The following is a 56878-nucleotide window of genomic DNA, read 5'->3' on the forward strand; positions in this document are numbered from 1 at the left end:
GTCCGCCGCGTGGACGCTCATCAAGCAACTGGTCGACAACGGCGCCGACATGGAAGGCAGCACCGTCGACAAGCTCCGCGACGTTGCGGGTGAGGTCAGCGGCGATCTGTCGAAGGCGGCCGAGCTGTACGCCGCCGTCGGGCCGCACATCCTCACCTATGGTCAGGAGCTCGAGACGTCGAAGGCCGCGATCGATCCGATCGTCGACGACCTGATCGAGTTGTGGGCCGCCTACTACTCGCTGTCGCGCGCCGCCGACACGGCTGAGGGCGCCGTTCCGCGAGAGCCCGATGACGATGCCGATGCCGATGAGCAGTCGTCGTACGACACCGCGAACGCCAATGCTGTCGAGAAGCGGGGTCTCGCCGACGCCAAGCGCGGCGAGTGGGACGCGCGGGCCGGTGAGTACGACACGGAGTGGGACAGCTGGCACACCGCGTTCCAGACCGCGGCCACGAACATCAAGGAAGGCTTCAGCGGCAAGATCGAGGACTCCTGGAAGGACGACCTGCGAGGTGCCCTGGAGTTCCTCTCGAACGTCCTCGCCGTGGCCGGCATCGTGCTCGCGGTGCTGGCGATCGTCGTGGGCGGACCCATCATCGCCGCACTCGCGGCGATCGTCGCCGTCGCGACGCTCGCCGTCGCCCTCACCCGCAAGCTCGCGTTCGACGACGGAAGCTGGGTCGACGTCGCTTTCGGCGTCATCGGCGTGGTGCCGTTCATCGGCCCCGCGGCGCGTGGCCTGCGCGGACTGGGCGCCCCCGGGGGCTGGCGCGCACTCGGAACGGCGTTCGGCGACGACGCCGCCCGCCTGTTCGGCGTCGGTGCGACGGGGATCGACGACTGGGCCTCGGGGCTGAACCGCCTGCAGGGAACCGGGTTCGGCGCGAAGGCCGTCGACTTCACGACGGGCCTCTTGACCGGTCAGAACATGGCGCATTGGGCGGACCCCGCGGTGATGACCGGCGGGTGGAACATCGTCGAGGGTACGGCCGGCGTCTGGGCGACGCAGCTCGGGATCGCCGGGTGGATCAAGGACACCGCAGGCGGGGCGTTCCCGGGGTCCTTCGATCCCGACCAGAACCCGTTCTCGTGACGGGGATTCCGCTGCGGGTCGTGGGTGATGGAAGACTGGCATGGTGAGTGACCTGCGCGCGGAGTTGGCCGGAGGCGCCGGAGCGACCGTGCCGAGGTATCGCATGCTGCTGCCGCCCGGGTGGCGGTCGTACGACATGGGGGCCGACACCGAGCGCGATCTCGTCGCGGCGGCGAAGGCACGCCTTGCCGAGGCCGGCCGACCCGACCTGGGGGCGGCGCTCGCTGCGCAGGTGAAGGACGCCCTGGCACAGCTGAAGGGCCAGGACGCGTTCGCCTACGCCCTGCCGGCCGAGAGCTCGCCCACCTGGGTGCTGGGCTCTGCGAGCCTCGTGGGCCTGCGTCGTCGGTCGACGCCGCAATGGACGCTCGACGACATCGTCGAGGATGCCGTGCGCAATCGCGGCGGCGTCCCGATCGGCGAAGGTCACCGCATGGTGCGCTGGACCGAGCGGCGCCCGACCCGCGTCGACGGCGTCGACGCGGTGAGCTTCCTCATCCACTACCTGATCCCGATCCCCGGCACCCGGCGCACGCAGGCCGTCCAGTGGACGGCCACCGTGGCCCATGGGGCCGACCTGGCGTCCGATGACCCGGTGCTGCTGGCGTGGCTCGCTCTCTTCGACAACCACATATCCTCGTTCACCTGGAGCGTCAGCTGAGATGCAGTTGAACCTTCGCTTCGACCGGGAGCACTGCATCCCGGTCGACTTCCCCGCGCACTCGGCGACCGATCGTTCCGAGTGGGCACGCGCGACGGCGGCCGACTTCGTCGCGCGCACGGGGCTCGCCCGCGAAGCCGCCGGCCCGATCGCCGCGGCGCTCGACGATGTCGCCCGGCTAGCCTCGGACGACAGCCGCAGCCTCGTCATCGTCGGCATCGACGGTCGGGTGATCGCGCCATTGACCGTGTTCGCGGTGGATGGTGCGCTCAGCGAGGCCGATCAGGCGGCGTTCCTCTGGTCGCCCTCGGCGCAGTTGCCGGCGACGACTGAGGTGATCGAGACGGATAACTTCGGGATCGGCATCTCGGCGACGCTTCTCGAGCGGCACGGCGACCGGGAGTTCGGATTCGAGCGCTGGCTGTTCTTCGGCGAAGACGCGACTGTCGCCGCCATTCTCGGCCCTGTCGCCCCCTACGGGCTGGCCTTCGTGGAGGAGGCGGCGAAGGCGGTGCTGCGGCAGTCCACGCTTGAGGGCTTCGTCGCGTCGAGCGACCGCGTGCGCGTCGACGCACTCGACCGCGCCGTGGTGCGCTTCGGAGAGGAATGGCCGGCATGACCGCCAGATCGCTGACAGAGCTCGTCGACGAGGCATCGTCGTGGACGCCCGTGGATTGGTGGCGCCTGGAGCTGCGGTCATTCTCGCGCACCGCCGCGCAGCGCCCCCTTGCCGTGCTCGCGCCGGCAGAGGCGATGTCGGAGCACCGCGGGGTGACGCTGGGCAGTTTCATCCAGGGGCTGGCGTATCTCTTCGCCGTCGCCGCTCCGGTGATCGCCGCCGCAGCCATGGTGCGGTGGGTCCTCGGCGATACCGCGTACGATTTCCCTCTGGCCTTCGCAGGCACGATCACGCTGGTCAGCCTGCTGGTGACGGGGTGGAGTGAGCTGCAGCGGCTGCGCCACCCGCGTGCGTCGCGAGCGTCGGCCGTGCGAACGCTGGCGCTCATCCACGTCATCCCCGGGCTCATCACGGCTCTCATCGCACTCACGGCCGGCGCGCCCTTCCTGCAGGGCGGCGCATGGGTGTGGATCGCCGTGGTCGCCGCCGACATCGTCGTCCACGTCGTCATCCTGATCCGCGGTCCGCTGCCCGCGAGCGGACCGCAGAACGAGCGCGAGAATCTGCAGTGGAGCATCCGCGAGATCCCGCCTGGCACGCTCGCCGAGATCACGGCGCGCCGGGATGAAGCGATCCGGCGTCTCGCCGATCGCGGCCTCGTCGAGCCGGGCACGGCGACGCGGGCGCTCGCGACCGCGCCGGGAGAGTTGGCCCTGACGCTTGCGCCCGAGCTCCAGAAGTCGGACCCGCAGCGCTCGCGTTGATGGTCGCTGAGGCCGATCTCACGCCCGGCGGTGCTGCGGCGCGACGGTGACCGGCGGCATCCGATCCCATGGGGAATGGTCCCCATGGGCTCCGCCGGGTGCTCCGGTTAGCGTGGAGTCATCGGCCCGACGGGGGTCGGGAATCTGAGTGAGGGAGTTGACGATGGCCGATTTCGGTGCTTCGTATGCGGAGATGGAGCAGGTGGCGTCGTCGCTGTCGCAGGCTCGTGATGACATCCAGGGTCAGTTGGACGCGCTGAAGAGCCAGGTGGACACGCTGCTGGGTGAGGACTTCAAGACGCAGCACGCGTCGGGGAAGTTCGGTGAGGGGTACACCGAGCTGACGACGGGTCTGAAGGGTGCTGTGGACGGCATCAACGACATGTCGGAGTCGCTGCTGGGCATGATGCGTGCCATTCAGGACCTCGACCAGCAGCTCGCCGGCGGCTGAACCGCCCCGCAACGCAAAGCTCGACTGTCTGACCGGAGCGCCGCTCCTGCGGCCTCCGGTCAGCCGTCCTCGGAGAGACTGCCATGACCGATGTGCGGATCGACTACGACGCGATGAACGCGAGCCGGCACGCGTACGCCAACATGCGGACGGTGCTGGACGACGCCACGGGCGCGCTCTCGAACGTGTCGGGCTCGGCGGTGCCGCAGGACGAACTCCGTCGGCGCCTCGAAGACCTGCACGGGTCATGGGGCGGCGGCATGGACAAGCTCGCCCGCTACGCGGAGGATGCCGGCACCGGCCTCCAGGGCATCCTCGAGGCGTTCCAGGGCCTGGACAGCGAACTCGGAGCGAGCATGGTGCCCCAGGAAGGCAGCGCGGCGTGACCGACTTCAGCGCCCTCGGGTTCGACCCCGCACCGGGCGACCTCGCGACCCTCGACAGCTACGTCGACGCGCTGTCGAACGGCTGCGACGGCGTGGACGACGCGCTGTCGATGCTCGACGGCGGCGACGACGCCGACTGGGTCGGGCTCTCTGCCACCGCTTTCCGCGCCTCCATGAGCGAGGACTTCCGCCCGCAGCTCGCCGACACCGGTGAGGCGCTGCGCACATCGCGCAACGCCCTGCGCGCCTGGAGCACCCAGCTCGCCTCCTTCCAGCAGCGGGCGAGGGTGCTCGCCGAGGAGGCGGATGCCGCGGCCGCGCGGGTCGCCGCGTGCGAGACCGCGCACACAGCGGCGGTGAAGCACAAGGACGACGACGACGCGAACCCCGACGCCGTGTCCGACGCGGCCCTCGCGCTCGGGAGCGCCGGCGACGACCTCGAGCAGATCCGCGCCTCCGCCCGCAGTCTCAAGGCCGAGGTCGACGACGAGGCGACGGTCGCGGCGCGCTCGCTCAACGACGCCGGCGGCATCCTCGACGACTATGCGGGCAACGCATTCTCGAACTTCCTGGGCGACGCGGGTGAATGGCTCGCCGACGCCGGCAACTGGCTCATGGAGAACGTGGTGCCGATCCTGGAGGACATCCTCCGGGCGGCGCTGCCGATCATCGCGATCCTGTCGCTGTTCATCCCGGTCCTCGGCACCGTGGCGCTCATCATGTCGATCGCCCTCGTCGCGATCGACGGTCTCCAGGCCCTGACCGGGCGGGGGGACTGGACGGACTTCGCGGTCGGCGCCCTGGGTCTCCTGGCCGGTGGTGCCCTCGGCATGGCGGCGAAGTCGCTCGTCGGTCCCGGTGGTCAGGTGCTCATCCCGTCGATCCAGCAGATGACCCCGGCGCTGGCCGGCGGCGGCACCGCGGCGGGATCGCTCGCGGTGGCCCTGAACGTCAACCTCCCGAACCTGGTCTCGAACACGTACTGGACGATGTCGCAGGCGAAGGACGCGCACGACAACGGCGAGAGCTTCGTCGACAGCCTGAGCGGCCCGTGGCAGAACCTCGCCGAGCGCGTCGACAACACGATCCAGGGCAACGGTCCTCGCACGGATGAGGAGCTCTGAGATGGTGACACCGAGAACGAGCGGCGATCGCGTGTGGCAGCGGATGCCGCAAGGGTGGATCGAGTTCCGCTCGTTCGGCGACCGCACGCCCCAGGAATGGCTGGACTGGTATCTGGCCGGCGGTGAGGGCTGGCTCCCCGACGACGCACGCGCCGCGATCGTGGCGGGCTTCCATGCCGGGGTCGCCGCGTTCGAGGGAACGGACTTCGACTCGGCGGGAGTCTCGATCACGCTCGGCGAGCGCCCGGCCGTCAGCTTCCTCTGCACGAACGTGGTGAGGGTGGCGGCAGGGACGGATGCCCCGTCCCTCGAGTTCCACCGTCTCTTCCCGCTCGCGCGGTTCGGCGTGGATTCCGCGGCCGAGACCTTCACCGCGCCCGACGGGCGCGTGGGAACGGTCGCCTCCGGCACGCTGCAGCTCGGTGGCAGGGCGGTCGTCACGACGGTCGGCGAGATCCGCCTGCCCGCCGGCGACGGGACGATCCTCGTGATGGGCATGTGCACCGACATCGGCCAGCGCACCGAGCTGGCCGTCCTCGCCGCCTTCACACTGTCGACGACGCAGGTGCTGCCCGACGGCGTCGAGCCTGCTCCCCTGGAAGCGTCGGCGAGCGGGAGCGACCTGCCGCACGCCGTAGCCTGACGGTATGGCTTTCGCACTCATCCTTCCGGCTTCGCGCCCGTGGATCGACGTCCCGAGCGGTGAGAAGGCGGTGGCCGAGGCGGATCGCGTGGCGGTGCTCCTGCGTGCCGATTACGAACGCTGGTCGCGCTGGTCGCTCGGGCTGGTGTGCTTCGCGGGTGCGGCGCTGGGCGTGTTCGTCGTCGGCGGGATGCTCGACGCGATCGTGGCGCTCGGCGGGGCGGTCGCCCCGGTCGACGTCGTCGTCATCGCCATCGCCTCTGTCGTCGCCCTCGCCGGGGCCGTGGGGCTCGTGCGGCTGTGGCAGACCGGACGGACGCTGACGCAGGCGGCGACCGAGTGGCTCCGCCTGCCGTACCGTCAGGGCGGTCGAACTCGGCGCGGAGGCGGCTGGGTGCTCGCCCGCACGACGAACTTCGACCCGCCCCTCTTCGCCCGGCTCACGACGGCCACGCTCGCCTTCCTGCTGGCGATCGGGGGAGTGGCGCTCGCGTTGCGCGATCTGGCCGCCGGTTCGTTCGTCGGCCTCTCCGCGACGGCAGGGCTCGTCGGCATCATCGCCCTCGCCTGCGCACTGGGCCAGGCCGGCGGCGTCGTCCGGATCGTCTCGGGCGTGAGCGAAGGCGATCCACTCTGGCACCGTGTGCGCTCGGCGTTCGTCCGCAGCGACGAGTAGGCGTCGGCGCGTGACCGATATCTCTGCCGATCCATGGCGGCAGTTCATCCAGTCCGGCCGCGCCCTGCGGCTGGAGGTGGACCGCCCGCAGCTGACGGCGACCCTGCAGCGCAACACGCGCTACCTGCTCGTGACGGGCGGCATCTGCGCCGTGGGGACCGCGGTCATCGTGGGTCTGCTTGCGACGGGCATCGGCCGCGCGGTCACGTTCGCGCTGCTCGGGATCCTGCTCGTCGTCATGCTGGGCAACGTCGGGCTGGGCCTCGTCTCGCGCCGCCGTGTGCGGAAGACCATGGCGGTGGAGGGCACGTTCATCGAGGTCGACGCGGCCGGCGTGCGACTAGCCGGCGTCCCGCCGCTCGCGTGGGCGCAGGCGCTGGGTGTCGTCGTATCCGACAACCGGGCCACGATCGGCGAGGGCAAGGCTCTCGCACGCCGGCTGCGCACGCTCGCGTACGGCACCGGCGGCTCGCTGAACTCCATCGTCATCGGCCTGCACGACATGCGCACCGTGCGCACCGGGGCACGCGGTCCCCGTGTCGCGTCGCTCGACCTGGGAATGCACGACCACGGCGCCGTCGTGCTGAACCTCGATGTCGCCCTCGACCACGAGCAGTGCGATCAGGTCCGCGAGGCGCTGCGCGCGGCGACCGCCCTCAACAACGTTCCCTTCCGTTGGACGGCCGACAACGGCACGGTCGCGCGGGCCACGCTCGAGATGGGTCGAGGCGACCGGCTGACCATCTCCTGATGCTGTACAGCGCCGGCCTACGAGGAGTCCGAGAAAGAGGGGAACTGATGGAGCGCTTCGAGACGAGTGCGCCGTTCTACGAGTACCGGGGAGAGCTGTTCCGACTCCACTCGGGAACTGCGACGGCCAAGCGGGTATGGGTCGAGGGTGAGCTCACCTCGGAGCGGTTTCCTGACGCGCTGGAGTTCGGCGCCGACTCGGCCGAACCCTGGGTGCTGCTTCCCACCGAAGCATTCGACGCACGGTTCCAGCGGACGGTCTCGGGCCGATGGAACGGCGTACCGGTCCACGTAGTCTCGCAGATCGAGCGGGGTCGGAATCGTGGCCTGGTGCGGATCTCGTACGCGGGAAACCATCCGGACGAGGCCAAGGCTGCCGGTATGCCCGGTGACCAGCACAACGGGTGGGGTGGCGACGTGCCCCCGTCGGAGATCGCCGACATCTCGGTCGAGATGACCGAGCGGGAGCGCATGCAGAAGAATCGGGATTCCTCCGGGTGAGCCGCACAGCCGTGTCCGATTTCCGCGAGCCGATGTCGGGGGAGCGTGTCAGGCTAGGGGCATGAGCCTGGTCATGACGTTCGACGAGAGGTACCGCGCGATCGATTCGCGCGACGCCCGCTTCGATGGGCAGTTCGTCACGGCGGTGCGCTCGACCGGCATCTACTGCCGCCCGAGCTGCCCCGCGCGCACGCCGAAGCCCTCGAACGTGACGTTCTATCCGACCAGCGCCGCCGCGCACGAGGCGGGCTACCGCGCGTGCAAGCGGTGCCTGCCCGAGGCCGCGCCGGGGTCGCCGCAATGGAACCTGCGGGGCGATACCGCCGGTCGTGCGATGCGGCTCATCGCCGACGGCGTCGTCGAGCGCGAGGGCGTGCCCGGGCTCGCCAGCCGGCTCGGCTACTCGCCGCGGCACCTGACGCGGCTGCTCACCGCCGAGCTCGGCGCCGGTCCGCTCGCCCTCAGCCGTGCGCACCGCGCGCAGACCGCACGCATGCTGCTCGTCGGCACCGACCTCACGGCCGCCGACGTCGCGTTCTCGAGCGGGTTCGCGAGCGTGCGCCAGTTCAACGACACCATCCGTGAGGTGTTCGGGATGCCGCCGCTCGAGCTCCGGGCGCGGCGCCGCGTCTCGCGGCATGAGGGGCCGGGTGCGGCGGGTTCGGCGCCCGGGGTCACGATCGACCTCGCGCTTCCGCACCGCGGCGCTCTCGATGCCCCGGGACTCTTCGCATGGATGGCGGCCCGTGCCGTCTCGGGTGCCGAGGCGGCGACGGCGTCGACCTTCGCCCGCACGATCCGCCTGCCCCACGGACCCGCGTGGTTCGAACTCCGGCTCGACGACCTCGAGCGCGTGCGGCTGCGCGCTGCGCTCACGAACCTCGCCGACCTCTCGACGCTCGTCACGCGCGCGCGTCGCCTCTTCGACCTCGACGCCGATCCCGACGCGGTCGACGAGTCGCTGGCGCAGCATCTCGAGCTCGCCCCTCTCGTCGAGGCGCTGCCGGGCATCCGCGTCCCGGGCGCCGCAGATCCGCACGAGATGCTCATCCGGGCGATGGTGGGGCAGCAGATCACCGTCGTCGCCGCACGCACCGCGCTCACGGCGCTCACGGCTGCGCTGGGGGAGGAGGTCCCCGCCTTCGCAGGGATGCTGTCGCCCGCCACCGACCCCGACGACAGCCCCGTCCGGCTGTTCCCGACCATGGCCGCGATCGCCGAACGGGGCCCCGAGGTGCTCCGCGGCCCCGCCGCGCGCATCCGCGCCATCACGGGCGCCGCCGCGGCCCTCGCCGACGGCTCGCTCACCCTCACCGCCGGCGACGACGCGGTCGAGCAGCGCGCCGCGCTCCTCGCGATGCCCGGCATCGGCCCGTGGACCGCCGACTACGTGCGCATGCGCGTGCTCGCCGACCCCGACGTCTTCCTCCCGGGCGACGTCGCGGTGCGTGCCGGGGCTGCAGCCGTCGGGCTTCCCGCCGAGGCGCGCCCGCTCGACGCGTGGGCCGCCCGCACGGCCCCGTGGCGCAGCTACCTCACCGCCCACCTCTGGCGCGCCGTCCCGCCGAAGCCCGCCGCACCGCGCCGGGTCGCGGCATCCATCATCCCCACACCGTCACCCACGACCACCGGAGGCATCTCATGACCACCGCCACCATCCAGACACTCGACACCCCCGACGGCGCGTTCACGCTCCTCGCCGACGACGACGGGCGCGTGCTCGCCTCGGGGTGGACCGCCGACGCCGACGCGATCCTCGGCCGTCTCGCGGACCGCGTACGCCCCTCATCCGTCGAGAAGGGCGAGACGGATGCTGCGGCCGCTGTCGCCGCCTACTACGGCGGAGACCTCGGCGCGATCGACGACGTCGCCGTCGCGCAGTACGGCACCGCGATGCAGCTCGCCGGGTGGGATGCGCTGCGGCGGATCGCCCCCGGTCGACCGCTGACCTACAGCGAGTTCGCCGTCGAGCTCGGGTCTCCGAGTGCGGTGCGGGCCGCGGCATCCATCTGTGCGCGCAACGCGCCCGCGCTCTTCGTGCCGTGCCATCGGGTGCTGCGCACCGACGGCACGCTCGGCGGGTTCGCGTGGGGACTGCCCGTCAAGCAGCGCCTGCTCGACCGTGAAGCGGCGGTGCCCGCGCTCATCTGAATCGCCCGCCTCAACCGCTTTCCGGGGGACCGGAAAGCGGTTGTTGCTTTCAGAGAATTCTCAGGTATATGCTGGAGGGCTGTCGCGTCGCTACGACCTAGCGGAGTGCGCAGCCCTTTCCGCTGAGCCCAAGGAGGAAGAAATGTATCAGGCCGCCATCGCCGCGAAGACCGCCTTCGTCCTCCGTCCCGCGGGACCCCGCGCCGTCTCCCGGCTGCCGCGTCCCCGCGTTCAGGGGTAGTCCGCCTCCTCGCACCTGCCGGCCCGGCCGGATTCGGCATACCGCCGTCCTCCGGAGCGTTCCTCACCGAGGAAGCTCCTCTCTCATGACAGCGCTCCCACACGGCGCTGTCGCCTCGCGACCCGACGACGGGTCACCGCAACACCCCCACAAGGATCATGACCACCACCGCCCTTCCTGAGCGATCAGAACAGCCGCAACGGTCCGAACTGTCCACCTTCACAGCCCTCGCCCGGCTCCTCCCGTTCGCGAAGCCCGTGCTTCCGCGTCTCATCATGGGCGCCGCCAGCGCGCTCGTCGCCAGCCTGCTCGCGCTGACGATCCCGCTCGTGCTCGAGCAGGTGGTCGGCGGCCCGATCGCCTCCGGCGACATCGCCATGATCGGGTGGGGCGCCGCCGCGATCCTCGCGCTGGGCCTCGCCGAGGCCCTCATGGTCTGGCTCCGCCGCTGGTTCGTGCTCGGCCCCGCGACCATGGTCGAGTACGAGCTGCGCCAGACGTTCTACTCGCGCCTGCAGCGCCTGCCGGTCTCCTTCCACGACCGGTGGCAGTCCGGGCAGCTGCTGAGCCGCATGATGCAGGACATCAGCATGCTGCGCCGCTGGCTCGCCTTCGGCGTCGTGCTGCTCGTCGTCAACGTGATCACCATCGTCGTCGGCACCGCGCTGCTGTTCCGCTGGCACTGGGCGCTCGGCACGATCTTCCTCGTCACGTCCGCCCCGCTCTGGTACGCGGGGTACCGGTTCGAGAAGTCCTACGGCACGCTCGCGCGCCAGTCGCAGGACCAGGCCGGCGACCTCGCCACGTCCGTCGAGGAGAGCGTCCACGGCATCCGCGTGCTCAAGGCCTTCGGCCGCGGCAAGCACGCGCTGCAGAAGTTCACGCGACAGGCCGAGACGCTGCGCGAGACCGAGCTGAGCAAGGCCCGGGCCGTCGGCTGGATCTGGTTCTGGCTCGTGCTGCTGCCCGACATCGCGTTCGCGCTGTGCCTCGGCGCCGGCATCTACCTGACCGCCATCGGTCAGCTGCAGGGCGCAGAGCTCATCGCGTTCTTCGCCATGGCGACGGTGCTGCGTTGGCCGATGGAGTCGATCGGCTTCCTGTTCTCATTCCTGCTCGACGCGCGCACCGCGACCGACCGCATCTTCGAGGTGTTCGACGAGCAGAACACGATCGTCGACCCCGAGGAGCCGGCCACCATCGCGAAGCCGCGCGGCGAGCTCGCGTTCGAAGGCGTGCACTTCCGGTATCAGGATGCTGCGGAGCGCGAGCGCGACCTGCTCGACGGCGTCGACCTCGTGCTCCGGCCGGGCGAGACGATGGCTCTCGTGGGCCTGACCGGGTCGGGAAAGACGACCCTCACGACGCTGCCGACGCGGCTCTACGACGTGACCGGTGGCCGCGTGACGCTGGACGGCGTCGACGTGCGCGATCTGACGCTCGCCGAGCTGCGCCGGCACATCGGCATGGCGTTCGAGGACGCGACCCTCTTCTCCCAGTCGGTGCGTGACAACGTGCTGCTGGGCCGCGAGGATCTCGTGCCCGGCAGCGACGAGGCCGAGCGCGTCATGCGCGAGGCGCTCGAGGTGGCGCAGGCGTCGTTCGTCGACGACCTGCCGGACGGCGTCGACACGATCATCGGCGAGGAGGGCCTGTCGCTCTCGGGCGGCCAGCGCCAGCGTCTCGCGCTCGCGCGCGCCGTCGCCGCACGGCCCGCCGTGCTCGTCCTCGACGACCCGCTGTCGGCGCTCGACGTCGACACCGAGGCACTCGTCGAGGATGCGCTCCGCGAGGTGCTGCACGAGACGACCGCGCTCGTGGTCGCGCACCGCCCGTCGACGGTCACGCTCGCCGACCGGGTGGCGCTGCTCGAGGCGGGCCGCGTGACCGCGGTCGGCACGCACTCCGAACTGCTGCGCACCAGCGAGCACTACCGACACGTGATCTCGAGCCTCGAGGTCGAAGAAGCCCGGCTCAGGGCGAGACAGGAAGACCAGGAATGGGAGGTGACCCTGTGAGCACCACGGTGACCGGAACGAGCGGCGAAGACCGCTCCGATTACACGCGCGATGAGAGCAAGGCGATCCGCAAGCGCTCGCTGCGCCTCCTCGGCTCGCTCATCTCGCCGGTGCGCGCGCAGCTGATCCTCGCGGGCGTCGTGCTCGTCGTCTCGACCGCACTGCGCGTCGCGGGGCCGTGGCTCATCGGTGTCGGCATCAACAACGCGCTGCCGGCCGCGGTCGAGCGCATGGACTGGGCGCCGACGATCCTCGTGGTCCTCGTGTACCTCGTCACGGCTCTCGGCGGCGCCGCCCTCATCGGGTGGTACGTGGTCGTCGCCGCGCGCCTCACGCAGGCGATCATGCTCGACCTCCGCAAGCGCATCTTCCTGCACACGCAGCGGCTGAGCCTGGAGTTCCACGAGTCGTACACGTCGGGCCGCATCATCTCGCGCCAGACGAGCGACCTCGACACCATCCGCGAACTCCTCGACGGAGGCCTCAACGAGCTGGTCTCGGGCATCCTCTACGGAGCGTTCACGCTGGTCGCGCTGTTCCTCGTGGACTGGCAGTCGGGCCTGATCCTCACGTTCATGGGCATCCCGCTGTTCCTCCTGATGCGCTGGTTCTACACGCGCTCGCAGCTCGTCTACCGCGAGTCGCGCGTCGTCAGCGCGAAGGTGATCGTCAAGTTCGTCGAGACGATGACGGGCATCCGCGCCGTGAAGGCCTTCCGCAAGGAGGGGCGCAACGACGAGGAGTTCGGCGGTCTCGCGCTGGACTACCGCGACGTCAACATGCGCTCGATCCGCCTGTTCGGCACGTTCGAGCCGGGACTCATGGCGGTGGCGTCGTTCACGCTCGCGATCGTGGTCGCGTGGGGCGGCATCCGCGTCGTCGACGGCGCGATGGAGATCGGCTTCCTGCTGTCGGCGGTGCTGTACGTCCGCAACTTCTTCTCGCCGCTGCAGGAGGTCGCGTTCTTCCTGAACTCGTACCAGTCCGCGACGGCGGCGCTCGAGAAGGTGTCGGGCGTCCTGGAGGAGGAGCCCACGGTTCCCGACCCCAAGAACCCGGTCGACCTGTGGGCCGCGAAGGGCCACATCCGGTTCGACGACGTGCTGTTCGGGTACTCGCAGGACCGCGTCATCCTTCCGGATTTCTCGCTCGACATCCCGGCCGGTCAGACGATCGCGCTCGTGGGGACGACGGGTGCCGGCAAGTCGACGCTCGCCAAGCTCGTGTCGCGGTTCTACGACCCGACCCGCGGTGCGGTGACGCTCGACGGCGTGGACCTGCGCAGCCTGCACCCGAAGGATCTCCGTCGCGCGATCGTCATGGTCACGCAGGAGGCCTACCTGTTCAGCGGCACGGTCGCCGACAACATCGCGCTCGGCAAGCCCGACGCGACGCTCGACGAGATCCAGGCGGCGGCTCGCGCGGTCGGAGCGGACACCTTCATCCAGGCTCTTCCCGACGGCTACGGCACCGACGTCAACAAGCGCGGCGGCCGAGTGTCGGCGGGTCAGCGCCAGCTGATCTCGTTCGCACGGGCGTTCCTCGCGAACCCGGCGGTGCTGATCCTCGACGAAGCGACCGCGTCGCTCGACATCCCGTCGGAGCGCCAGATCCAGGACGCGCTGCAGACGCTGCTCGCCGACCGCACCGCGATCATCATCGCGCACCGTCTGTCGACGGTCGCGATCGCCGACCGCGTGCTCGTCATGGAGCGCGGCGAGATCATCGAGGACGACACCCCCGAGGAGCTCATCGGCGGCACCGGCAAGTTCGCGCAGCTCCACGCCGCTTGGCGGGAGTCGCTCGTCTGACCCACGTCTGAGACCCCGGATGCCCCGGCCCCCTGTCCACACTCAGGGCCGGGGCATCCGTCGTCTTGTCTCTTCTCTTCCGAGCGCCGCGCCGCCCGCAACAGGTCAACCGGGCTTCCACAGGAGCGAATCCGACTGGGGGCGCCTGCAGAAGCCCGGTTGACCTGTCGAAGTGGTGGGGCAGGGCTCGAGGCGCGGCCGGGTTCCACGACCGTGGATCAGGCGTAGGCGACAGAGACCGCGTGGGCGAGTGGATGCTGCGGCGCGAGGCCCGCGAGGGCCGCGGCGCCGTCGATGCCGTGGCCGAGAGGCTCGACCAGCGTGGCGTCGAACTCGCTGGCGGCGATGTGCGAGGCGAAGGCCTCGCGCAGCTGCGGGGAGCGGAACACGCCGCCGATCGCGCACGCGGCGAAGTGCTCGCGCTCGTCGTCGGAGCGCACGCGGCGCAGCGCCGTCTCGACGCTGTGGGCGAGCTCCCCGCCGGCGCGGACGGTGATGTTCTGCGAGACCGGGTCGCCCTCGGTCGCGAGTCGCGCGACGTGGGCTGCGAAGGACGCGATCACGCTCACGCGCTCGGGGTCGGACTGCAGGTGGATGTACGCCTGGCTGAGGTCGGGCCACCGCTCCTCGGCGACGGCGCGCAGCGCGGTCGCGGGACCGCGGCCGTCGTACTCGCGCATCACGGCGTCGAGGGCCTCGCGGCCGATCCAGTAGCCGCTGCCCGCGTCGCCCATGAGGTAGCCCCAGCCGTCGACGCGCGCCACCCGCGAGGCGCCGACCGCGAGCGTGACCACGCCGGTGCCCGCCGCGACGACCGCGCCGCGAGTGTCGCCGAGTGCCCCGAGGAACGACGTCGTCGAGTCGTGCGCGAGGATCACCTCGTGCACGCCGGCGTCGTCGATCCGGGCGAGGAAGGCGGCAGCATCCGATTCCCGTGTCGTGAGACCCGAGACGCCGGCGCTCACGACCGAGACCTCGGCGCCGGTGCGCTCGATCGCGGCGTGCGTGACGGCGGCGAGCTGGGGCAGGAGGGGCTCTCCGGTGCGGATGCCGGGGAACACGATGTCGTGCTCGCGCACGCGCACCTTGATCCCGGTCTGGCCTGCATCGATCGCCAGCACTGCGGCGGTCATCGCGAGACCCCCGCCGCGAGTGCCGAGTACTGTGCGCGCAGATACTCGCCGGCCGGCTTGCCGTACGGGCAGTAGTCGTCGTTGAACTCCGCCTCCTCAGCGGAGTACAGGCGTGCAGGCCAGTCCCACAACATGAATCCCCCCACCCACGCGCGCTGCGCGCACGCCTCGAACATGACCCTGTAGTACCGCAGTTGCTCGCCGGGGGAAACCTCCCCGGGCAGCGACCAGTCGTTCGGGCGATCCGGCGATCCCTCGCGCGAGGGGCACCCGGCCTCCATGAAGAAGAACGGCTTGCCCGTCGCGGCGACGGCCGCCTCGATGCGGTCGAGTTCGGCCTCCCACCGGTCGACGGGGTAGTAGCCGCTCGAGCTCACGACGTCGACCGCATCCCACCAGCCGAGGCGGTCCTCCTGGTACTTGTCGCAGTTGTACGTCACGATGCCGGAGTACTCGGCCCGCACGGCGGCGATGAGCTCGCGCCACTCGGCCTCGCGGGCGTCGGCGCGCACCATCTCGCAGCCGACACAGAGCATCTCGCAGCCCTCCGCCTCCGCGAGGCGCGCGGCGTGCACGATGAACTCGCGGTACGACGCGAACCACTCGCCCCACGTCGGCTCGCCCGGGACGTCCTGGTCGAAGAACCCGATGTGCGCGCGCCACGTGCCGTCGGCGACATTGACGACGGGCTTCAGACACACCTTCAGCCCGAGCGCCTTCGCCTCGCGGATCGCCCACACGATCTCGTCGTCGGTCACCGTCGGCTCCTCACGGAACCGCACCTCGGTCGACTGGGCGGTGTCCTGCAGGGCCGCGTACGCCAGCGCGGTCCAGTTCACGCCGTGGTCGGCCATCAGCCGCAGGGACTCGGATGCCTCGGCCGTCGCCCATGTTCCGCGCACGCCTGTCCATCCCCAGGTCATTCCGGCCACGTACGGCCCGAGCGCCCGGGTGGTCTCGGCGGTCACGAGGCGACCAGCTCGTTGGCGGTGCGCAGCACGCGCGGATCGGAGAGGACGGATGCGGCGAGCCCGTCGCCGTCGTGACGCACGACGAGCGTCGCGCTCTCGCCTGGCAGCAGGGTGACGAGCGCATCGGAGGCCACGGCATCGGGGTCGACCTTGTCGACGAGGAGCGTGAGGTCGCGCACCAGTGTGGAGGCGGTGAGCGTGACCTGCGTGCCGTCCGCCACCGGCTCGGTGTGCACCTCGACGCCGGCCGCACCGAGTGCCGAGTCCCGGGGTTCGGCGAAGAACCAGAATCCCCGGACGTCGTCCACGCCCGCCACCACGAGCTCGGACGCCACGTCGTCGGCACCCGCGATGTCGGCGGGCAGCGACACGGTCAGCGTCTCGCGCGGGGCCAGCGAGACCGGGGTCGCGAACCGGGCGAGCTCGTCGCCCGCGAACCCGAGGCGGCGCGCCACGACGTCGCCCTCCCACGGCTCGTGCGTGTCGTTGACGAGCACCGCGGCCAGACCGCCGTCGCGGGGCTGGATCGTCGCCAGCCGAGGGGCGAAGGCGTTCTTCAGCCCGTAGTACAGCGGCTTGGGGCGCTCGTCGCCGTCGATCGCGGCCCACGAGGTGACCGGCCAGCAGTCGTTGAGCTGCCACACGATCGCGCCCTGCGTGTGCGGCGCCCACGAGCGGAAGTGCTCCAGCGCGGTGCGCACGGCGAGCGCCTGGTTGAGCTGCATCGCCCAGTGCCAGTCCTCCATGGCCTCCGGCATCCGGAAGTGGGGGATCAGCCCGTTCGAGAGCTTGGTGTTGCCCTCCATCGCCTTCTGGTGCACAATCATGCCGGGCGATTCGGGGGTCAGCGGCGCGTCCGACACGGAGCGCACGAGGGTCGACCACGCCGGCGGGCCCTGCCAGCCGAACTCGGCGACGAACCGCGGCGTGTGCTCCCGGTAGGTGGGCCAGTCGCGACGGTTCCACTGCTCCCACAGGTGCATCGAGCCGTGCTGCTCGTCGTTGGGGTGCGGACCGGTCTGCGCCTCGCCGTCCCAGCCCATGCCGGGGCTGAACGGGCTGCCTGCCGCGTACGGCACGTGCGGTGCGAGCTCGGCGACGAGCGAGGGGAACAGCTCGTAGTAGTAGTGCGCGCCCCAGGTCTTGCCGTCGAGGCGCAGCTTCCAGCCCCAGTCCTCGTAGCCCCACAGGTTCTCGTTGTTGCCGGTGAGCAGCACGAGGGACGCATGGTGGCTCAGCCGCACGATGTTCTCGCGCGCCTCCGCCTCGACCTCGGACCGCAGCGGATCCTCCTCGGCGTACGCAGCGCACGCGAACAGGAAGTCCTGCCAGACCAGGAGTCCCATCTCGTCGGCCAGCTCGTAGAAGTCGTCGGACTCGTAGAGCCCGCCTCCCCACACGCGGATGAGGTTGAGGTTCGCGTCGAGCGCCTGCTCGAAGCGGCGGCGCACGCGGTCGCGCGTGACGCGCACGGTGAGTGCGTCGTCGGGGATCCAGTTCACGCCCTTGACGAACACCGGCTGGTCGTTCACGACGAGCGTGAACGGCGTGCCCGCGTCGTCGGGCGTCATGTCCCAGCGCACGTCGCGGAAGCCCACCACGCGGTGGGTCGCGTCGAGCACATCCGGTCCGTCCCCGTGGAGCCGCACGTCGACCACGTACAGGGGCTGCTCGCCGTAGCCTGCGGGCCACCACCGCTCGACGGCGTCGAGGTCGAGGCGCACCCGCGCCCGGTCGCCTTCGACCTCCACGAACGCACCTGGCAGTGCGCCGTCGCCCAGTCCCGGGCCGTTCACCGCGATGCTGACAGTGAGAGGAATGGATGCTGCATCCCCCGCCCGCTCGAGCTCCACCTCCACCGTGACCGTGCCGCCGTCGCCGTCCGGTGTCGCGACGACGCGCGTCTGCGCGAGACGCGCGACCGACCAGGACTCCAGCGCGACCGGCTTCACGATGCCGCTCGTGTAGGTCGCGATGCCCCAGTCCCATCCGAAGCTGCACGCGGACTTGCGGATCGCGTCGTAGGGGAGCGGGTACGGGCGCTGGCGCACGCCGAGTGCGACGCTCTGCTCGTTCGCGTACTTCACCGGGGAGCGGAAGCGCACCACGAGCTCGTTGTCGCCCTCGACGAGCGCGCCGCGCACGTCGAACCGGTAAGAACGGTGCTGGTTCGCCGTCGACCCGACCTCGCGACCGTTGAGGAGGATCGTCGTCACGGTGTCGAGCCCCTCGAAGACGAGATCGGTGCGGTCCGCGGCATCCTTCGTCCATACGAACGTCGTTGCGTACGTCCAGTCGACGAGTCCGATCCACGCCAGCGCCGACTCGTTGTCGTCGAGGAACGGGTCGGGGATCAGACCCGCGGCCAGGAGGTCGGTGTGCACGCACCCGGGGACGGCGGCGGTGACGGCATCCGCGAATCCCTCGGGAGCAGGTCCCGCGGAAGCGCGGAGCGTCCAGCCGGCGTCGATCGGACGGAAGGAGAGGGAAGAGGTCACTTGACGGCTCCTGCGGTGAGGCCCTTGTAGATCCAGCGCTGAAGCAGCAGGAAGGCGATGAACGTGGGGATGATCACGAGGATCGTACCCGCGGCGATCACCTCCCATTGCGCGCCGTACGGGCCCTTGAATCGGAACAGGGAGGTCGAGATGAATCCCTGCGAGGGCAGATAGAGGAAGGGGAGGTAGAACTCGTTGTAGATCGCGATGCCCTTGATGATCACCACGGTCGCGATGGCCGGCCGCAGCAGCGGCAGGATGATGCGCCAGTAGATCGTCCACCGGTTCGCGCCGTCGATCATCGCCGCCTCGTCGAGCGAGACCGGGATGGACTGCATGAACTGGATGAACAGGTAGATCGCGATGATGTCGGTGCCCATGAACAGGATGATCAGGGCGGCCATCGAGTCGTACAGACCGAAGGCGCTGATCAGCTGGAAGGTCGCGACTTGCGTCGTGACGCCGGGGATCAACGTCGCGATGAGGAAGAGCGCGAGCACCAGCCGCTTGCCGCGGAAGTTGAAGCGGTCGAGCGCATAGGCGGCCATCGTGCCGATGAAGATCGTGCCCACCAGCGACACAACCAGGACGATCGTGGTGTTCACGAAGCCTTCGAGCATCTTTCCGCTGACGAACGCGGTCACGAAGTTGTCGAAGTTCAGCCAGTTCGACGGCGGCGTGAACGGCCCCGTCTGCGCGTACTCGGGAGCGGTCTTGAGCCCGGCGAACAGCAGGACCGACAGCGGCAGGATCGTGACGACGGCCGCGACGATGAGACTCGTGTACTTCGCTGTTGTGGCGCTTCCCGAGCGCACGCGCTCGAGGGGCGAGCGTCCGCGGATCTTCGGCTCGGGCGGGCTGGTCCGCAGCGGCATCGTGCGGAGCGGTTCTTCGGTGGTGGTCATGTGAGATCGACCTTCTCGTCGGGGAAGACTCGGCGCTGGATCCACGTCACGACCAGCACCACGATCAGCAGGACGACGGCCATCGCCGAGGCGAGGCCCACCTGCCGGTAGCTGAAGGCGGTCTGCAGCGTGTTGATGACGAACGTGGAGGAGCCGTTCGCGCCGCCGGTCATCACGAAGGGCACCTCGAACACGCTGAGGCTGCCGGCGATCGCGAGGATCACCGTGAGGCCGACCACGCGGCGGATGCCGGGGAAGATGATCGCCCAGAACTGCGCCCAGCGGTTGGCACCGTCGATGTCGGCCGCCTCGTAGAGCTCGTGGGGGATCGACTGGATCGCGCCGAGGAACAGCACGAATCCCATGCCGGTGTAGCGCCAGACCGAGGTCGCGGCGAGCGACCAGTTGACGACGTCCGGGTTGCCGAGCCACTGCGGCGGCTCGGTGACGCCGAACCAGCTGAGGACGGTGTCGAGGGTGCCGCCGGGCTGGAACAGGTACAGGAAGACGAATCCGACGGCCACGCCGTTGATCAGGTAGGGGAAGAACAGGACTCCGCGGAAGAAGCTGGAGAACCGCGTCGAGAAGCTCAGGATCGTCGCGAAGTACAGTGCGATGGCGATCTGGAAGAACGACGCCGCGAAGTAGTAGAGGCTGATGAAGAAGACCGAGAAGATGCGCGGGTCGGTGAAGACCTGCACGTAGTTCTCGAGTCCGACGAGGTTCTTCTGCTGGTCGAGGCCGTCCCAGTCGGTGACGCTGTAGTAGAACAGGTTGATCGCCGGCCAGTAGGTGAACAGCAGGAGCAGTCCCACGGCCGCGGCGAGGAACAGCCACGGTGTGAGGTGCTGCATCACGGTGCGCCCCGCGGAGCCGCCGCGCCGGGTGCCGGCTCCGCGGGAGATCCCGCGAAGCCGGCGCCCGCGCAGGGGGGCGGACAGGGCGGCGGGGGCATCCGCCGGTGCTGCGCCAGGAGTTGCGATGGCCATGTCTCTGCCGCCCCCTTCCGTCAGCCCTTGAGGCTCTCGACCGCGGCGCCCCACTTCTCGTTGAGCTCCGCGAAGTAGCTCTCCTTGTCGCCGTCGGCGGCGCCGCGGGCGATGTCGACGAGCTTCTGGCGGTAGATCGGGCCGTACAGGTCGATCTGCGCCTCGTTCGCGGTCTCGGTGAGGAGCGCCTCCTTGCCGGCCGGGGCGGGGTTGATCTCCATCAGCTCGACGCCGGCAGCCTCGAAGTCGGTGAGCGACTCGGGGAGCGGGTCGTCCTTCAGCGTCGAGACCATCCCCTGCACCTCGGTGTAGTCGGACTCGCCGACGATCCACTGGATGAACGCCCAGGCGGCGGCCTTCGACTTCGAGTGCTTGCTGACGCCGAGGTTGTAGTCGCCTCCGATCACGGCGTACTGCTGGCCGTCGACGTTCGCCGGGAACGCGAAGAACCCGATGTCGTCGGCCGAGGCGCCGTTGTCTTCGGCGGCGGCCTTCATCTGCGACACGGCCCATGAGCCGAGGGTCATCGCGGCGACCTCGCCGGTGCCGATGAGCACCTTCGACTGCTCCCAGTCGGTGGTCAGCGGGTCGTCCTCGGTGAGGCCGGCGGCGACGCTGTCGTACAGCAGCGAGTCGATCGCGTAGATGTCGGTGCCTTCGGTCCACGGCGCCGGGTCTTCGGCGAGCGTGATGGACGCGTCCGCGTCGTCGGTCACCCCGCCGAGGTTCCCGAAGCTCTGCGTGAGCGGCCAGCCGCCCTTGTAGTTGGTGTACAGCGGGATCGCGTCGGTGTTGTCCTTGACTTTCTGGAGCGCGTCGAGCCACTCGTCCTCGCTGGTCGGCAGCTCGGTGACGCCGGCCTCTTCGAAGACCTTCTTGTTGTAGACCACGCCGTTGGCGTTTCCGCCCCACGCGATGCCGTACTGCTCGCCGTCGTAGCTCGCCGCCGGGAGGAACCGGTAGGTGTCGCCGAAGTCCGCCGTCTTGCCGAGCGGCTCGAGGAACTGGTCGAACTGGTCCGGCTGGATGGTGGGGATGCCGATGACGTCGCCGTAGTTGGTCGTCGACATGCGCGTCTGCATCTCGGTGGCGTAGTCGGTGACCGCCTCGATGGTGACGTTGACGTCGGGATACTTCTTCTCGAACTCCTCGACGTACCGGTCGTACGTGCCGTCCTGCACGAGGTCGGTGCGCCAGGTCAGGACCTTGATGTCGCCCTTGACCTCGCCGTCGATCGTGTTGTCGGCGTCGCTCGCCCCGCCGCCCGCGCAGCCGCTGATCGCGACCGCGGCGGTCGCCAGCAGCGCGATGCCCGCGAATGCCTTCTTCGCCATGTGATGTCTCCTTGTCAGGTTCGCCCTTGAACTGCCGGTGCGCGTCGTCGCACCGTTGCGTGGTTCGTCGCGCCGTCAGAGTAGAGCGATTCGAAGCGTTTCCGCAAGCGTTCGATGTCATCGCTGTCTTGTCCTGTCCGTTCGGCATAGTTCAAAGAAACAAGCCTCTTGAACTGGGATTATTTTGTAATCTGTCAGCCCTTCGATGCTCCGATGTCTGTGCAATGTCCTACGTGGACATTTCCGCGCGACTGGTGCTAGCGTGAACCCCGCCGGCAAGGAGGCCCCCTGATGACCGTTCAGCAGCGCGCGACGCTCGAAGACGTCGCGCGGCTCGCGGGAGTGAGCTCCAAGACGGTCTCGCGCGTCTTCACGCACCGCGACCTCGTCGCGCCCGAGACCGTCGAGCGCGTGCTCGGCGCCGCGAAGCGGCTGCGTTTCCGCCCGAACCCGCTGGCGCGCAGTCTGCGCCGCGGCGGCCCGACGAACACGATCGGGTTCATCATGGGCGAGCTGAACAACCCGTTCTACTACAAGCTCGCCGCGGGCATCGAACGCGAGCTGTCGTCGCACGGCTTCTCGCTCGTCGTCGCGACGACCGACGACACCGCCGAGGGAGAGGAGCGCGTCGCGGACGCCCTCCTCGGCCAGCGCCTGGGCGCGCTGCTGCTCATCCCCGTCGCCGACGACCAGTCGTACCTCGAGGGCGAGCGCCATCTCGGCACGCCGGTGATCGCGATCGACCGGCCGGCGCGCAACCTCGTCGCCGACTCGATCGTGCTCGAGAACCACCGCGGGGTGTTCGACGCGACGACGCGACTGCTCGAGCGCGGCCACCGGCGCATCGGCTACATCTGCAACCCGGCGTCCGTCTACACGCAGGCCGAGCGCCTGCGCGGCTACCGCGATGCCCTGGCGGCCTACGGCATCCGCGACTCCTCGGCGTGGGAGCGCCTCGAAGACGACCTGTCGCGACCCGCCGACGGCCTCATCGCCGATCTGCTCGACCGCGACGACGCGCCCACCGCCGTCATCACGGGGAACAACCGCGTCACGATCGACGCGCTGCGCGTGCTGCGCGACCTCCACGACGACGGCCGCACGGCCCTCGTCGGCTTCGACGACTTCGACACCGCCGACGTGCTCGGGGTGACCGTGATCAGCTACGACCCGCTCGCACTCGGCAAGGCGGCCGCGACGCTCGCGATCGAGCGCATGCAGGATCCCGCCGGCTTCACCCGCCAGCTCGAGATGCCGACCTGGATCGTCGAGCGCGGCACCGGCGAACGCACCCCCGCAGAGAGGACCACCGCATGACCCCCGGCTTCATCCGTCTCGAGAGCGAGGGCGTCGGCGTGCTCGTCGACGCCCGCGGCCCGGGTCTTCCGCACGTGCTGCACTGGGGTGCGCCTGTCGGCAGGATCACGGATGCCGATGCCGACGCCCTCGCGAAGGCGCTGAGCCGGCAGACCGCTCCGGGCACGCTCGACGCCGCGTGGCAGGTCTCGCTGTCCCCGCAGGAGGGTGACGGCTGGACGGGGCGCCCCGGGATGCAGCTGCGCCGCGACGGCGTCGTGCATCACGCGCGGTGGGACGTGACAGGCCTCGAGGCCGACGACCGGTCGTTCACCGTCGAGGCGCGGGATGCGGCATCCGGTCTGCGTCTGTCGATCACGGTGGGCATCGAGGCCGGCGGTGTCGTGTGGGTGCAGCACGCGCTCGCGCACGAGGGAGCGACGGATGCGGCGCCGGTCGACGTCGACTGGCTCGAGGCGACGCTGCCGGTGCCGTCGACGACCGACACCCTGCTGACGTTCGACGGCCGCTGGACGCGTGAGAAGCGGCCGGTCGTGACGCCGATGCCCGCCGGCGCCACCGTGCGGCAGACGCGTCGCGGCCGCCCCGGACACGACAACCCGGTCGCGGCGATCGCCGGGATCGGGGCGCCGCGCTGGCAGGACGGCGCCTTGTGGGGCGTGCACCTCGCGTGGTCGAGCGACCTCACGACGCGGGTCGACCGCATCACCGACGCGGTGACGCTGATCGGCGCCGGCGAGCTGCTGCGCCCCGGCGAGATCCGGCTCGCGCCGGGCGACGAGTACCGGGCGCCGCGCACGGCCTTCGTGTACACGGCCGAGGGTCTCGACGGTTTCGCGCACCGCGTGCACACCTGGCTGCGGGCGCGGCCGCAGCATCCGTCGTCTGTCCGCCCTCTCGTGCTCAACACGTGGGAGGCGGTGTACTTCGACCACGACGCCGACCGGCTCGCCGCGCTCGCCGAGCGCGCCGCCGAGGTCGGCATCGAGCGGTTCGTGCTCGACGACGGGTGGTTCCAGGGTCGCCGTGACGACTCGACGAGCCTCGGCGACTGGGTCGTCGACCGGGCGGTGTGGGCCGACGGTCTGGGTCCACTCGCGGCGCGCGTGCACGAGCTCGGCATGCAGTTCGGACTGTGGTTCGAGCCCGAGATGATCAGCCTCGACTCCGATGTGGCGCGCGCCCACCCGGACTGGCTCCTGCACCACGCGGGGCACCTCGACCACGATCCGGCGGTGTCGTGGCGCGGGCAGTACGTCATGGACCTCGCGAATCCCGGCGCGTACGCCCACGTGCTCGGACAGATCGACGCGCTCGTGGGCGAGCTCGGCATCGACTTCATCAAGTGGGACCACAACCGCGACCTCGTCGAGAGCGTGCACGACGGGCGTCCCGGCGGGCACGCCCAGATGACGGCGGTCTACCAGCTCATCGCGGAGCTCAAGTCGCGGCATCCGTCGCTCGAGATCGAGTCGTGCTCGAGCGGGGGTGCGCGCACCGACCTCGGGATCCTCGAGGTCACCGACCGGGTGTGGGCGAGCGACTCGAACGACCCGGTGGAACGCCAGGACATCCAGTGCTGGACCGGCCTGCTGCTGCCGCCCGAGCTCGTCGGCGCGCACGTCGGCCCGACGACGTCGCACTCGTCGGGGCGCACCACCGCGCTGTCGTACCGGATGGCGACGAGCCTCATGGGCTCGGCCGGGTTCGAGTGGGACATCCTCTCGTGCGACGACGACGAGACCGCCACGATCACGCGGTTCGCGGCGCTCTACAAGGAGCTGCGGCCGATCGTCCACGGCGGACGGATGCTGCACCCCGAACTGCGCGACCCCGCCTGGCGTGCGACGGCCTTCGTCGCCGACGACGCGGCGGTCGTCGTCGTGGCGACGGTCGCGAGCCTCGAGGACGCCCGCGCCGAGCGCCTGCGCGTGAACGGGCTCGACCGATACCGTCGCTACCGTGTGCGCGTGCGCCGCGAGATCGGCGCACCCGCCTACGGCTGGATCGCGCCGGAGTGGTTCACCGCCGGCGAGATCGAGCTCCCCGGTTCGCTGCTCGCCGAGGTGGGCCTCCAGTTGCCGACGCTGTGGCCGCTGCAGGCTTTCGTGCTGCACCTCGAGGCCCTCTGATCAGGGCCGCGGTTCAGGTCAGGTCAGGTCGGCGAGGAAGCGGGCCTGCTTCGGGAACTGGAACGCCTGACCGCCTTCGTGGCCGTTGTGCGTGTAGACCTCGATCTGCTTCGCCGGGTTCGTGTGGCGGTTGTACGCCGCGTACACGGTCGACGGCGGGCAGATGGTGTCCATGAGGGCGACGGAGTACAGGGCCGCAGCATCCGCTCGCTTCGCCATGTTCACGCCGTCGAAGTACGACAGCGTCTCGAACACGCGCTCGTCGCGACCGCGATGCACGGCGAGGTACCGCACGACCTCCTGGTAGGGGTCGTCGCCGGTGAGGCCGACGGCGCGCTCGAAGTGGCAGAGGAACGGGACGTCGGGCATGACCGCGACGAGTCCGTCCGACAGTCCCGCCGCGGCGATGGCGATGCCGCCGCCCTGGCTCGCGCCGCACACGGCGATGCGGCCGGCGTCGATCTGCGGGAGCGTGCGCACGGCGTCGACGGCGCGCACCGCATCCGTGAAGACCCGGCGGTAGTAGTAGGTCTCGGGATCCTCGATGCCTCGGGTCATGAAACCCGATGACGAGGGACCGGTGCCGTGCGGGTCGAGGGTGTCGCCGCCCGAGCCCCACATCGAGCCCTGGCCGCGCGTGTCCATGAAGAGATGGGCGTAGCCGGCGGCGGCCCAGCCGAGGCGCTCGCCGGCGAGCCCGCGGCCGCCTCCGTAGCCTTGGTACTCGACCACCGTCGGGAGCGGTCCGTCGGCACCGGCCGGGAGCGTCAGCCACGCCTTCACCGGGTCGCCGCCGAAGCCGGGGAACGTCACGTCGAAGATGTCGACCAGCGTGTACGGCGTCTCGAGGCGCACGACGTCGGGGGAGGCATCCCACTGCCGCGACTGCGCGAGCGTGTCGGCCCAGAAGGCGTCGAAGTCGGCGGGTTCGCGGACGTCGGGGGCGTAGTCCGCGAGCTCAGCGGGGGACAGATCGAATCTCGGCACGCGCTCACCCTAGCGCGTCGCGCGGAAGCGTTTCGACGGTATGGAACGAGAAGGCGACGGGGTCTCGATGGGGGAGGGGTATTCGAGGCCCCGCCGCCGGTCTCTGTGCGCCCGACGGGCGCTGTGTGGGGAAGTCTTCGGGTCGATCGTGCGGCTCTGCGTCAGAGACGGATCTCTGCGATGACTTCACCGTACTCGGTCTCGCCGACCGGTGTGAAGCCCACACGCTCGAAGAATGCCTGCGGACCGCCTTCGCCGGCCTCGTAGATGACGTTCACGTGGTCCATCCCGCGGTTGCGCGCCTCTTCGAGAAGGCCCGCGACGGCGAAGCGGCCGACGCCGCGGCCCTGGTCGTCGGCGTCCACGTTGATGCGCCACAGCACCGAGCGGAAGTGCTCCTGCGGGTCGTCGAGGTCGAAGTTGCCGCTGACGAACGCGACGACCTCCTCGCCGTCGACCACCACGCGCTGCCAGGTGGTCTGCGGGTTCACGACGGTCGCCGCGATGCCGTAGCTCACCGGCGACAGGAACTCCTCCTGGCCGGGCTTGAGCGACATATTGTTGACCGCCACGATGGTCGTGGCGGACAGTTCGACGAGTCGCAGTTCAGCCATGGACCACAGGCTAGCCCCCATGGCGGCATCCGGCATCGTCCGGAAGTCGGGTTAACACGGTGTTCATACGCCGAAGTATCTTGACGTCGAGATATCTCGGCCGCTTGCGATAGGCTGAACGCCGACCCGCAAGAAGGACGTGACTGGTGACCGACTCGACCATCATCTACACCTACACCGACGAGGCACCGGCCCTCGCGACCGCATCGTTCCTGCCGATCGTGCAGGCCGTGACCCGCCAGGCGGGAGTGGACGTCGAGACGCGCGACATCTCGCTCGCGGGGCGCATCCTCGCGGCGTTCCCGCAGAACCTCACCCCCGAGCAGCAGGTGGGCGACGCGCTCGCGGAGCTCGGCGGCCTCGCGACGCTCCCCGAGGCCAACATCATCAAGCTGCCGAACATCTCGGCCTCGATCCCGCAGCTGAAGGCCGCGATCGCCGAGCTGCAGTCGCAGGGCTACGACATCCCGGACTACCCGGACGAGGCGCAGTCGCTCGAAGACAAGGACGTGCGCGCCCGCTACGACCGCATCAAGGGCTCGGCCGTGAACCCCGTCCTCCGCGAGGGCAACAGCGACCGCCGTGCGCCGCTGTCGGTGAAGAACTACGCGCGCAAGCACCCGCACCGCAACAAGGCCTTCGGCGAGGGCTCGAAGACCCGCGTCGCGACGCTCGGCCACGACGACTTCAAGTCGAACGAGAAGACCGCGGTCATCCCCGCCGACGACGTGCTCTCGGTCCGCTTCGTCGCGGCCGACGGCACCACCACCGAGCTCAAGACCGGCATCAAGGTGCTTCCCGGCGAGATCGTCGACGGCACGTTCCTGTCGGCGGCCGCGCTCGACGCGTTCCTCGCCGAGACGCTCGAAACGGCCAAGGCGGAGGACGTCCTCTACTCGGTGCACCTCAAGGCCACGATGATGAAGGTCAGCGACCCGATCATCTTCGGCCACGTGGTGAAGGCCTACTACGCCGACGTCTTCGACCGTTTCGGCGACAAGATCGCCGAGGCCGGCCTCACCCCGAACGACGGCCTGGGTGCGATCCTCGCGGGTCTTGCGAACGTCGAGGGCGGCGACGAGATCGCCGCCGCGTTCGCCGCGGCGACCGACAGCCCGCGCCTGTCGTACGTCAACTCCGACAAGGGCATCACGAACCTCCACGTGCCGTCCGACGTCATCGTCGACGCGTCGATGCCCGCGCTCGTCCGCAACGGCGGCAAGCTGTGGGGCGCCGACGGCGGAGAAGCCGACACGCTGGCCGTCATCCCCGACTCGTCGTACGCGGGCGTCTACCAGACCGTGATCGACGACGTCATCGCGCACGGCCCGCTCGATCCGGCGACGATCGGCACCGTCCCGAACGTGGGCCTCATGGCGCAGGCCGCCGAGGAGTACGGCAGCCACGACAAGACGTTCGAGCTCGCCGCCGCCGGAACCGTCCAGGTCGTGAACCAGGCCGGCGACGTGCTGCTCGCGCACGACGTCGCCCCGGGCGACATCTGGCGCGCGACGCAGACGAAGGACGTCGCGATCCGCGACTGGGTCAAGCTCGCGGTCACGCGCGCCCGCGCCACCGGTGCCCCCGCCGTGTTCTGGCTCGATGAGAACCGCTCACACGACGCGGCGCTCATCGCCAAGGTCAAGACGTACCTCGCCGACCACGACACCGACGGCCTCACGATCGAGATCCTCGCGCCCGCCGCGGCGACCCAGTACTCGCTCGACCGCCTGCGCAAGGGCGAAGACACCATCTCGGTGACCGGCAACGTGCTGCGCGACTACCTCACCGACCTGTTCCCGATCCTCGAGGTCGGCACCAGCGCCAAGATGCTGTCGATCGTCCCGCTCCTCGCGGGCGGCGGCCTCTTCGAGACGGGCGCGGGCGGCTCGGCCCCCAAGCACGTGCAGCAGCTCCTCGCCGAGGACTACCTGCGCTGGGACTCGCTCGGCGAGTTCTTCGCGCTCGCCGCGTCGCTCGAGCACCTCGCCGACTTCACCGGCAACGCCAAGGCACGTGTCCTCGCCGACACGCTGGATGCCGCGACCGGCACCTTCCTCGAGAACGACAAGTCGCCCGGCCGCGCGCTCGGCACGATCGACAACCGCGGCAGCCACTTCTACCTCGCCCTCTACTGGACGCAGGAGCTCGCGAAGCAGCAGGCCGACGCCGACCTCGCGGCGGCCTTCGCCCCTGTGGCAGAGGCGCTCGCCGCGAACGAGCAGAAGATCGTCGACGAGCTCCTCGCGGTGCAGGGCTCGGCCGTCGAGATCGGCGGCTACTACCGCCCCGACGCCGAGCTGGTCACCGGTGTCATGCGTCCGTCGCAGACCTTCAACGAGGTCATCGACGCACTCTGACGACGGAGATACGGAAGGACGGATGCCTCGGCATCCGTCCTTCCGTCGTCTCCGGGGCTGTTGATCCCGAGGTCGCGCAGTCCTACCCTGGGGGGCGCCACCGCCGCTGGGGAGGGGCGGCCCTTCCGAGGGGGGACGATGTCGTCTGCGCTCTACACGCTCGGGCGCTGGGCCTTCCGCGCGCGCGGCCTCGTGCTGGGCGTGTGGATCGCGGTGCTCATGGCACTGTTCGCGGGGGCCGCGCTGCTCGGCACGGGCACCGACAACACGTACACGATCCCGGGCACCGAGTCCCAGGAGGCGCTGGATGCGCTGGGCCGCACGTTCCCCCAGGTGAGCGGAGGATCGGCGCAGCTGATCGCCGTCGCGCCGCCGGGTGGATCGGCGACCGATCCTGACTTCGAGGCTGCGGTCGAGGCATCCGTCGATGCGATCGCCCAGATCCCGCAGGTGTCGTCGGCGACCTCGCCGTACGGCCAGGCGTCGTCGGCGAACATCAGCGCCGACGGCGACGCCGTGCTGGTGCCGATCCAGCTGACCGTGAGCGGCACCGCCGTGCACGCCTCGACCGGCGAGGCGCTGCAGGATGCGGGCGCGGCGCTGCAGGACGCCCTGCCCCCGGGCTCCGAGGTGTCGGTCGGCGGGCAGCTCTTCTCGCAGAGCACGACGGGCATCAGCATCACCGAGCTCATCGGCATCGGCGTCGCGTTCGTGGTGCTGGTGTTCACCTTCGCCTCACTGGTGGCCGCCGGGCTGCCGCTCGTCACGGCGATCGTCGGCGTCGGGGCGTCGCTCTCGATCGTGCTCATCGCGACGCGGTTCACGACGATCACCTCGACCACTCCGCTGCTCGCCCTCATGCTGGGACTCGCCGTCGGCATCGACTACGCACTGTTCGTGCTCGCGCGACATCAGGACCAGCTCAAGGAGGGCGTCGAGCCGGAAGAGGCGGCGGCCCGAGCGATCGCGACGTCGGGGTCGGCGGTGGTGTTCGCGGCGCTCACGGTGATCATCGCGCTCCTCGGGCTCGTGGTCGCGGGCATCCCGTTCCTCACGACCATGGGCGTCGCCGCGGCCGTCGCGGTCGCCCTGGCCGTGCTGGTCTCGCTCACGCTGACGCCCGCGCTGCTGGGGTTCGCGAAATGGCGCGTCGTGTCGCGACGCTACCGTCCCGCGCGGCACACGGACGCTGCGGACGTCGTCGACGCGGAGTCCGTCGATGCGGTCGACGATGACGGGCAGCGGCCTGCGCTCGACGACGCCGAGGTGGAGCTCATCGATCCGGCCGAGGCGGAGGCGGACGCGGAAGGGGCGACGGATGCTGCCGCTGCGGGTGATGCGACCGACCCGGACGGCGCGGACTCGGCGCCGACCCCGCGGGCGCCGGGCGGCTTCTTCCGCGGCTGGGTGCGCACCGTCACGCGATGGCCGCTCGTGACGGTGGTGCTGATCGTCGGTCTGCTCGCCTTCGCGGCCCTCCCCGCCGCGCACCTGCGTCTCGCTCTGCCCGACGCGGGATCGATGGAGGAGGGCGAGCCGGGCCGCGTGGCCTACGACCTCATCGCCGAACACTTCGGTCCCGGATACAACGGCCCGCTGCTGGTGACGGGATCGGTGATCGAGAGTACGGATCCGGTCGGGCTGATGGACGACCTCGGCGCCGAGATCGCGACGGTCGACGGCGTGGCCTCGGTGCCGCTCACGACGCCGAACGAGAACGGCGACACCGGCATCGTGCAGGTGATCCCCGAGGGAGGGCCGGACTCGGTCGCCACGGCGGACCTCGTCGCGACGCTGCGCGGCATGCACGACCACTTCGAGACCGAGTACGGCGTGGATCTCTCGGTGACGGGATACACGGCGGCCGGCATCGACATCTCGGAGAGACTGGGCGGCGCGCTGCTGCCGTTCGGCATCCTGGTCGTGGGGCTCTCGCTCGTGCTCCTCGCGATGGTGTTCCGCTCCATCGTCGTGCCGATCACCGCGGCGCTCGGCTACGTGCTGTCGATCGGCGCGGCGTTCGGCCTCACGACGCTGGTCTTCGTCGACGGGGTCTTCGCCGACGCCCTGAACGTCGCATCGGTGGGGACGGTCATCAGCTTCATGCCGATCATCCTCATGGGCGTGCTCTTCGGGCTCGCGATGGACTACGAGGTGTTCCTCGTCAGCCGGATGCGCGAGGACTACGTGCACCACGGCGAGCCGGTGCGTGCCGTGCATGACGGGTTCGCAGCATCCGCTCGCGTCGTCACCGCGGCCGCGACCATCATGTTCGCGGTGTTCGTCGCGTTCGTTCCCGAAGGCGACGCCAATATCCAGCCGATCGCCTTCGGGCTCGCCGTCGGCGTCGTCATCGACGCGTTCCTCGTGCGCATGACGCTCATCCCGGCGGTGCTCGTGCTGTTCGGGCACCACGCGTGGTGGATGCCGGCGTGGCTGGACCGCCTGCTGCCGTCATTCGACGTCGAGGGGGAGGGGCTCGCTGAGGAGCTCGCCCTCGCCGACTGGCCCGATCGCGACCTCGCGCTGGCGGCCGAGGGCGCGCGCGTGCACGACCACCGGTGCACGCTGGACGCGGAGCTCGCGCCCGGCGGCATCCTCGTGATCGAAGGGGCGGATGCTGCGGAGCGGCGCGCGATGCTCGCCGCGCTGTGCGGGCGGACCGAACTCGCCGCAGGACGCGTCAGGGTGGCCGGGTTCGTGCTGCCGGCCCGCACCGCCACGGTGCGCGCGCGGACGTCGTACTGGCGCGTGCCCCCGGACGCCGGAGGCCTCGATGTGGCGCTCGACTCGGGGCCGGCGCTCGTGTTCGTCGACGGGCTCGACGACGTTGGCTCCCCGTCGGCGCTGCGGCGCGTGCACGGGGAGCTGACGGCGGCGCGCGCCGCCGATCCCGCGCTGGCGCTGGTGGTCGCCGCACGCGACACCATCGACGTCGAGCCGGCGCTGCCCGCCGACGCGGCGCCCGTCGTCGTGCGGCTCGCAGGCGGCGACCGCGAACGTGCGCTCGTCGCGGCGGGCGGTGCCACCGCGGCTCCGGCGGGGCCGGACTGATGGCCGCGTTCAGCGCGACCTCGGGGTCGCCGCGGCTCGGCCGCCTGGCGGTGATCGGTCTCATCATCGTGCCGCTCCTGATCGGAGGGATCCTGGCGTGGGCACTCGCGGCGCCCACGGCGCACCCGGAGCGGCTCACCGCCGCGATCGTGAACGACGACACGCCCGTCACCGTCGACGGCCAGTCCGTGCCGCTCGGGCGGCAATTCGCCGCAGGACTGATGGCCGCTCAGGAGCCTGCGCAGCCCGGAGTCGACACCACGGACGACCCGCCGCCGAGTCTCGACTGGGTGCTCACGAACGACGAGGACGCCGCCGAGGGGCTCGCAGCCGGGCGGTACGTGGCCGTCGTGCGGATCCCCCCGACCTTCTCGGCCGATGCCACCTCGATCTCGGGACCGGGTGCACAGGCGCGGCAGGCGGTTGTGGAGGTGCGCACGACCCCGGCGTCCGCCTGGCTCGACCCCGCGCTGACCGGCGCGGTGACGCAGGCTGCGACTGCGGCCCTCGGCCGGGAGCTCACGGGCCGCTACCTCAAGCAGGTCTACGCCGGGTTCAACACGATCGCCGACCAGATCGGCCAGGCGGCCGCAGGGGCGGATCAGGTCGCTGCCGGGGCAGCCTCGGCGGCGACGGGAGCGGCCGACCTGTCGAGCGGGGCGAGCGCGCTGTCGTCAGGGCTCGCTTCGCTGAGCGCGGGAGCTGCGGGCCTGGCCTCGGGGCTGGCGCAGCTCGACGCCTCAGCCCGACCGCTGCCGGGGGCGGCGGCCGACGTCGCCGCCGGGGCGAACCGGGTCGCCGGTTCGCTGGACCAGGCGCTGCGACAGGCGGATGCCGCGACCCTCGCCTTCGCGGAGGTCGTCGCCGAACTGTGCGGGCTCCCCGGACCGGGAACGCTATGCGATCGCGCCACGCAGGCGCTCCGGCAGCTCGAGGCCGCCGACGCGGGGCTGCGCGACCTCACGACCGGCGCGCGCCGCGTCGCCGTCGGCAATGACGCGCTCGCCGCCGCGCTGCCGAGGGTTATGGACGGCATCGACAGCGCGGCGACGGGCGCCGGCCAGGTGTCGGCCGGTGCCGCCTCGTCCAGCGCAGGCGGCGGCGAGGTGGCCTCCGGTGCCGCACAGCTCGCCGCGGGTACCGCACAGGTCGACGCCGGCGCCGCCGAGCTGTCGTCGGGGCTGGACTCCGCGTCGACCCAGCTCCCCACCTACACCGACGACGACATCGACACGCTGTCGAAAGTCGTCGCGCAGCCCGTCGTGGTCGATCAGACGACGCCGGCCACCGGCATCCAATCCGTTCCGCTCTTCACGATGATCGCGCTGTGGCTCGGCGCCCTCGTCACGGCGATCGCGGTGCAGTCCGTGCCGACCGCGCGTCTGCTGAGCGGAAGGGGCTCGGTCGCCATCACCCTGCGCGCCGTCGTGCCGACGGTGGCGATCTGCGCCGCGCAGGGCGTCGTCGTCGGTGCCGCCGTGCTCACGTCGGTGGGCGTGAACCCGCTCGAGTGGATCGCGTTCGTGGGATCGGCGATGCTCTGCGGCGCGGTCTTCGGTCTCGCGAATCAGGGACTGGCGGCCGCGTTCGGCGCCACCGGCCGTATCGCCGCCGCGCTGATCGCGATCGTGGCGCTCGCGGCGGGGCTCGCAGGAACGGTTCCGCCGGTCATCTCGCAGCTCGCGGCGGCGCTGCCGACCGCGGCCGCGACAGCGCTCCTGCGGGCCGCGCTCACCGCCGACGCGGCCGGGGTCGTCCCCGCGATCATCGGGCTGGGCCTCACGGCCGTCGCGGGGCTCGGTCTCGTGATCGCCGGGGTCGCCGGACGGCGGCGGGTCAGCGTGCAGGCGTGACCGAGATCAGGCGTGGACCCAGACCTCGGTGCCGCGCGCCGTCCAGTCGTAGACGAACTTCGCGTCGTCGTTCCACATGTTCACGCAGCCGTGGCTCTGCGGAAAGCCGAGGCGGCTGCGGAAGTTCGAAGCGCCGTGGAACGCGATGTCGGGTGCGAACCAGGTGATCCACGGCACGTCCTTCGTGCAGTAGCTGTTCACCGCGGCCGGGTTGTAGCACAGCGCGCCCATGTCCTGGACGCGGGTGAAGGCGTTCACGGTGAAGTGCCCGGTGGGCGTCGGCGTGCCGGAGAGCCCCGACGAGATCGTGTACGAGGCGACCACGTTGCCGTTCTCGAAGAGGGTCGCCGTCTGGCTGGACAGGTCGACCTCGACGGTGCGGGCGAACGTGGAGACGACGGGCGCGACCTCGGTCACGGGCGTCTCGAACACGGCGTTGCCGGTGGCCAGCTGCGTGGCGAAGTCGGAGGCGAAGTTCGAGGTGTCGCCGACCTCGCGCCCCGAGATCCCGGGCGCCTCCTCGCGGAGGACCTTGCCGGCCGAGTTGGTGATGACGGCGCCGTTCTCGGCCGGCCGATTGACCGCGGCGGGGAGACCGTCCACCGCGGCCTGGATCGCGGCCTTGTCGGCGGTGATGTCGTACGCGGCGCTCTCGGGGTCGGGTGCGACGGTCAGCCAGCCTGCCAGCGTCGCGCGGTCGATCGGCACCGTGCGCTCTTCGCCGACATAGAAGCCGGCCGTGTCGAGCATGCCGTTCAGCTGCGCGACGGTCGCGTCGGCGGTCTCGGTCGAGATGTCGGCGGGAACCTCGGATGAGACCGGGTCGAGCTGCACGCGCGTCTCTCCGGCCTCGAAGGCCGCCTGGATGGCGCCCTGGACGGCGGCCACGTCGATCCCCACGCCGGCGACGGCCGGCGTGGAGACGTACGACGCGGTGGCCGCGTCGAACGCGAGCGTCGCGTCGGTCGGGTCGGTGTAGAGCTGCGGCGCGATCTCACGGAGGGCCGCGGTGGCGGCGGCCGGGTCGAGCTCGATCTCGGCATCGGTCGCTGCGAACCACGCGGTGGGGTTCCACATCGGGTGCTGCGCGAACGCGGCGTCGGCGAGTGCCTTCGCGTCGACCGCGGCGCCCAGTTCGGCGCCGGTGACCTCGGCGTCCTCGCCCGCGCCGGTGAGCACGACCGTCGTCTCGGCCAAGCGCTGCTCGATGGCATCGGCGGCCGCGCCAGGCGTCAGCCACCCGACCGGCACGCCGGCGACCGTGGTGCCGGGCGCGATGAGCACGAGCGACGACACGACGAGGCCGACCACGGCGACGCCGGCGGCTGCGCCGACCCAGATCGCCGTGCGCTTCTTCTTCGGTTTGGGCTCGGCCGGCGCCCACGCGAACGTGGGGGAGCCGTCGGCCGGAGCGGTCTCGGTCGCCGTGGCGACTGCGGTCGCGGGCTCGGCGGAGAGATCTGCGGCCGGCGCGAGCGCAGTCGCGCCGGCAGGGGCGAGCACGGTCGTCGCGACGGCGACGGTCTCGGCATCGGTGTCGGTGGTGACGGATGCCTCGGGCTCGGCCTCCACGGCGGGCTCGGCGTCCTCCGCGGCGGCGGCCTCTTCGAGGGGTTCTGCCTCGTCCACAGGCTCGGCCTCGTCGACGGGTTCTGCCTCGTCCGCGGGCTCGGCCTCGTCGACGGGTTCTGCCTCGTCTGCAGGCTCTGCCTCGTCTGCGGGCTCGTCTGCGGAGGCGTCGTCCTCGGCGGCTACGGGCTCAGACGCCTCGTCGAGCTCGGCCTCGCTCTCGGGTTCGGGCGACTCTTGTGCGTCGTCGACAGCGTCGGCCTCGGCTTCGGGCGCCTCTTCCGCCTCGTCCTCGGCCTCAGGCTCAGACGCCGATTCCCCGTCCGCGTCGTCAGCGGAGGAGTCGTCCGCATCCGCGGGCGCGACGGAGTCGGCCGTCTCGGCATCCGCCGGAGCCTCAGCATCCGTCTCGTTCTCGGCATTCGATTCCGTGGTGTCCGCCGCTGCCGACTGCTCGTCCTCGACGGCCTGCTCGGCCTGGACGGCGTCATCCCCTGACGCCTTCCCTGCCTGCGACTCGGTCGCCAGATTCGTCACGCCACACCCCCGACTGTGATCAACGCTTCCCCCCATGGTAGGCGACGCGCCTGCGTGTCGAGGTCACGGGCTGGTCACGCACGAACCGCCGGTCACAGCGGGAAACCCGCGCGGGCGTCGGTAACGATCCGAACACGGTGCATCACGGTTTTGTAAAGCATCCGACCAAATTGGCCCAGGGGCTTGCGAAAAGTTAGTTCGTAAGGTCTACTAACAAACATGCCCAACACGGAAGCGCGGCGCGGCCCTTCCATTATCGACGCGCCGCAGAGCCCCACCACGAATGCCCGTGCATTCGCCCCCGGACGCACGCTCCGCCAGGGTGCGAAGGTCCTGCCCGAGCACGCGCGCGGCCACAACCGCTCGCTGGTGCTCCAGACCCTCTTCCACCAGGGCGCGATGAGCCGCGCCGACCTGTCGCGTGAGACGGGGCTCACCCGGGTCACGATCTCCGACCTCGTCGCCGAGCTCATCGCGGACGGGTTCGTCGCCGAGATGGGGGTTCGTGAGGCCTCGGGTCCCGGCAAGCCCGCGATCCTCGTCGACCTCGATCACGCCGGTCACCGCATCATCGGGCTCGACCTGTCGGGCAGCGACACCTTCATCGGCGCCGTCCTGACCCTCGATGGCGGCATCGTCGCGCGTCGCGAGGTCGCGGTCCCCGCAGCGGACGCTCTCGTCGACACCGTCGTCGAACTCGCCCGCGCGCTCGTCGCCGAGTCTCACGCGCCCGTGCTCGGCGTCGGCGTCGGCACCCCCGGTGTCGTCGACGATCGAGGAGTCATCCTCACGGCACCCAACTTCGGCTGGGCCGGCTTCGACCTGGAGGGCGCGCTGCGCAACGCTCTCGGTGTTCCGGTGCTGGTCGCCAACGACGCCAACGCCGCCGTCCTCGCCGAGTACACGTTCGGCGGCGCTCCCGACGACGTGCTGCTCGTCAAGGTCGGGCGCGGTGTCGGCTCCGGGCTGCTGCTGGCGGGCCAGCCCATGCGCGGCAGCCGCTTCGCCGCGGGCGAGATCGGCCACGTCACCGTCGGCACCGACGGCGGCCCGCAATGCGCGTGCGGCAAGGTCGGATGCCTCGAAGCCTGGCTCTCGGTCCCGTCGCTGACCTCGCGACTGAACGCGGCGGCCGATCCCGCCGCCCACGAGGGCATCCTCCGCGACGCGGGGGAGCGGCTCGGCATCGCTCTGGCCCCCGTGGTGGGCGCGCTCGACGTGTCGGAGATCGTCCTCTCCGGCCCCCCTGAACTCCTCGGCGGCTCCCTTGCGGAGCAGACCGTCGAGACACTCCGCGCGCGCACGCTCGCGCCGTCCGTCGACGAAGGCGTGCGAGTGCGGATGACGGAGCAAGGCCAGGACATCGTCCTGCGCGGCGCGGCCGTCATGGTCCTGTCCGGACAACTCGGGGTGTCCTGACACAGCGCGATTCCCCGGGGGATCCCCCCGGATCCCGAAACAACACGGAGCGCTCCCCGCGGAGCATCCGATCCCCGGATGGGTCACCCGGCCCGATCCGAAACACCAAGAGAACACCGAAAACGAAGGAAACACCATGAAGAAGACGCTTGGAGCTGTGGCGCTCATCGGCGCCTCGGCACTGGTGCTCGCCGGCTGCGCCGGCGGCAGCGGCAACGGCGGCGGCTCGTCGTCCGAGGAGGGCGCCGAGATCCGTGTGTGGCTCGTCGGCACCGACACGCCGCAGGACGCTCGCGACTACCTGAAGAAGACCTTCGAGGACGAGAACCCCGGGTCGACGCTGGTCATCGAGGAGCAGCAGTGGACCGGCCTCGTCGACAAGCTCACCACGAGCCTGTCGTCGAACGACAGCCCCGACATCGTCGAGATGGGCAACACGCAGGCCCCGGCGTTCACCTCGAGCGGCGCCCTCCTGAGCCTCGCCGACATCGAGGGCGACCTCGGCGGCGACGACCTCCTCCCCGGCTTCGTCCAGGCCGGCAGCTGGGACGGCACCCTGTACGCCGCGCCGTACTACTCGGGCGCCCGCGTCGTCTTCTACAACACGGCGATGTACGAGCAGGCGGGCGTCGCGGTGCCGACCACGCTCGACGAGTACGTCTCGAACGGCGTCACCCTCGCGGGCGCGCTGCCGGGCGTCTCGGGCGTCTACTTCCCGGGCAAGGACTGGTACAACGCGCTGCCCTTCATCTGGGAGAACGGCGGCGAGATCGCCGTGCAGGACGGCGACGAGTGGGACGCGCAGCTGTCGAGCGATGAGTCGCTCGCGGGCCTCGCGCAGGTCCAGGAGCTCATGACCAAGGCTTCGCTCGCCCCGAAGGACGGCGACGAGACCGAAGGCTGGGTGCCCTTCCGCACCGAGCAGTCGGCCACCTACTCGGCTCCGAGCTGGGCCTACTGGTCGATCGTCGCCGACGAGGACAAGCAGCCGACGGCCGTCGCCGACACCACCGGCTACTACGCGCTCCCGGGCATGGAGGGCGGCACCGCCCAGGTGTTCGCGGGCGGCTCGAACGTCGGCATCGCCGCGAAGTCGAAGAACCCCGACCTCGCCAAGAGCGCGCTCGAGATCATGCTGAGCGACGAGTACCAGACGATCCTCGCCGAGAACGGCCTCGTTCCCGCGCTCGTCTCGCTCGGTGACAAGGTCGCCGCGGCCACGCCCGAGCTCGCGACCGTCATCGCCGCGGCCGCTGCCAACGCCAAGCTCACCCCGGCTTCGCCGAACTGGGCCGACGTCGAGGCGCAGGGCATCATGCAGGACCTGTTCGTCAACATCGCGAACGGCGGCGACATCAAGGATCTCGCCACCGCAGCCGACGAGCAGATCGAATCGATCCTGAACGGCTGACATCAGTGAACGGGGTGCTCCGTGCCGCGGGGCACCCCGTTCACTGCCCGCACAGGGCTCGACACAATTCTTGAGAGGAGGTTCTGCCATGACGACGATCCCCGCAGAGGCATCGGCTCCGCCCGCCCCGTCACCCGAGTCGCGGCCAGACCCCGAACGGCCGAAGAAGCGCCGGTTCCCATGGGCGCCGCTCGCGCTCCTGACGCCGGCCCTCATCATGCTCGTCGTCTTCATCGGCTGGCCGCTCGTGCAGCTGGTGATCATGTCGTTCCAGAAGTTCGGCCGCGCACAGATCTTCGGTGCGCCGCCCGAGTTCATCGGGATCGACAACTACATCGCCGTGCTGACCGACCCCGAGTTCTGGGCGGTCCTCGGCCGCAGCGTCGCACTGTGCATCGTGAGCGTCGTCGCCACGATGCTCCTCGGCGTCGCGATCGCCGTGATGATGACGAAGCTCGGCGCCGTGATGCGCACCGCGGTCTCGGTCTCGCTCCTGCTCGCGTGGGCGATGCCCGCCCTCACCGCGACGATCGTCTGGGGCTGGATCTTCGACACGCAGTACGGCCTCGTGAACTACGTGCTCACGCAGATCACGGGCGAGAACTGGATCGGCCACAGCTGGCTGATCGACCCTACGAGCTTCTACGCCGTGGCCGCGATCATCATCACGTGGGGCGCGATCCCGTTCGTCGCCTTCAGCACGTACGCCGCGCTCTCGCAGGTGCCCGACGAGGTGCTCGAGGCCGCCTCGCTCGACGGCGCGGGAGGGCTCGCGCGGTTCCGTCTCATCGTCTTCCCCTACCTGCGCTCGATCCTCCTCGTCCTGCTCGTCCTGCAGGTCATCTGGGACCTCCGCGTCTTCGCGCAGATCTACGCGCTGCAGTCGATCGGCGGTGTGCGCGCCGAGACCAACACGATCGGCGTCTACATCTACAGCGTCTCCATGGCGTCGGGCGACCTCGGTGCCGGCGGCGCGATCTCGGTGATCCTCGTCGTCATCCTCCTCGCCATCTCCGGGTACTGGATCCGCACCATGCTCAAGGAGGAATCATGACCGCCCGTCCGCGCCGCGTGATCTCGCGCGTGTTCCTGAACGTCGCGGCCGTCGTCGTCATCGTCGCCTCGCTGTTCCCCGTCTACTGGATGGTGAACACCTCCCTGCTGCCCGCCTCGGCGGTGCGCTCGACGACCCCGCACTGGTGGCCGGACGAGTTCACCCTCGCCAACTACCAGGAAGCCCTGACTGACGACAGCCTCCTCAACGCGCTGTTCAACTCGGTCGCGGTCACCGGCATCACGCTCGTGGTCGCCCTCGGGTTCGCCTTCCTGGGCGCGGTCGCGGTGTCCCGCTACCGCTTCCGCACGCGGACCTCGTTCATCATCGCGATCCTCGTCATCCAGATGATCCCCGCGGAGGCGATGATCGTCTCGGTGTTCCGCGTGCTCGACGGCTGGTACCTGCTGAACTCGATCATCGGGCTGAGCTTCGTCTACATCGCCTTCGTGCTGCCGTTCACCATCTGGACGCTGCGCGGATTCGTCAACGGCGTGCCCGCGGACCTCGAGGAGGCGGCGATGATCGACGGCTGCAGCCGGTCCGGTGCGTTCTGGCGCATCACGTTCCCGCTGCTGGCCCCCGGCCTCATCGCGACCGGCGTGTTCGCCTTCATCCAGGCCTGGAACGAGTTCGTCTTCGCCCTCGTCATCATGACGAGGCCGGAATCGCTGACGCTGCCCATCTGGCTCCGCGCCTTCGTCCAGGCGACGAAGGCCACCGACTGGGCCGTCGTCATGGCCGCGTCCACGATCATGGCCATCCCCGTCATCGTGTTCTTCCTCATCGTCCAGCACCGCATGACGAGCGGTCTTGTCTCCGGGGCGGTCAAGGGCTGATGCGCACGAAGGACCACGCCGCCTCCTACAGGGAGGTCGGCCGATGAAGGTCGGGCTGGACGTCGGCGGGACCAAGACCGACGCCGTCGCGGTGGACGCCGACGGCACGATCGCGGGTCGCCTCCGCCTCCCCACGGGATGGGGGCCGGATGCTGTGGCCCAGACCGTGATCGACGCCGTGCGTGCGCTCGGCACCGAGGCCGGCGTCGACCTCTCGGCCGTGCGCTCGGTCGGGGTCGGCATCCCGGGCCAGATCGAGCCGGGCACCGGCCGCGTCGTGCACGCGGTGAACCTCGGCGTCGACGAGCTCGACCTCGCCGCCGCCGTCGGGCCCCAGCTGGGGGTGCCGGTGCAGGTCGAGAACGACGTCAAGGCCGCCGCCCTCGGAGCGCATGCGCTCCACACGCGGGACGGCCTACCGGCGCCGGGCTCCATGGCGTACCTCAACCTCGGCACCGGCATCGCCGCGGGGATCGTCTCGGACGGCGTCCTCTGGCGGGGCGCCCGCGGCACCGCCGGCGAGGTCGGCCACATCTCGGTCGACCCGAACGGACCCCTGTGCCGCTGCGGCCAGCGCGGCTGCATCGAGGCCTTCGCGGGCGGCGGTGCGATCGCGGAGCGCTGGGCTCAGCGCTCCGCACTGCCGGTGCGCGACGTCTTCGACGCCGCCGATGCGGGCGACCCGTCGGCGCGACAGTTGCGCGCCGGACTCGCCCGCGGTGTGGCCGCCGCGATCCGGGTGCTGGTGCTGACGGCCGACGTCGATATCGTGGTCCTCGGAGGGGGTGTCACGGCTTTGGGAGATCGACTGATGACGGATGTCGCAGCCGAGCTCGCGGCCAGTGCCGAGGCATCCCCGTTCATGCGCTCGCTGCATCTCGCCGACCGGGTCGAGCTGTTGCCGCCGGGTTCCCCGGCCGCCGCACTCGGGGCCGCGCTGGTGGGTGCGGAGGGCGACGCCACACACGACGCAGAGGAAGCACTGGTCCATGGCTGAGATCGTCATCGTCGAAGACAAGGCCGCCGCGGGCGCGCTCGTCGCCGACCACATCGCGGAGCTCGTCCGCTCGAACCCCGAGACGGTACTGGGGCTTGCGACCGGGTCCACGCCGCTGCCCGTCTACGAGGCGCTGCGCTCGCGGCTGGAGGGCGTCGACCTTTCACGCGTGCGCGGGTTCGCGCTCGACGAGTACGTGGGCATCGACCCCGCGCATCCCGAGAGTTACCGCTCGGTGATCACGCGGGAGGTCGTCGAGCCGCTGGGCCTCAACGCCGAGCTCATCCGCACCCCCGACGGCACGCCGGAGGGCATCGAGCACCACGGCGAGGAGTACGACGCGGCCATCCGCGCGGCCGGCGGCATCGACCTGCAGATCCTCGGCATCGGCACCGACGGCCACATCGGCTTCAACGAGCCCGGCTCGTCGTTCTCCTCGATCACCCGCGTGAAGACCCTCACCGAGCAGACGCGTCGCGACAACGCCCGCTTCTTCGACTCGATCGACGACGTGCCCAAGCACTGCATCACGCAGGGCCTCGGCACCATCCTGCGCGCACGCCACCTCGTGCTGCTGGCGTTCGGCGAGGGCAAGGCGGCCGCGGTCGCCGGCGCCGTCGAGGGTCCGCTGTCGGCGTCCCTGCCGGGATCGGCGATCCAGCTCCACCCGCATGCGACGATCGTGGTCGACGAGGCCGCGGCCTCGCAGCTGACCCGCTCCGACTACTACCGCTACGCCTACGACAACAAGCCCGACTGGCAGGGCATCTGACCTTACGCTGAGGGCATGATCGATGACGCCGACGTCGTGACGCCCGCTGCGACGCCCGCCGTGCGCGACGCGCGGCGGGCATGGATCCTCGGGGGCTCTCTGCTGATCGCCTCGGCGACGCTGGGGCTGATCGCCCAGGGCAGCTGGACGTTCGCGTTCCCCGCGGTCGGCGTGGCGATCGACCTCGTGTGGAGCGCCGCGCTGCTCGTCTTCGCCCTCGGCATCCGTGGATCGGGAAGCGTAGTCGGACGACAGTCGCTCGGCATCGCCGCGCTCGTGGTCGCGGCGGCGGCTCCGCTGGCATCGAGGCTGGTGTGGTGGATGCTCCCGCTCCAGACCTGGGACGCCACGACGGCGACATCGGTCGGCACCTTGGTCATGGTGCTGTCGCCTGTCGCGTTGATCGTGGCTACGGTGGTCATCGGCCGCGCGGGTGCGGTGCCCGATCGACTGCGGTGGGTGCCGCTCATCGTCGTCGCGGTGGCGGTGGGCGCGCAGGTGCTCGCCCAGGTCTTCGTCGTCGCGGCCGGCGGCAGCCTGGTGCAGCCCGACCTCGTGGCCGTGGTCTTCGGGTCTGCCGCGATCGGAACGCTCGGGGTCCTGCTGCTCGGCATCCTCGCGATCGTGTTCGCGCCGCGAGAGTCGCCCCGCCCCGCGGCGCCGACGCAGGTCTACCCGCCCGCCTCGTAGCCCGCGGCGGCTCAGCGCACGAAGACCTTGCCGGGGTTGAGGATGCCCTGGGGGTCGAAGACGCGGGTGATCTGACGCTGCAGCTCCCACTGGTCTTCGCCGAGCTCGTCGGCGAGCCAGCGGCGCTTGAGCACGCCCACGCCGTGTTCGCCGGTCAGCGTGCCGCCGAGGCGCAGGGCCGCGCGGAAGAGGTCGTCGGCGGCGGCCCAGATGTGGTCCGGGGCCTCGACGACGCCGAACTCGTCGGGCTCGGCCTCGAAGATGAAGTTGGGATGCAGATTGCCGTCGCCGGCGTGGGCGACCGTCGGGATCACGACGCCGTGCTCGCGCTCGACGCGGGCGATCTCGTCGAACATCACGGGCAGGGCGCTGCGCGGCACCGAGACGTCCTCGATGAGGGCGGTGCCGAGCGACTCCATGGCGGGGTGCATCGACCGGCGGATCGCCAGAAGCCGCTCTCCCTCTTCGGGGTCGTGCGAGACGACGGACGTGCCGCCGGCGCGACGCAGCACGTCGGCGATGGCGTCGGCCTCGGCGATCGCGGCCGGGCCGTCGGTCTGGATGGTGAGCTGCGCCGCGCCCGGAGTCGGTGCCTCGAGCGCCAGGAGCGCGTGCACGGCGGCGAGGGACGCGGCATCCATCAGCTCCATGATCGCGGGCTGCGCACCGGAGGCGGTGACGGCGGAGGATGCCTCGGCCGCCGCCCGCACGTCGGGGAACGTCGCGGCGATCGTGCAGACCTCGCCGGGCACCAGTCGGCGCAGCTTCAGGGTCGCGCCGACGACGACGCCGAGAGTGCCCTCCGACCCGATGACCAGCGACGTCAGGTCGAGGCCGGTGACGCCCTTGACCGTGCGGTGGCCGAGGTGGAGGAGCCGGCCGTCCGCGAGGACGAGGTCGACGCCGAGCACCGCGTCGCGCACGACGCCGTACTTCGCGCACAGGAGTCCGCCCGCGCCGGTGGCGATGTTGCCGCCGACCGTCGAGATCGCCCGGCTCGCGGGATCGGGCGCCCACCAGAGGCCGTGCGGGGCGAGCGCGGCGTTGAGGTCGGCGTTGAGGATGCCCGGCTCGACGACCGCGAGGAGGTCGTCGGGGCGCACCTCGAGGATGCGGTCCATGCCGCGCACCGACAGCGAGATCTCCCCGTCTCCGGCATTGGCACCGCCGGCGAGGCCGGTGCCGGCGCCGCGGGTGACCACGGGCGTGCCGGTGCGTCCGGCGATGCGGAGCGTCTGCTGGACGTCGTCGACGCTGCGGGCGTGCACGACGGCGAGGGGGAGACCGGATGCAGCGTGCCCCGACTTGTCGGCGCGCGCGGCGGCGAGCGAGGCCGGGGAGGTGTCGACGCGATCGCCGAGTGCCGCGCGCAGCTGGTCGAGCGCGTCGGCGCCCGGGATCACGACAGGTGCCGCCGGCCGGCGATGAGGCCGGCAGTCACGGCGACCACGCCGAACGCGAGGCCGATCCACGCGTTGCCCATCGACCACCAGGCGGCGGTCGCGGACACGTAGACGAGGAGTTCGACGACGGCGCGGACGAAGGGGTGCACCGCGAACACGGCACGAGGCGACACGAAGAAGGCCCAGAGGAGGATCGCGATCGCGGGAGCCCCGACGCCGGCGACGATGTTCCACGGGAACGGCCACATCGTGAAGCCCCACAGCGCGAGGGTGCCGAATGCGAAGATCTCGCACACGAACGCGACCACGTCGATCGCCGAAAGGGGCGCGCGCGTTCCGGGTGCCGGTTCGGCAGGGCGCGCGGGAGTGACGTTCGGCGTGTCGGACATGGCTTCCAGTCTACGGCGGCGTGCCGCGCGCGTCCGCCGGGCTCCGGTGCTCAGGCCCGCCGCTGAGCGCCTTCTGACGACGCGGGACGCGGCGGGTCAGTTGCCGCCGTCGGCAGGCACCGTTTCGACGGGCAGGGCGTCGGCCACCTCGGGAGCGTCCGCGGGCGCCTCGGTGACGGTCGAGGCCGCCATCCGGTCGACGACGCCGCGCCCGAGGCCGTTGGGAAGGCTCACGTTGCGCTTGGCCGTGCCGCTGCCGGCGCCCGTGTTGCCGCCGTTGCCGTTGCCGGTGCCGTTGGTCGGGGTGCCGTTCCCGGTCGAGCCGCCGTTCCCGGTGGTGCCGCCGTTGCCGCTGCCCGTGCCGTTCGTCGGCGTGCCGTTGCCCGAGTTGCCGGTGTTTCCGTTGCCGTTCCCGTTGTTGCCCGACTCGCCGGCGCTGTTCCCGTTGTTGCCGGTGTTCCCGTTGCCGTTGTTGCCGGTGTTCCCGTTGCCGTTGTTGCTCGTCGGGTTGCCGTTGTTGCTGGTCGGGTTGCCGTTGTTCCCCTGCGCGGCTTCGTCGCCCTTCGCGGTGCCGTTGCCGGTCTGGCCCGTGGCTTTGCCGCCACCCGACGACGTGGCGCCGCCGCTCTGTGCGTCACCGTCGCCGGCAGTGGCGTCGGACACGACGGGCACGTCGGCCGGCCCGGGACCCGGCTCGGCCGGAAGCTGGAGCGCGGTGTCGCCGGTCTCCTCCGGCAGGAGGGCCGGGGCGTTCACGTTCTCTGCCGCGACCTCGTTCGCGGGTGTGGGCGTCGGCACCGGTTCCGGGCCGGCGGCGGCCGGCAGCATCACGGCCGCGGCGACCACGCCGCTGACGACCACGAGTCCGGCGGCGGCGAGTCCGGAGGCCGCACCGATGCCGGCGACCGCCGACGTGCCGAAGACCGCTCCCGTCGAAGCGACGGCGGTCGCCGCCCCTGCTGCGCCGACCGCCCCCGCCGATCCCACGCCGGCCGACGTCGCCGCCGCACCGGCACCCGCACTCGCGGTCGCACCCGCACCGACGACTCCGCCCGGGGCGATGGTCACCGTGCTGTGCACGACGCTCGACGGCATCGAAGCCAGCGCCACCAGCGAGGTGCCGCCGCCCTGGACTGTCGCGAGATACCCGGCGGTGCCGACCGCGCCGAGCGCGATGGGCAGGAGCACGAGCGCCAGCCGGCTCGAGACCTCCTTGGCCTCGCTCGCGACGATCGAGCAGCGCACGCAGCGGCCGAGATGCTGCTCGAGCTTCGCGTGGTCGCGGCGGCCGAGGTTGAGGCGCGAATACGCCCCGAGACGTTCGATGGTCCACTGGCAGTCCGAGCCGTCGGCCACGGACCGCAGGTGCGCCTGGATCCAGGCCTCGCGAAGGCCTTCCCGCGCACGGAACGTCAGCTGGGCGACCGCCGTCGGCTTCATGCCCAAGAGCGGCGCGATCTCGGCGGGCTTCATGCGCTCGATCTCGGAGTACCAGAGCACCTCCTGCCACCGCGTCGGCAGGCTGCGGAAAGCCTGATGTGTGAGGCCCCGGTCGAGCGCGGCCTCGCTCTCGTGCTCGGCGCCCGAGGGGTCCTCGACGCCGTCGAGTTCCTCGTACGCGGTCTCGCGGCGCGCGCGCCCCCACGCCGCAGCGGTGTTGCGGATGCTGGTGAAGAGGTACGCGCGGAACGATCCGGTCGGCCCGCCGCCGTGGACGATTGAGTGGTAGATGCGGGTGTACGCCTCCTGCACGAGGTCGTCGGCATCGAGGCTCGAGGTCATGTTGCGCGCGACGGTGACGCCTGCGCGATAGTGCCGCCGCCAGAGCTCCGCGAACGCGTCGGTGTCGCCCGATCTCGTCCGCAGGACGAGGTCCGCGTCGGCGTCGACGACGACCTCCGTCTCGCGCTCCTGCACTTCCTCGTGGTCCATGGATCCCCCAGTTCCGCGACGCACATCGACGACGTCGATCCCGGGTGCGGACCGCGGCTCGTTCCATTGTCGTCGCCGCCCCCGGTTTTGACCAGGGCTGCGACTCGAACCCCGCAGCATCCGTCCGAGCGAATTTCCAGAACTCGCGTAATAGATCGGGGGTCTCGCCGTCTCTTTCGTCAGAGTGGCCGGCCGCCCTTGTGTGGGGCACGACGGCGGCCGCCCCGGCGGGACTCCCGCGGACAAGGCGGGGCTCGGAGGTATCTCGGGGGAGGGACCTTCGGCCCCGCCTTTCACGTGCGCGCGAGCGCGCTCAGGCCCCGTGCCCCGCGACCCAGACGCGGCGCACCGCGAGCGCGCCGTCGAGCAGCACGGCGTCGGCGGGCGCGCCGATGTCGAGCGTGCCGAGGTCGCCGCGGTGGATCGCGTGCGCAGGCTGCCGGCTCAGGGCGTGCGAGGCGACCTCCAGGGGCACGCCCGCGGCCACGACGTGGCGCAGTGCGGCGTCCTGCGTGAGCGTCGAGCCGGCGATCGCGCCGCCCTCTTCGAGCCTCGCGACGCCGTCGGTCACGCGCACCGCAAGGCCGCCCAGCTCGTACCGGCCGTCCTGCGAGCCCGCCGCGGCCATCGCGTCGGTGATGAGCGCGATGCGGTTGCCGGCCACGGCGAAGAGGGTCGCGATGAGCTCCAGGTCGACGTGGACGCCGTCGGCGATGATCTCGAGCGTGACGCGCTCGTCGCGAAGGCCCGCGACGACCGGACCCGGGGCCCGGTGATGGATGCCGGGCATCGCGTTGAACGCGTGGGTGAGCAGCGTCGCGCCGGCGTCGAACGCGCGCCGCGTCGTGTCGGCGTCGGCGTTCGTGTGGCCGACCGCCACCGCGACCCCGGCATCGACGAAGCGCCGGATCGCGTCGAAGGCGCCGGCGCGCTCCGGGGCGAGCGTGACCTGTCGGATCGTGCCGCGCCCCGCTTCGAGGAGGCGGTCGACGGATGCCGCGTCCGGCGCCCGCAGCAGCGACTCGGTGTGCGCGCCCTTGTGGCCGGGGTCGAGGAACGGGCCCTCGAGGTGCGAGCCGAGGACGGTGGGATCGGCGTCGCAGAGGTCGGCGACCATCGCCACGCGCTCGACGAGGATGTCGATCGGCGCCGTGATGAGCGAGAGCACCGCGCGAGTGGTGCCGTGGGCGCGATGGATGGCGCGCGCGGTCGCGACGGCATCCGGTCCGTCGTCGAAGCTCGCGCCGGCGCCGCCGTGCCCGTGGATGTCGATGAAGCCGGGGACGAGGCATCCGCCGCCGCCGTCCACGACCTCGTCGGCGACCGGGAGATCGCCGCCGGCGCCGGCCGACGCGACGCGGCCGCCCTCGAACAGCGCCCACCCGTCGGTGCGGTCGCCGTCGACGGAGACGGAGCCCAGCAGGCGGGCGGAGTGGACGAGGGTGCTCATGCGGTGCTCCGGATCACTCGGCGGAGGTCACTCGGTGACCCACGGGATCTCTTCGGACGGGTGGAAGCCGATGCCCATGCTGGTCCACAGCGGGCCGAGGGCGCCGACGCGCTCGCGGAACGACGCCCAGGTGCGCAGGTCGCTCGCTCCGGTCGCGGGCGACCAGGCGGCCTCCGCCGCGGCGGCCGCGCGGGGGAACGCCATCGTGTCGATGTCGGCGGCCGTGCGGATCGTCTCGGTCCACAGCGGCGCCTCGACGCCGAGGATGCCGGAGTCGTCGACCCCGGGGACCACGTCGGACGGCTCCCACGAGTACGCGCGCTCGACGCTCGTCGGGCCGTTCGCCCACGTGAGGCCCAGCTCGGGGCCGGCCGGGTACTTCATGTCGAGGTAGATCGCGTCGGCGGGGGAGAGGATCAGCTGGGCGCCGTTGTCGACGAACGCGGTCGCCTTCTCGGCGGCGCCCTCCTGCGGCGTGAGGAAGCCCCAGTACTGGCCGACCGTGGTGTCGGCGATGCCGGCCGCGGCGCCGGCCTCGTGCCACGCCACGGGCGTCTTGCCGAGGTCGGCGATGATCTCGCTCGCGCGCCCGACGAACTCCGCGAAGTCCTCGTCGGTCGTCGAGAGCGACTCGTCGCCGCCGAAGTGCAGGTACGGGCCGGGCGTCATCGCCGCGAGCTCGCCGAACACGTCGGCCACGAAGTCGTACGTCGCCTCGTCGTGGATCTTCAGTGACGAGAACCCGACGGCCATGCCGTCGTACGGTGCGCCGACACGCGGCTCCTCGCCGCCGTAGTCGCGGATGATCTCGCGCATGTGGTCGCTGATGCTCGGGTCTTCGGCGAGTTCGGGATAGGCGAGCCCGACCGCATGCGTGTGGCCCGGCATGTCGATCTCGGGGACCACGATCATGTGACGGGATGCCGCGTACTCGACGATCCCGCGGTAGTCGTCCTTCGTGTAGAAGCCGCCCGGGTCGCCGCCGACGGAAGTGCCCGACGCCGTCTCGGTGAGCTCCGGCCGCGAGTCGAGCTGGATGCGCCAGCCCTGGTCGTCGGTCAGGTGCAGGTGGAGCGCGTTGAACTTGAGTGACGCCGCGTGGTCGATGTACGCCTCGACCGTCTCGACGGGATGGAAGTGGCGGGCGACATCGAGCATGACACCGCGGTACGCGAAGCGCGGGGCGTCCTCGATGGTGACGGCGGGCACGGTCCATTCGTCGCCGTCGCGGGCGATGAGCTGGCCCAGCGTCTGCACGCCGTAGAAGAGGCCGGCCGCATCGGCGCCGGTGACGGAGACGGATGCCTCGTCCACGGCGATCCGGTAGGACTCGGCCGGGTCCCCGTTCCCTGAGCCCGCCGAAGGGTCGATCCGCAGCTCGATGCCCGCGCCGTCGCCGCTTGCGATGGTCAGTCCCGTGCGGGCCTCGACGATCGCGGACAGGGCGGCGGCAGCATCCGCTTCTCCGTTCACCGCCGTGGCGGAGGTGAGCCGGAAGGGCGCGCCGGAGCCGGCCTCGATCGAGACGGGGGCGGGGACGACGGCGGGAAGCGACACGGTGTCTCCATTCTGTGCGACCGGGGTGCAGCCGGCCAGCAGCGCAGCGGCGAGGGCGGCTGCCACGACGGCCCGTCCTCGTCGACGATTCATGTAAAGAGTCCTAACAAAAGGGATTCGACTCAGCCTAGCGCCTCCTGTTCCGTTATGCTCGGTGTGTCGCGACTGGCGTTGAGGTGGGACACCACCGGGGAGCGACCGACTACGGCATTCGACCGCACGCCTGGGCCGATGTGAATCCCGGCACCCCGTGCCGCGCACCCCGAAAGCCGCAGTCAAGGAGATCGCATGACCGATCAGTTCTTCAACGCCCCTCTCGCCGAGGTCGATCCCGAGATCGCCCAGGTGCTCGACCGCGAGCTCGACCGCCAGCGCGGTTACCTCGAGATGATCGCCTCCGAGAACTTCGTTCCGGTCTCTGTGCTGCAGTCGCAGGGCTCGGTGCTGACCAACAAGTACGCAGAGGGCTACCCGGGTCGCCGCTACTACGGCGGCTGCGAAGAAGTGGACGTCGCCGAGGAGCTCGCGATCCACCGCGCCAAGGCGCTGTTCGGCGCCGAGTTCGCGAACGTCCAGCCCCACTCGGGCGCCACCGCGAACGCCGCCGTGCTGCACGCGATCGCCCGCCCCGGCGACACGCTGCTCGGCCTGTCGCTCGACCAGGGCGGCCACCTCACGCACGGCATGAAGATCAACTTCTCGGGCCGGCTCTACAACATCGTCGCGTACGGCGTCGACCCCGAGACCTCGACCATCGACATGGACGAGGTGCGCCGCCTCGCCATCGAGCACAAGCCCAAGGTCATCATCGCCGGCTGGTCGGCTTACCCGCGCCAGCTCGACTTCGCCGCCTTCCGCGCGATCGCCGACGAGGTCGGCGCGACCCTGTGGGTCGACATGGCGCACTTCGCCGGTCTCGTCGCGGCGGGCCTGCACCCCAACCCGGTGCCGCACGCGCACGTCGTGTCGTCGACGGTGCACAAGACCATCGGCGGCCCCCGCTCGGGCTTCATCCTCACCAACGACGCCGATCTCGCGAAGAAGATCAACACGGCTGTCTTCCCGGGCCAGCAGGGCGGCCCGCTCATGCACGTGATCGCGGCGAAGGCCACGGCGTTCAAGCTCGCGGCCACCCCTGAGTTCAAGGAGCGCCAGGAGCGCGTGCTCCGCGGCGCCCACATCATCGCCGAGCGCCTGTCGCAGCAGGACGTGAAGGATGCCGGCATCGCGGTCCGCTCGGGCGGCACCGATGTGCACCTCGTGCTCGTCGACCTCCGCAACGCCGAGATCGACGGCAAGCAGGCGGAGGACCTCCTCCACGAGATCCACATCACGGTGAACCGCAACGCGGTCCCCAACGACCCGCGCCCCCCGATGGTCACGTCGGGCCTGCGCATCGGCACGCCGGCGCTCGCGACCCGCGGCTTCGGCGACGCCGAGTTCACCGAGGTCGCCGACGTCATCGCGCTCGCGCTGCAGCCCGGCGCCGACGTCGAGGAGCTGCGCCTGCGCGTCGCGGCCCTGACGGCCGCCTTCCCGCTGTACCCCGACTTCCGCCACTGAGTGGAAGTGCCGCCGCGGCGCGGCGGCACCGTCTGGTACCACTGTCGACACGGATGCCGCGGCCCGACGCCGGGCCGCGGCATCCATCCCGCCCGCCCCGGCGTGAGAGCGCACGACCCACGAGGAGACCCAGCATGACCGCACAGAAGCTCGACGGGCGCGCGGCCGCGGCCCAGATCAAGGACGAGCTGCGCGAGCGCGTGGCGGCACTCAAGGATCGTGGCGTCACGCCCGGCATCGCGACGGTGCTCGTCGGCGCCGACCCGGCCTCGCAGCTCTACGTCGGGATGAAGCACCGCGAGTCCGAGGCGATCGGCATGAACTCGATCCAGCGCGAGCTTCCGGCGGATGCCACGCAGGCCGAGGTCGAGGCGCTCATCGACGAGCTGAACGCCGACCCGGAGTGCCACGGCTACATCGTGCAGCTGCCGCTGCCGAAGCACCTCGACACCGACGCGATCCTCGAGCGCATCGACCCCGCGAAGGACGCCGACGGCCTGCACCCGACGAACCTCGGACGCCTGGTGCTCAACGTCAACTCGCCGATCACCACGCCGCTGCCGTGCACGCCGCGCGGTGTCATCGAGCTGCTGCTGCGCAACGACTACGACCTCAAGGGCAAGGACGTGGTCGTCGTCGGCCGCGGCGTGACCATCGGCCGCTCGATCGGCCTGCTGCTCACGCGCCGCGAGATCAACGCGACCGTGACCCTGACGCACACCGGCACCGCCGACCTGTCGCACCACCTCCGCCAGGCCGACGTGATCGTGGCCGCGGCGGGCGTGAAGCACATCGTCCGAGCCGAGGACGTCAAGCCCGGCGCCGCCGTGCTCGACGTCGGCGTCACCCGCGAAGACGACCCCGAGACCGGGAAGTCCCGCGTCTACGGCGATGTCGCCCCGGATGTCGCCGAGGTCGCCGGCTACCTCTCGCCCAACCCCGGTGGGGTCGGTCCGATGACCGTGGCGCTGCTCATGACCAACGTCGTCGAGGCGGCGGAGCGCTCGCTCGCCTGACGTCAGGCCGCGACGAGCTCGGACCGCTCGCGCGGACGCACGGACTCGGCATCCGTCGCCCCGAACGACGCCATCCCGCGGACCCAGCGCTCGCGGTCGGCCTCGGTGCTGTGGCGCACCTGCGCCAGCCGCGTGACACCGCGGACCTTGATGCCGCAGTACTCCAGCGTGGCGTTGCGCAGCGAGCGGATCGGGGCGTTGCGGTAGACCCATGCGTTCCAGAGCGTGGGGGAGTCCATCGTCATCACGATGCGCGCGCTGCGCCCGGTGAGCAGCTTGTCCCACAGCCGCCCGGTCGGACGGTAGCGGTAGGCGAACCCCCGCACGAACACGCGGTCGATCCACGTCTTGAGCGCCCCCGGAAGCGACCCCCACCACTGCGGGAAGAAGAAGACCAGGTGGTCGGCCCAGTCGACGTCGGCGACGTACGCGGCGACCTCGGGGGTGAGCGGCACGTCGGCATCGGTGCGCGGCAGGCGCACGTCGTCGCGGACGGACGGATGCTGCGGCACCGCGTCGTTCGCGAGATCCACGACGCGCACTTCGGCGCCGCCGGCGCGCGCGGCGTCGGCGTACGACTGGGCGAGGGAGTGGTTGAGACTGCCGGCGAAGGGCGTGCCGACGATCACGAGGATGCGGGGAGCGTTCATGCGAGGGTCTCCTGAGGGTGGTGGACGGCACCCGGGCCGGGCGCCGGCTGTTGCTGGATGAAAGCGGTGAGGGCGACGAGCTGGGCGTTCATGCGCGGGGCGTCGATGGGGTCGCCGGCGAGCGAGGGGTGCGTGAGCATCGCGGCGAACTCGCGCTCGAGCACCTCGCCGGCATCGCGCACGAGGGCGGTGCCCTTGTCGGTCAGCGAGAGCAGGATGCTGCGGCCCGCGCCGGGCTGGGATGCCGCGGTGATCCACCCGTCCTCGACGAGCGCGGGCACCCGTTTGCTCACAGCCGCCTTGGTGACGCCGAGGCAGCGGGCGAGCGTCGTCATGTCGACGGGCTCGTGGTCGTAGAGCACGGCCAGGAACTGGAAGTGGCTGAACGTCACACCCCACCCCGCCTGCAGGGCGGAGTCGGCGAACGCATCGAGCTCGGCGATGAGCTCGTGGAGAGTGAAGGTGAGGCGTTCGGACATACAGTGAGTAAACCAGTTGACTCACCCTAAGTCAACAAGTTGACTCACTTCCCTGCGTTCACATCACGTGATCTCGCCGAGACCATGCGCTATGCGCGCACATAACGCATGCGCTCGGTGAGAGCACGCGATATGGACATCGCGGCCTGGCCCACTCAGGCGGTGAAGCGGGCGAGGAACTCTCGGGTGCGGGGTTCGCGAGGAGCCGCCAGCACCTCAGAAGGCGGACCCTGCTCGACGATCGTGCCGGCGTCGAGGAACACCACTCGGTGGGCGACATCCCGGGCGAACGCCATCTCGTGCGTCGCCATGAGGATCGTCGCGCCGTCGGCAGCGAGCTGCCGCACGAGCTCGAGCACCTCACCCACGAGCTCGGGGTCGAGCGCCGACGTGATCTCGTCGAGGAACAGCACCTCCGGGTCGGTCGCGATGGCCCGCACGATCGCGGCACGCTGCTGCTGGCCGCCCGAGAGGCGGTCGGGGTGCTCGCGGGCGAGGTCGGCGAGCCCGATGCGGTCGAGCAGCTCGAGCGCGCGCGTCTCGGCCTCACGTCGCGGAGTGCGGTGCACGACGCGCGAGGCCAGCGTGACGTTGTCGAGCACGGTGAGATGCGGGAACAGGTTGTAGCTCTGGAACACCGCGCCGAAGCGGCCGCGGACGCGGTTCGCGTCGATGCGCGGATCGGAGATGTCCTCGTCGTCGAGGAAGATCTGCCCGTCGTCGATGGGCTCGAGGAGGTTCAGGCACCGCAGGAGCGTGGACTTGCCGGATCCGCTCGCGCCGATGAGCGCGACCACCTCATGGGTCGCCAGCTCGAGGTCGACGCCGCGGAGCACCTCGCGCTCGCCGAAGGACTTGTGGATGCCGGTCGCCCGCAGCAGAGCGGTCACAGGATCGCCCCCGCCTGCTCACGCTCGCGCAGACGCGCGGTGTACCAGTCGGTGAGCCGGATGGTGGGGATCGCGAGCAGGATGAACAGCACGCCGGCCACGACGTACGGCGTGAAGTTGTAGGTGAGCGAGGCGACGGATCTCGCCGCGGCGATGGCATCGACCGCGCCCAGGATGGAGATCAGACCGACGTCCTTCTGCATCGAGATGAAGTCGTTCATGAGGGGCGGCGTGATCTTGCGGAAGGCCTGGGGCAGCACGACGCGGCGCAGCGACTGCACGTAGCCGAGGCCGAGGGCCCGCGCGGCGAGGCGCTGCGAAGGGTGGACGGCCTCGATGCCGGCCCGGATCACCTCGGCGACGTATGCGGAGTACGTGAGCGTCACCGCGATCACGCCGAGCAGCACCACCGGCATGCGCGTGTTCGTGATGGTCGGCAGGCCGAAGCCGATCAAGTACAGCACGATGATGAACGGAAGGCCGCGGAAGAGGTCGGTGTACCCCGCCGCGAGCACGCGCGCCGGAAAGAAGACCGGCCCGCGGAGGGTGCGCAGCACGGCGATCACGAGTGCTACGACCGCGACGGTCACGACCGAGTAGGCGAGCACCTGCAGGTTGATCAGGAAGCCGTCCCACACCTTCGGCAGCGCCTGGATCGCGACGTCGAGATTGAAGAAGGACTGCTGGACCTTGGACCAGCCCTCGGTGTTGATGACCGTCACCCAGACGATCACCGCGAACGCGAGCGACGACGCGATCGCGATGAGCACCGACCGCCGCGAGCGGCGGTGCCGGTAGGCGCGACGGTCGAGCTCGAGCGCGCTGGGCTGGTGCGGGGTCACCGAACGAACGTAGCGGACGCGGTCACTTGAGCTGCGGCACGCCCTCGCTGAGCACCGCGAGCCACTTCTCCTCGAGGGCGTCGAGCGTCCCGTTCTCGCGCAGCGTGTCGACGGCCGCGGTGACGTCCGCGGTCAGCGGGGAGTCCTTCGCCAGCAGCAGGCCCCACTGGTCGGGCACCCCCGCAGCCGGGAGCTCGCCGACGGTGAAGGAGTCGTCGATGTAGAAGTTCACCGCGGTGTAGGCGGTCGGGGTGTCGAGCACGAGGGCATCGATCTGACCGGCCTTGAGCGCGGCGACCGCGTCTTCGTTGGAGCTGTAGAGCTGCGGCGTGGCGGTGGGGGCGATCGCCTCTTCGATCGTCGTCGCGCTCGTGGATCCCGACATGGCGCCGAGCACCAGATCCTTGAGGCCCGCGATGTCGGTCACGCCCTCGGCGGCACCGCCCTTCAGCGCGACCACCGACTGGCTGGCCTCGTAGTAGGGCGACGAGAAGTCCACGGCCTGCTTGCGCTCGTCGGTGATCGTGTACTGCTGGATGTTGAAGTCGAAGCTCTTCGGACCGGGCGCGATCGCCGACTCGAAGCTGGTCCGCACCCATTCGACATCCTCGGCGGCGAAGCCCAGCTCCTCGGCGACGGCGTACGCGACCGCTGCCTCGAACCCTTCACCGGACGCCGGGTCGTCGTCGATCACGTACGGCTCGTACGCCGTCTCGCCGGTCGCGATGGTGAGCTTGCCGGGGGTGAGGTAGCCGGCGTCGGCGGCGGCCGACTCGCTGCTCGCCGGCGCGGAGCCCGAGGCGCAGCCCGTCAGGGCGAGGGCCGCGACGGCGATGCCGGCGGCGGCGATGCGGACGAGACGGATGCTGCGCGACATGGGTGCCTCCAGAAGTCGGGTGTCCGCGCGTGCGTGCTGTCGCTCTGCGGATCCCTCCATCTTGGCGACGGGTTCGGCGCAGCGGTCGGTGCGGGTCGGTTTGTTACACGTCCGATGCCGAGGAGCCGGGGCCCGCAGCATCCGTTCCGCAACTTCCTCGCGCTGCCCGAATCGGCATCCGCCATCATGACGCTGACGCGAGCCGTGCCTCGGCCGCCGCCAGCGCGCGCCGCGCCCCGTCGGTCGGCGCGATCGCGACGAGACCGCGGTAGAGCTTCACGAGCGCCTCGACATCGAGGGAGCCGGTGCGGGCGCGGTCGCAGTGCACGGCCTGGATCGCCGCCTCGAGTTGGAATCGTCCCAGCGGTCGCCCGAGCGACGAGGCGCGGCGCAGCAGAGCAGCGCCCTCCGCGATGAGCGCGCGGTCCCACGCGGCCGGGTCCTGTTCGTCGAGCGGCGGCCACGGCACGTCGGTGCGAGCGGGTGCGCGCGATTGCGCGTAG

The 56878-nt window shown here is 70.8% G+C and carries 49 protein-coding genes and 1 riboswitch (2 of these 50 running past the window's edge); of the genes, 29 read left to right on the forward strand and 20 right to left on the reverse strand.

Annotated elements, in window-relative coordinates; genetic code table 11:
* The 15 genes from ACLBXX_RS04160 to ACLBXX_RS04230 form a co-directional block, all read left to right on the forward strand.
* A protein-coding gene (locus ACLBXX_RS04160; protein WP_447656950.1) for a hypothetical protein crosses the window boundary here: on the forward strand, positions 1 to 1096 show its 3' portion. 128 nt of this gene lie to the left of the window's left edge; the window shows 1096 of its 1224 coding nt (coding positions 129-1224); the start codon falls outside the window, past its left edge; the stop codon is at positions 1094 to 1096.
* Between the two features lie 43 nt (positions 1097 to 1139).
* On the forward strand, positions 1140 to 1757 hold the full coding sequence (locus tag ACLBXX_RS04165; protein ID WP_447656951.1) for a hypothetical protein: 618 nt from the start codon (positions 1140 to 1142) through the stop codon (positions 1755 to 1757).
* 1 nt (position 1758) lies between these two features.
* On the forward strand, positions 1759 to 2376 hold the full coding sequence (locus ACLBXX_RS04170; RefSeq protein ID WP_447656952.1) for a hypothetical protein: 618 nt from the start codon (positions 1759 to 1761) through the stop codon (positions 2374 to 2376).
* Positions 2373 to 3140 (forward strand): hypothetical protein, encoded by a 768-nt coding sequence (locus ACLBXX_RS04175; protein ID WP_447656953.1) that lies wholly within the window; start codon positions 2373 to 2375, stop codon positions 3138 to 3140. The genes ACLBXX_RS04170 and ACLBXX_RS04175 overlap by 4 nt, the downstream gene beginning before the upstream one ends.
* Before the next feature lie 163 nt (positions 3141 to 3303).
* Positions 3304 to 3591 carry a WXG100 family type VII secretion target gene (locus ACLBXX_RS04180; RefSeq protein WP_116194191.1) on the forward strand — a complete coding sequence of 96 codons (288 nt, stop codon included), beginning with the start codon at positions 3304 to 3306 and terminating at the stop codon, positions 3589 to 3591.
* Between the two features lie 83 nt (positions 3592 to 3674).
* Positions 3675 to 3977 (forward strand): hypothetical protein, encoded by a 303-nt coding sequence (locus ACLBXX_RS04185; protein ID WP_447656954.1) that lies wholly within the window; start codon positions 3675 to 3677, stop codon positions 3975 to 3977.
* Positions 3974 to 5101 carry a hypothetical protein gene (locus ACLBXX_RS04190; protein ID WP_447656955.1) on the forward strand — a complete coding sequence of 376 codons (1128 nt, stop codon included), beginning with the start codon at positions 3974 to 3976 and terminating at the stop codon, positions 5099 to 5101. Before ACLBXX_RS04185 ends, ACLBXX_RS04190 begins: the two co-directional genes overlap by 4 nt.
* Before the next feature lies 1 nt (position 5102).
* The gene (locus ACLBXX_RS04195) at positions 5103 to 5744 is read left to right on the forward strand and encodes a hypothetical protein (protein WP_447656956.1); all 642 of its coding nucleotides are present in this window, start codon (positions 5103 to 5105) and stop codon (positions 5742 to 5744) included.
* 4 nt (positions 5745 to 5748) lie between these two features.
* Positions 5749 to 6420, forward strand: coding sequence for a hypothetical protein (locus ACLBXX_RS04200; RefSeq protein WP_447656957.1), 672 nt, complete (start codon positions 5749 to 5751; stop codon positions 6418 to 6420).
* Between the two features lie 10 nt (positions 6421 to 6430).
* Positions 6431 to 7171 (forward strand): hypothetical protein, encoded by a 741-nt coding sequence (locus ACLBXX_RS04205; RefSeq protein ID WP_447656958.1) that lies wholly within the window; start codon positions 6431 to 6433, stop codon positions 7169 to 7171.
* Positions 7172 to 7218: 47 nt separating this feature from the next.
* Positions 7219 to 7671 carry a hypothetical protein gene (locus ACLBXX_RS04210; protein WP_447656959.1) on the forward strand — a complete coding sequence of 151 codons (453 nt, stop codon included), beginning with the start codon at positions 7219 to 7221 and terminating at the stop codon, positions 7669 to 7671.
* 61 nt (positions 7672 to 7732) lie between these two features.
* On the forward strand, positions 7733 to 9316 hold the full coding sequence (locus ACLBXX_RS04215) for a DNA-3-methyladenine glycosylase 2 family protein (protein ID WP_447656960.1): 1584 nt from the start codon (positions 7733 to 7735) through the stop codon (positions 9314 to 9316).
* Positions 9313 to 9822: a methylated-DNA--[protein]-cysteine S-methyltransferase gene (locus ACLBXX_RS04220; protein ID WP_447656961.1), complete on the forward strand. Its 510-nt coding sequence runs from the start codon at positions 9313 to 9315 to the stop codon at positions 9820 to 9822. Before ACLBXX_RS04215 ends, ACLBXX_RS04220 begins: the two co-directional genes overlap by 4 nt.
* 399 nt (positions 9823 to 10221) lie before the next feature.
* Positions 10222 to 12081, forward strand: coding sequence for an ABC transporter ATP-binding protein (locus tag ACLBXX_RS04225; protein ID WP_447656962.1), 1860 nt, complete (start codon positions 10222 to 10224; stop codon positions 12079 to 12081).
* Positions 12063 to 13892 carry an ABC transporter ATP-binding protein gene (locus ACLBXX_RS04230; RefSeq protein WP_447656963.1) on the forward strand — a complete coding sequence of 610 codons (1830 nt, stop codon included), beginning with the start codon at positions 12063 to 12065 and terminating at the stop codon, positions 13890 to 13892. Before ACLBXX_RS04225 ends, ACLBXX_RS04230 begins: the two co-directional genes overlap by 19 nt.
* A gap of 218 nt (positions 13893 to 14110) precedes the next feature.
* Here ACLBXX_RS04230 and ACLBXX_RS04235 read toward each other — a convergent pair whose 3' ends face one another.
* Genes ACLBXX_RS04235 through ACLBXX_RS04260 form a run of 6 tightly spaced genes read right to left on the reverse strand, consistent with a single transcriptional unit; the run spans position 14111 to position 21722 of the window.
* Positions 14111 to 15025 (reverse strand): N-acetylglucosamine kinase, encoded by a 915-nt coding sequence (locus ACLBXX_RS04235; protein ID WP_447656964.1) that lies wholly within the window; start codon positions 15023 to 15025, stop codon positions 14111 to 14113.
* On the reverse strand, positions 15022 to 15993 hold the full coding sequence (locus ACLBXX_RS04240; protein WP_447656965.1) for a glycoside hydrolase family 113: 972 nt from the start codon (positions 15991 to 15993) through the stop codon (positions 15022 to 15024). The genes ACLBXX_RS04235 and ACLBXX_RS04240 overlap by 4 nt, the downstream gene beginning before the upstream one ends.
* Positions 15990 to 18494, reverse strand: coding sequence for a glycoside hydrolase family 2 protein (locus tag ACLBXX_RS04245; RefSeq protein ID WP_447656966.1), 2505 nt, complete (start codon positions 18492 to 18494; stop codon positions 15990 to 15992). Before ACLBXX_RS04245 ends, ACLBXX_RS04240 begins: the two co-directional genes overlap by 4 nt.
* Positions 18491 to 19399, reverse strand: a complete 909-nt coding sequence (locus tag ACLBXX_RS04250) for a carbohydrate ABC transporter permease (RefSeq protein ID WP_310247568.1) — start codon at positions 19397 to 19399, stop codon at positions 18491 to 18493. The genes ACLBXX_RS04245 and ACLBXX_RS04250 overlap by 4 nt, the downstream gene beginning before the upstream one ends.
* A complete protein-coding gene (locus ACLBXX_RS04255; RefSeq protein WP_447656967.1) occupies positions 19396 to 20388 on the reverse strand; it encodes a carbohydrate ABC transporter permease in 993 nt (330 codons plus the stop codon). Before ACLBXX_RS04255 ends, ACLBXX_RS04250 begins: the two co-directional genes overlap by 4 nt.
* Before the next feature lie 20 nt (positions 20389 to 20408).
* A complete protein-coding gene (locus ACLBXX_RS04260; protein WP_447656968.1) occupies positions 20409 to 21722 on the reverse strand; it encodes an ABC transporter substrate-binding protein in 1314 nt (437 codons plus the stop codon).
* A gap of 291 nt (positions 21723 to 22013) precedes the next feature.
* Here ACLBXX_RS04260 and ACLBXX_RS04265 point away from each other — a divergent pair, with 291 nt between their 5' ends.
* Positions 22014 to 23039, forward strand: a complete 1026-nt coding sequence (locus ACLBXX_RS04265; protein WP_447656969.1) for a LacI family DNA-binding transcriptional regulator — start codon at positions 22014 to 22016, stop codon at positions 23037 to 23039.
* The gene (locus ACLBXX_RS04270) at positions 23036 to 25171 is read left to right on the forward strand and encodes an alpha-galactosidase (protein WP_447656970.1); all 2136 of its coding nucleotides are present in this window, start codon (positions 23036 to 23038) and stop codon (positions 25169 to 25171) included. The genes ACLBXX_RS04265 and ACLBXX_RS04270 overlap by 4 nt, the downstream gene beginning before the upstream one ends.
* Positions 25172 to 25189: 18 nt before the next feature.
* Here the strand turns inward: ACLBXX_RS04270 and ACLBXX_RS04275 are convergent, their stop codons facing one another.
* Positions 25190 to 26158 (reverse strand): acetylxylan esterase, encoded by a 969-nt coding sequence (locus tag ACLBXX_RS04275; protein ID WP_447656971.1) that lies wholly within the window; start codon positions 26156 to 26158, stop codon positions 25190 to 25192.
* Positions 26159 to 26319: 161 nt separating this feature from the next.
* The gene (locus ACLBXX_RS04280) at positions 26320 to 26772 is read right to left on the reverse strand and encodes a GNAT family N-acetyltransferase (protein ID WP_375871394.1); all 453 of its coding nucleotides are present in this window, start codon (positions 26770 to 26772) and stop codon (positions 26320 to 26322) included.
* 146 nt (positions 26773 to 26918) lie between these two features.
* Here ACLBXX_RS04280 and ACLBXX_RS04285 point away from each other — a divergent pair, with 146 nt between their 5' ends.
* The 3 genes from ACLBXX_RS04285 to ACLBXX_RS04295 all read left to right on the forward strand — a co-directional run bounded on the left by ACLBXX_RS04285 (position 26919) and on the right by ACLBXX_RS04295 (position 34039).
* Positions 26919 to 29132 carry an NADP-dependent isocitrate dehydrogenase gene (locus ACLBXX_RS04285; protein WP_447656972.1) on the forward strand — a complete coding sequence of 738 codons (2214 nt, stop codon included), beginning with the start codon at positions 26919 to 26921 and terminating at the stop codon, positions 29130 to 29132.
* Between the two features lie 138 nt (positions 29133 to 29270).
* The gene (locus ACLBXX_RS04290) at positions 29271 to 32186 is read left to right on the forward strand and encodes an MMPL family transporter (RefSeq protein ID WP_447656973.1); all 2916 of its coding nucleotides are present in this window, start codon (positions 29271 to 29273) and stop codon (positions 32184 to 32186) included.
* Positions 32186 to 34039: a YhgE/Pip domain-containing protein gene (locus tag ACLBXX_RS04295; RefSeq protein WP_447656974.1), complete on the forward strand. Its 1854-nt coding sequence runs from the start codon at positions 32186 to 32188 to the stop codon at positions 34037 to 34039. Before ACLBXX_RS04290 ends, ACLBXX_RS04295 begins: the two co-directional genes overlap by 1 nt.
* A gap of 6 nt (positions 34040 to 34045) precedes the next feature.
* Here ACLBXX_RS04295 and ACLBXX_RS04300 read toward each other — a convergent pair whose 3' ends face one another.
* Complete coding sequence (locus ACLBXX_RS04300) at positions 34046 to 36145, reverse strand: L,D-transpeptidase family protein (RefSeq protein ID WP_447656975.1); 2100 nt, start codon at positions 36143 to 36145, stop codon at positions 34046 to 34048.
* 219 nt (positions 36146 to 36364) lie between these two features.
* On the opposite strand from ACLBXX_RS04300, the gene ACLBXX_RS04305 reads away from it, so the two are divergent.
* The 7 genes from ACLBXX_RS04305 (at position 36365) to ACLBXX_RS04335 (ending at position 43327) form a co-directional block, all read left to right on the forward strand.
* Positions 36365 to 37564: an ROK family transcriptional regulator gene (locus ACLBXX_RS04305; protein WP_082497112.1), complete on the forward strand. Its 1200-nt coding sequence runs from the start codon at positions 36365 to 36367 to the stop codon at positions 37562 to 37564.
* Positions 37565 to 37700: 136 nt separating this feature from the next.
* Positions 37701 to 38975, forward strand: a complete 1275-nt coding sequence (locus ACLBXX_RS04310) for an extracellular solute-binding protein (RefSeq protein WP_447656976.1) — start codon at positions 37701 to 37703, stop codon at positions 38973 to 38975.
* Between the two features lie 88 nt (positions 38976 to 39063).
* Complete coding sequence (locus tag ACLBXX_RS04315) at positions 39064 to 40029, forward strand: carbohydrate ABC transporter permease (protein ID WP_447656977.1); 966 nt, start codon at positions 39064 to 39066, stop codon at positions 40027 to 40029.
* Entirely contained in the window at positions 40026 to 40868 is an 843-nt protein-coding gene (locus tag ACLBXX_RS04320) for a carbohydrate ABC transporter permease (protein ID WP_447656978.1), read from the forward strand. The genes ACLBXX_RS04315 and ACLBXX_RS04320 overlap by 4 nt, the downstream gene beginning before the upstream one ends.
* A 43-nt stretch (positions 40869 to 40911) precedes the next feature.
* A complete protein-coding gene (locus ACLBXX_RS04325) occupies positions 40912 to 41865 on the forward strand; it encodes an ROK family protein (RefSeq protein ID WP_447656979.1) in 954 nt (317 codons plus the stop codon).
* On the forward strand, positions 41858 to 42637 hold the full coding sequence (locus ACLBXX_RS04330; protein WP_447656980.1) for a glucosamine-6-phosphate deaminase: 780 nt from the start codon (positions 41858 to 41860) through the stop codon (positions 42635 to 42637). Before ACLBXX_RS04325 ends, ACLBXX_RS04330 begins: the two co-directional genes overlap by 8 nt.
* A gap of 15 nt (positions 42638 to 42652) precedes the next feature.
* Positions 42653 to 43327, forward strand: coding sequence for a hypothetical protein (locus tag ACLBXX_RS04335; RefSeq protein WP_447656981.1), 675 nt, complete (start codon positions 42653 to 42655; stop codon positions 43325 to 43327).
* 11 nt (positions 43328 to 43338) lie between these two features.
* On the opposite strand, the gene ACLBXX_RS04340 is transcribed toward ACLBXX_RS04335, so the two are convergent.
* The 5 genes from ACLBXX_RS04340 to ACLBXX_RS04360 all read right to left on the reverse strand — a co-directional run bounded on the left by ACLBXX_RS04340 (position 43339) and on the right by ACLBXX_RS04360 (position 50058).
* Positions 43339 to 44730 carry an FAD-binding oxidoreductase gene (locus ACLBXX_RS04340; RefSeq protein WP_447656982.1) on the reverse strand — a complete coding sequence of 464 codons (1392 nt, stop codon included), beginning with the start codon at positions 44728 to 44730 and terminating at the stop codon, positions 43339 to 43341.
* On the reverse strand, positions 44727 to 45119 hold the full coding sequence (locus ACLBXX_RS04345; RefSeq protein WP_310289065.1) for a YrdB family protein: 393 nt from the start codon (positions 45117 to 45119) through the stop codon (positions 44727 to 44729). The genes ACLBXX_RS04340 and ACLBXX_RS04345 overlap by 4 nt, the downstream gene beginning before the upstream one ends.
* A gap of 96 nt (positions 45120 to 45215) precedes the next feature.
* Entirely contained in the window at positions 45216 to 47051 is a 1836-nt protein-coding gene (locus tag ACLBXX_RS04350) for an RNA polymerase sigma factor (protein WP_447656983.1), read from the reverse strand.
* A gap of 313 nt (positions 47052 to 47364) precedes the next feature.
* Positions 47365 to 48501, reverse strand: coding sequence for an N-acetylglucosamine-6-phosphate deacetylase (nagA, locus tag ACLBXX_RS04355; RefSeq protein ID WP_447656984.1), 1137 nt, complete (start codon positions 48499 to 48501; stop codon positions 47365 to 47367).
* A 27-nt stretch (positions 48502 to 48528) separates the two neighbouring features.
* A complete protein-coding gene (locus tag ACLBXX_RS04360) occupies positions 48529 to 50058 on the reverse strand; it encodes a beta-N-acetylhexosaminidase (protein WP_447657043.1) in 1530 nt (509 codons plus the stop codon).
* A gap of 151 nt (positions 50059 to 50209) precedes the next feature.
* A riboswitch (ZMP/ZTP riboswitch) is annotated at positions 50210 to 50294 on the forward strand.
* A gap of 52 nt (positions 50295 to 50346) precedes the next feature.
* Between ACLBXX_RS04360 and glyA the strand changes: the two genes are divergently transcribed.
* Both glyA and ACLBXX_RS04370 read left to right on the forward strand, forming a co-directional pair.
* Positions 50347 to 51621, forward strand: a complete 1275-nt coding sequence (gene glyA, locus ACLBXX_RS04365; RefSeq protein WP_447656985.1) for a serine hydroxymethyltransferase — start codon at positions 50347 to 50349, stop codon at positions 51619 to 51621.
* 134 nt (positions 51622 to 51755) lie between these two features.
* Positions 51756 to 52637 (forward strand): bifunctional methylenetetrahydrofolate dehydrogenase/methenyltetrahydrofolate cyclohydrolase, encoded by an 882-nt coding sequence (locus ACLBXX_RS04370; RefSeq protein ID WP_447656986.1) that lies wholly within the window; start codon positions 51756 to 51758, stop codon positions 52635 to 52637.
* 2 nt (positions 52638 to 52639) lie between these two features.
* On the opposite strand, the gene ACLBXX_RS04375 is transcribed toward ACLBXX_RS04370, so the two are convergent.
* From ACLBXX_RS04375 to ACLBXX_RS04400, 6 genes are all read right to left on the reverse strand, one after another.
* Positions 52640 to 53287, reverse strand: coding sequence for an NAD(P)H-dependent oxidoreductase (locus tag ACLBXX_RS04375; RefSeq protein WP_447656987.1), 648 nt, complete (start codon positions 53285 to 53287; stop codon positions 52640 to 52642).
* A complete protein-coding gene (locus ACLBXX_RS04380; RefSeq protein ID WP_447656988.1) occupies positions 53284 to 53766 on the reverse strand; it encodes a MarR family winged helix-turn-helix transcriptional regulator in 483 nt (160 codons plus the stop codon). The genes ACLBXX_RS04375 and ACLBXX_RS04380 overlap by 4 nt, the downstream gene beginning before the upstream one ends.
* Positions 53767 to 53921: 155 nt before the next feature.
* Positions 53922 to 54656, reverse strand: a complete 735-nt coding sequence (locus tag ACLBXX_RS04385) for an amino acid ABC transporter ATP-binding protein (protein ID WP_447656989.1) — start codon at positions 54654 to 54656, stop codon at positions 53922 to 53924.
* Positions 54653 to 55498 (reverse strand): amino acid ABC transporter permease, encoded by an 846-nt coding sequence (locus ACLBXX_RS04390; protein WP_387143682.1) that lies wholly within the window; start codon positions 55496 to 55498, stop codon positions 54653 to 54655. The genes ACLBXX_RS04385 and ACLBXX_RS04390 overlap by 4 nt, the downstream gene beginning before the upstream one ends.
* A 22-nt stretch (positions 55499 to 55520) precedes the next feature.
* Entirely contained in the window at positions 55521 to 56375 is an 855-nt protein-coding gene (locus tag ACLBXX_RS04395) for an ABC transporter substrate-binding protein (protein ID WP_447656990.1), read from the reverse strand.
* Between the two features lie 184 nt (positions 56376 to 56559).
* Positions 56560 to 56878 carry the 3' end of an RNA polymerase sigma factor gene (locus ACLBXX_RS04400; RefSeq protein WP_447656991.1) on the reverse strand. 737 nt of this gene lie beyond the right edge of the window, so 319 of the gene's 1056 nt are visible here — the last part of the coding sequence; its start codon lies off the right edge, out of view — the gene reads right to left on this strand; its stop codon occupies positions 56560 to 56562.

Source organism: Microbacterium sp. C23T, from assembly GCF_053345975.1.

What these genes read in the sequence shown, in the direction of transcription:
- ACLBXX_RS04170 (WP_447656952.1), top strand. Translation starts at nt 1,759, where the DNA reads ATGCAGTTGAACCTTCGCTTCGACCGGGAGCACTGCATCCCGGTCGAC.
- ACLBXX_RS04175 (WP_447656953.1), top strand. Translation starts at nt 2,373, where the DNA reads ATGACCGCCAGATCGCTGACAGAGCTCGTCGACGAGGCATCGTCGTGG.
- ACLBXX_RS04180 (WP_116194191.1), top strand. Translation starts at nt 3,304, where the DNA reads ATGGCCGATTTCGGTGCTTCGTATGCGGAGATGGAGCAGGTGGCGTCG.
- ACLBXX_RS04185 (WP_447656954.1), top strand. Translation starts at nt 3,675, where the DNA reads ATGACCGATGTGCGGATCGACTACGACGCGATGAACGCGAGCCGGCAC.
- ACLBXX_RS04195 (WP_447656956.1), top strand. Translation starts at nt 5,103, where the DNA reads ATGGTGACACCGAGAACGAGCGGCGATCGCGTGTGGCAGCGGATGCCG.
- ACLBXX_RS04200 (WP_447656957.1), top strand. Translation starts at nt 5,749, where the DNA reads ATGGCTTTCGCACTCATCCTTCCGGCTTCGCGCCCGTGGATCGACGTC.
- ACLBXX_RS04210 (WP_447656959.1), top strand. Translation starts at nt 7,219, where the DNA reads ATGGAGCGCTTCGAGACGAGTGCGCCGTTCTACGAGTACCGGGGAGAG.
- ACLBXX_RS04215 (WP_447656960.1), top strand. Translation starts at nt 7,733, where the DNA reads ATGAGCCTGGTCATGACGTTCGACGAGAGGTACCGCGCGATCGATTCG.
- ACLBXX_RS04220 (WP_447656961.1), top strand. Translation starts at nt 9,313, where the DNA reads ATGACCACCGCCACCATCCAGACACTCGACACCCCCGACGGCGCGTTC.
- ACLBXX_RS04225 (WP_447656962.1), top strand. Translation starts at nt 10,222, where the DNA reads ATGACCACCACCGCCCTTCCTGAGCGATCAGAACAGCCGCAACGGTCC.
- ACLBXX_RS04230 (WP_447656963.1), top strand. Translation starts at nt 12,063, where the DNA reads ATGGGAGGTGACCCTGTGAGCACCACGGTGACCGGAACGAGCGGCGAA.
- ACLBXX_RS04235 (WP_447656964.1), bottom strand. Translation starts at nt 15,025, where the DNA reads ATGACCGCCGCAGTGCTGGCGATCGATGCAGGCCAGACCGGGATCAAG.
- ACLBXX_RS04250 (WP_310247568.1), bottom strand. Translation starts at nt 19,399, where the DNA reads ATGACCACCACCGAAGAACCGCTCCGCACGATGCCGCTGCGGACCAGC.
- ACLBXX_RS04255 (WP_447656967.1), bottom strand. Translation starts at nt 20,388, where the DNA reads ATGGCCATCGCAACTCCTGGCGCAGCACCGGCGGATGCCCCCGCCGCC.
- ACLBXX_RS04260 (WP_447656968.1), bottom strand. Translation starts at nt 21,722, where the DNA reads ATGGCGAAGAAGGCATTCGCGGGCATCGCGCTGCTGGCGACCGCCGCG.
- ACLBXX_RS04265 (WP_447656969.1), top strand. Translation starts at nt 22,014, where the DNA reads ATGACCGTTCAGCAGCGCGCGACGCTCGAAGACGTCGCGCGGCTCGCG.
- ACLBXX_RS04270 (WP_447656970.1), top strand. Translation starts at nt 23,036, where the DNA reads ATGACCCCCGGCTTCATCCGTCTCGAGAGCGAGGGCGTCGGCGTGCTC.
- ACLBXX_RS04280 (WP_375871394.1), bottom strand. Translation starts at nt 26,772, where the DNA reads ATGGCTGAACTGCGACTCGTCGAACTGTCCGCCACGACCATCGTGGCG.
- ACLBXX_RS04290 (WP_447656973.1), top strand. Translation starts at nt 29,271, where the DNA reads ATGTCGTCTGCGCTCTACACGCTCGGGCGCTGGGCCTTCCGCGCGCGC.
- ACLBXX_RS04295 (WP_447656974.1), top strand. Translation starts at nt 32,186, where the DNA reads ATGGCCGCGTTCAGCGCGACCTCGGGGTCGCCGCGGCTCGGCCGCCTG.
- ACLBXX_RS04305 (WP_082497112.1), top strand. Translation starts at nt 36,365, where the DNA reads ATGCCCAACACGGAAGCGCGGCGCGGCCCTTCCATTATCGACGCGCCG.
- ACLBXX_RS04310 (WP_447656976.1), top strand. Translation starts at nt 37,701, where the DNA reads ATGAAGAAGACGCTTGGAGCTGTGGCGCTCATCGGCGCCTCGGCACTG.
- ACLBXX_RS04315 (WP_447656977.1), top strand. Translation starts at nt 39,064, where the DNA reads ATGACGACGATCCCCGCAGAGGCATCGGCTCCGCCCGCCCCGTCACCC.
- ACLBXX_RS04320 (WP_447656978.1), top strand. Translation starts at nt 40,026, where the DNA reads ATGACCGCCCGTCCGCGCCGCGTGATCTCGCGCGTGTTCCTGAACGTC.
- ACLBXX_RS04325 (WP_447656979.1), top strand. Translation starts at nt 40,912, where the DNA reads ATGAAGGTCGGGCTGGACGTCGGCGGGACCAAGACCGACGCCGTCGCG.
- ACLBXX_RS04330 (WP_447656980.1), top strand. Translation starts at nt 41,858, where the DNA reads ATGGCTGAGATCGTCATCGTCGAAGACAAGGCCGCCGCGGGCGCGCTC.
- ACLBXX_RS04335 (WP_447656981.1), top strand. Translation starts at nt 42,653, where the DNA reads ATGATCGATGACGCCGACGTCGTGACGCCCGCTGCGACGCCCGCCGTG.
- ACLBXX_RS04345 (WP_310289065.1), bottom strand. Translation starts at nt 45,119, where the DNA reads ATGTCCGACACGCCGAACGTCACTCCCGCGCGCCCTGCCGAACCGGCA.
- ACLBXX_RS04350 (WP_447656983.1), bottom strand. Translation starts at nt 47,051, where the DNA reads ATGGACCACGAGGAAGTGCAGGAGCGCGAGACGGAGGTCGTCGTCGAC.
- nagA (WP_447656984.1), bottom strand. Translation starts at nt 48,501, where the DNA reads ATGAGCACCCTCGTCCACTCCGCCCGCCTGCTGGGCTCCGTCTCCGTC.
- glyA (WP_447656985.1), top strand. Translation starts at nt 50,347, where the DNA reads ATGACCGATCAGTTCTTCAACGCCCCTCTCGCCGAGGTCGATCCCGAG.
- ACLBXX_RS04370 (WP_447656986.1), top strand. Translation starts at nt 51,756, where the DNA reads ATGACCGCACAGAAGCTCGACGGGCGCGCGGCCGCGGCCCAGATCAAG.
- ACLBXX_RS04375 (WP_447656987.1), bottom strand. Translation starts at nt 53,287, where the DNA reads ATGAACGCTCCCCGCATCCTCGTGATCGTCGGCACGCCCTTCGCCGGC.
- ACLBXX_RS04380 (WP_447656988.1), bottom strand. Translation starts at nt 53,766, where the DNA reads ATGTCCGAACGCCTCACCTTCACTCTCCACGAGCTCATCGCCGAGCTC.
- ACLBXX_RS04395 (WP_447656990.1), bottom strand. Translation starts at nt 56,375, where the DNA reads ATGTCGCGCAGCATCCGTCTCGTCCGCATCGCCGCCGCCGGCATCGCC.